This window comes from Nocardiopsis sp. CNT312, from assembly GCF_000515115.1.
Taxonomy (GTDB): Bacteria; Actinomycetota; Actinomycetes; order Streptosporangiales; family Streptosporangiaceae; genus Nocardiopsis.
This window is the reverse complement of the sequence record NZ_AZXF01000027.1, coordinates 1-56,795: the sequence shown is the minus strand read 5'-3', so window position 1 is coordinate 56,795 and position 56,795 is coordinate 1. Positions and strand designations below refer to the sequence as shown.

The window sequence follows — 56,795 nt, the reverse complement described above, 5'->3', positions numbered from 1 at the left end:
CACGGAGCGATCCAGGTCACGAACGGCCACATCGCCCAGCTGCGCATCGACGGCCCCGACCAGGCCCTGACCTGGCACGAGAACACCCGCGAGGTCGAGGTGGTCACCGTCAGCGAGGCCGCCAACCCGCGCCGGATGATCATCGCCACCAGCGCCGGGCTGGACGAGGTAGCCGAGGTCTACGACGGCGAGCCCACCGACGACGACCTCGCCCGGGACCTGGCCGACATCGCGGGGGACTGGCTGCACACCTGGCCCGAGGTCCGCGCCATGAACCTCCAGGTCCACGACCTGCGCAGCTTCCTCGCCGACGCCGGGGTGTACCTGCACGGGGCGCCCGTGTGCGGCCCGCCCGGGGAGGGGCTGCCCTGGATGAGGGACCACTACCGCCTGGGCGGGGCCGCCCGGTTCGTCCAGATCACGGTCACTTTCGGGTTTATCGAGCCCACCCGTATCCGTATCGCGGGGCGGGGTGATGGGACCCAGCCCAGGGGCGAGCTGTCCCTGGAGGCCGGCGGGGTGTTCTCCCACACCTCGACCAGCCGCCTGATCGCCAGCACGGTCGCCGACGCCCTGCGCACCCACGGCTGACCCCCGAGCCCGGGGGCCGCCCCGCGACAAGGGGGCGGGGCGGCCCCACCACCGCGAACACCCGTGTACGACGCGCGCCGAGCGCTGGGCCCGGCGCGCCCGAAGGAGAACACCATGCGTGAGCACATGACCACCTCCTGGGCGGGCGACTGGTTCGCCGACGCGGAGATCACCCCGAAGACGGTGCGCGCCCTGCACCGGATCGGTCCCGGCGGCGTCATCGTCGCCGACGCCCTGACCCGCCGGTTCCGCGTCATGCACTCGCGGCGCCTTGATGCGGCCGACGCCGCCCGCTACATCGTCTACGGCCACGGCGACCTGCGCCAGGACCTCGCCGATTTCCCCTGCGGCTACGGGGACCGGGACTGGGAGTACCTGGTGGCTGCCATCGATGAGACCTCCCGCGACTGCCTCGACGACTGGATCGACGAGGCCGCCCGGATCCGGCCCACCGGGCAGCGGCTGCGCCGGGAACTGCGGGCACGCGGGTTCGACCCCGACGCCCGTACCGCCTTCCCCCTGGTCAACGGGAGGGAGACCTACATCGACCACTACACCGACCGCACCAGCCCTCACATCACCGTGACCGTCAAGGCCCCCTGCGACCACGACCCCGATACCCGGGTCCTGGTGCGGGTGTTCGACCGGGGCGGCCACGCCAGCGCGGCGCCCTACCGGATCGCCAACCCGCTCACGGCCGGGCCCGCCGCCCTTCGGGTGCGCGAGCGGGTCGATGCCTACCTGCGCCGGAGCACCCGGACCTGACCCCGGCGCCTTCCCCTCGGGGGCTGCCCCGCGACCAAGCGGGGCGGGGCGGCCCCCGCCACCGCGAACACCTGTATCACCGCGCGCCGAGCGTGTGCCTCGGCGCGCCCCAACGAAGGGACACCTTGTGACCGGCTACCGCACCTTGCGTGAGCGTTTCGCTGACCAGGAGGTCACCCCCGGCATGCTCCGCCGCCTGCACCGGGCGGGCCCGGCAACCCTGATCACCGCAGGGCTGAACCAGAACACCATCAACCTCACCCGCGCCCGTTCCCTGGCGCCGGACAACCGCGCCACCGTCACCCTCTACGGGCACGGCGACCTCACCCACGACCTGGACTTCTACGACCACGACTGGGGGCAGATCGCCGACGCCCTGACCGAGCAGACCTGGGACTGCATCGACTCCTGGGCCCACCGCGCCATGCGCACCGGCGCCCTCATCCGCGCCCTGCGCGGCGACATGGGCGTCTACGGCATGGACCTGCACCGGCGCCCGGCCTATGCGCGCACCGAGGCCAGCCTGACCACGGTCACCGACACCTACACCTTCCGAGAGGACCCGCGGATCACCTTCACCACCTGCGCGGTGCAGTACGTCTCCACGCGGGGCCGGGCCCTGCTGACCATGTACGACCGCGGCCAGTCGGTCGGGGCCTGGTCCATGCCGTTGACCCCCACCGCTCTGCACGACCCGGTCCGCCAGGCGCCGCTGCGCGCCCGCGCCCACCTGGACCTGCGCCCCTGACCGTACCCGCACCACCTCGGGGCTGCCCCGCGACAGGGGGCGGGGCGGCCCCGCCACCGAACACCCGTATCACCGCGCGCCGAGCGTGTGCCTCGGCGCGCCCCGACGAAGGGAACTGCTCACCATGACCACGACGACGACCGCTGCGCCCGTGCGCCGCAGTGCCGCCCGTACCCGCGACCTCGTGCTGGCTGTTCTGGCCGAGGCGCCTGGGCCCGCGACCGTGACCGAGTTGGCCGAGGCGGCGGGGGTGGCCAGGTCCACCCTGGGCAAGCACATGCCCGCCCTGGAGAAGGACGGGCTGGCGGTGCGCACCCCGGGCGGACGCGAGGGACGGCGCCGCCTCCCCGACCGGTGGGAAGCCGCCCCCGCCCCCGAGACCGTCTCCGTTGACCGAGACGGGCCGGAGACGGACCGGGGCACCGCCTTCTCCGAGGTCGAGGCAGCCACCTCGACCGGGGACGGGCCCGAGGTGGACCAGACCGCCGACCCTGCCGACACCGACACCGACACCGACACCGTGCCCGAGGGCGGGGACGCGGCGCAGGCGGAGCCTGTTCCCGACCGAGGCGAGAGCACCCCTGCCGCTGAGGTGCCCGAAGCGGGAACCGCTACCGCACCGGCGGCAGCCCCGGCCCCGGTCCAGGCGAGGCCCGGTGCGGTGTCCCTGACCGGGGCCGCGGGACCCGAGGCGGGGGTGAACCCGGTGACGGGCAGCACCCGCCTGGCCCCCGGCCAGCTCAAGCTGATGGTGCGCGCCATCTTGGACTCCGAGCCGGCCGAGGAGTTCACCGCCACCGCTATCAGCCATCTCCTGCAGGGCCGCTCCATCGGCGCGATCCAGAACAACCTTGCCCGCCTGGCCAAGGAAGGCTACGCCGTGCTCGCCTGCGAGCGGCCCCGCCGCTACCGCTCCATCCACGCCTGAGGCCCGCCCCGAAGGGGGTGCGCGACCCCGCGCGAGGCGCGCACCCCGCCTTCCACATACCCGAGGGAGTATCCACGTGTTGAACGGCATCTGGCCCTGGAACACCACCGCGTGTGTGGGCTGGGACTACACCCTGGCCCTGACCGGTCTGTGCGTCACCCTGGCCCTGGTCGGGACGGTCAACCGGGCCCGCCGCCTGCTGCAGGACTACTACGTCGACGACGGCTGGCCCGGCATGGTGCACCGCTCCGAGCGCGGTCCGGGCACGGTGTGCGGGTGCGGCCACCACCTGGCGGTGCACGACAAGCGCACCGGCCGCTGCTGTCACGGCATCGGCCTGGACCGTCTGGCCCTGCTCCTGGCGTTGCCCTTCCCGCCGCTGGTGCGGGACATGCTCCAGGAGGCGGGCTGTTCCTGTCGCCGCGAGGTGCACCGGCCGTGAGAGGTGCCCGCGTGCGCGGGTGAGGGCCGCCGCCCCGCACCAGACCCCGGCCCTGGGGTCTGGTGCGGGACGACGTCCTTCACCTTCTTTTGCTTCTTCCGGGGCTGTTTCTCCGGGGTCGGTGTCGCATCCGCGGGTGGGGAGGGCTTCTTAGGGGGGTGTCAGGGCGAGAAGGAAAGACTGGAGGGCACCTGATGACACACCAGGGTTATGACACCCCCAAGGGCAGGCCGCCGCTGGCGGTGTGGCCGTGCGCACCCCACCTCCCCCACCCCGGCACCCGTCCGGGGGTGGGGGAGGTGGCGGTCCCCGACCGTTTGGCGTCCCGGCTGGTGGCCGAGTACACCCGCCCGGGGGAGGCGGTCGCGGACCTGACCGGGACCGGGGGCCGCCTCGCGGAGCTGGCCCGCGAGCAGGACCGCACCGGCCAGGCGGCCTCGCGCGCCGCATACGACCAGGGCGAGAAGGTGACGGTGTTCGGCGCCGGGTGGGCGCACCTGACGGTGACGGTGCTGCCCGCGCTGGAGCAGGAGTGGCGGGGCCGGGAACGGCGCACCCGGGCGCGGGTGGCCTTCGCCGCGCTGCTCACCCGCCCGGGCGGGATCGTCGCGGCCATCACCCCGGTCGCGCACCGTGCGCGGGGCGCCGTGGTGGACCCGGCACCGGGGGTGGTGCGGGCGGCGGAGTGTGCGGGGCTGGTGTATGTGCAGCACGTGATCGCGTTGACCGTGCCGGTGTGCGAGGAGGGGCTGGGCGGCCCGGCCCCCGTCCGGGACGAGGACCCCGACCCCGACCTCGACCTCGACCCGGATGTGGGGGAGGCTTTGCCGGTCTCGGCCGCGCGGGCGGCGGCCACCATCACCTCGCCCGCGCACCTGAACGTGTCGGTGTTCCGCCTTCCGGGGCGGGGATACCGCTCCCGCCCGGAGCGCGGCGCGGTGGAGGTGGTCGCATGACCCGCGACTGCGACGAGAACGATTGCCCCCGTCCCGACAACGGCTCCGACCGCCCCTGCTGCGGTGGCGACGGCCCTTGCGATGGTCACCCCGAACAGCAGCAGTCTCCGTCGGGTGCTGGGTGGTCGGTGTGGGTCACGGGCCAGCAGCAGGCCGCCCGCCAGCGCGGGGAGCGCTACTCGCGCCTGTCGGTGGAACACCCCGCCAAGATGCTGCCCGCGATCGCCCGCCACGCCATCGGTGTCTACACCCGGCCCGGGGACCTGGTGCTGGATCCGATGTGCGGGATCGGCACCACCCTCATCGAGGCGCTGCACTTGGGGCGGGACGCGGTGGGGATCGAGTTGGAGCCCAAGTGGGCCTCCACCGCCCGGTTCAACCTGCAAGCGGCCGCCTGCTCCGGGGCGCCCGGCCGCGGCGCGGTGCATACCGGTGACGGCGCCGAGGTGGCTACGGAGTTGGCCGCTTCGCTGGCGGGGCGGGTGCGTCTGGTGCTGACCTCGCCGCCTTATGGGTCGATGACCCACGGGCAGGTGCGCTCGCGGCGTGACGGCGCGGAGGCGGTGGAGAAGTACGCCCACACCTACACCCGCAGCCGCCGGAACCGGCCCGAAGGTGAGGTGGTGAACCTGGCCTACCAGCGGCCCCAGGAGCTGCTGGCCTCCTTCGCGCGGATCCTGGCGGCGTGCCGGCCTTTGTTGGCGCCGGGCGGGGTGGTCGTGGTGACGGCCCGCCCGTTCCGTAGCCAGGGGCGTCTGGTGGATTTCCCGGGGCAGGTGGCGGAGGCGGGCCGGCGGGCGGGTCTGGTGCAGGTGGACCGGTGCGCGGCTCTGCTGTGTGCGCTGCGTGAGGGGGAGCGGGGTCAGGTGGTGGCGCGGTCCTCGTTCTTCCAGATGGTGGAGACCCGCCGCCTGCGCAAAGCGGGGATCCCGGTGCATGTGGTCCAGCACGAGGACGCGCTGGTGTTCACCGACCCGGATGCGATCGGACACGAGAGGGGAGCAGCGGCATGAGTTGGACCTTCGACAACCCCAGCGGTGAGGACCACGAGGACATGGACCACAACGACACGACCCGCCAGGACCCCGGAGACAGGCTCGCCCTGCCTGCCGACATCGCGGACTTCAGCGATGCGGCGTCCGGGCAGCGGCGCCGACAAGTGATCGCGGACCTGCGGGAGCTGGCCGACTTTCTGGGCGCGCACCCGCACCTTCCGGTGAGCCCGCACACGAGTGTGGACGTGTCCTACTTCCCGCGCGGTGGGGGCGACGCTGCGGCGTTCGCGGAGGTCTCACGGGCCGGGGCGCTGCTGGGGTCGATGCCGGTGTGGGAGGGCGAGCACCTGGTGGTGGGCCACCAGCGGGGGGTGGCCCGCTACCGGGTGGTGGCCATCCCTGAGCGGGTGCGGGCCCGCTACCGGGCGTGGCTGGCCTGCACCGGCCACATCCGCCCCGACTGACCCAGGGCTGGCGGCCGGGGCCGGTGCGGGCCGTTCAGCGCCCCGCACCGGCCCCCGACCCCGCCCAGCCTGGTGTTGTGGGCGCTGTGCGGGGGCTGGGGCCCACACGGGCCGTTTGGTGGACTTGACCAGTGAAAACGGCATACCGGGCTGAATAGGGCCGGGTGGAACAGGGGGAGCGTGGATCCGCTGGGGGATGGAGCGAATCCGCTTGCACTTCTCGTCGAGGTCGAGCGTGGATGCGTGGTGCCCCGCACGGTGCGGGGCCGCGCACCGCATCCGCGCAGCCCAACCACAGTGAGGAGGTGGCGATGGTGAAGGAGAAGGCTCCCGTCACGTTGGGTGAGGTGGCTTCGCTGCCGCTGGTGCTGGACCCGGTCACAGCCGGGCGGATGCTCGGCTTCGGTCGCACCACCGCCTACCGGCTCCTGAGGGAGGGCGCCTTTCCGGTGCCCGCCCGCAGGGCGGGCCGGGTGTGGGTGGTGCCCACCGCCGGGGTACTCGCCCACCTGGGTATCGAGCCCGCCGCCCTCCCACACGGTGGCTGCGGGCGGTGCGGTGCGCGCACAGACCAGAAGGAAACGGAGTCGTAGATGGCTTCCCATGACGGATCGGTGTTCAAACGCTGCGGATGCCGCCACCCCGACACCGGCAAACCCCTGGGGGCGCGCTGTGCGAGGCTGCGCCGCGAGGACGGCGCCTGGAACCCCCGCCACGGCGAATGGGCGTTCCAGATCGAACTCCCCCGCACCACCGGCGGCAAGCGCCGCCAGGCCCGCCGGGGCGGCCTGGCCGCCCAGGACCGTGCCCAGGACCAACTCGACCACGTCAAGACACTGCTCGGCCTGGCCGAGGACGAGGCGGAGGTGAAGGCGCAGATCGCCGACCTCATCCAGCAGGCACTCAAGGCCCGCCGCCCGCTGCCGGAGACCGTCGAGGTCAAACGCCGGATCGGCACCGGGATCCGCACCCGCGAACGCATCCCGACCCTCGCCGAGTGGCTCACCGAGTGGCTGCAGGGCAAACCCGACCTGGCGGTCAAGACCCGTGCCTCCTACGCCGGGCACCTGCGCAACCACCTCATCCCGCACCTGGGCCGCGTCCGCCTGGACCGGCTCACCCCCTGGCAGGTCGAGGCGATGTTCACCGCCATCGAGGAGACCAACCAGCGCATCCTGGAATGCCGCGACTCCCACGATGCGAAGGTCAGGGCGTCGGTGCGGGGGCGGCGGGTCATCTCGCTGTCGACCAAGCACCGCATCCGCGCCACGCTGCGCAGCGCCCTGTCCGAGGCGGTGCGCCGCCCCGACCTGCCGGTGGCCGTGAACGCCGCCTCCCACGCCCGCCTGCCGTCGTGTCCGCGCACCCGGCCGCTGGTGTGGACGGCTGAGCGGGTGCGCCAGTGGCAGGTCGACGGGGTGGTGCCGGGGGAGGTGATGGTGTGGACCCCGGCCCAGACCATCACCTTCCTCACCCACGCCCGTAGGTACCGGTGGCTGTTCCCGCTGCTGCACCTGATCGCGGTCAAGGGGCTGCGCCGGGGTGAGGCGGTCGGGTTGCCGTGGGCCAACACCCGCCTGGTCGACGGGCAGATCGATATCCGCACCCAGGTCGTCACCCTGGGGTGGAAGACGGTGACGACCATCCCCAAGAGCGCGGCCGGGCAGCGCACCATCACCCTCGACAAGGACACGGTCGCGGTGCTGCGCTCCTGGAAGCGTGAGCAGAACCGGGCCCGCCTCCAAGCCGGGCCACACTGGCCGGACACGGGCCTGGTCTTCACCCGCTCCGACGGCACCGCCTGGCATCCGGGGGAGGTGACGCGCTGGTTCAACCGGATCGCCCGCGCGGCGGGGCTGCCCCCGATCCACCTGCACGGACTGCGCCACGGCGCGGCCTCGCTCGCCTTGGCGGCGGGAGCGGACGTGAAGGTGGTCTCCACCGAACTCGGGCACGCCACGACGCACTTCACGCAGGACACCTACCAGACGGTGTTCCCCGAGGTCGCCAAGGCGGCGGCGGAGGCCACCGCGGCACTGCTCAGGCCCGCCCGGGGGTGAGGCTGGGCTGTTCGGCGGGCTGTGTGGGTGTGTGCCTGTGCGGCCCGCCGTGCCGGTCGTGGACGGCGGGACGCCCTGCGGGGCCACGTCCCCCGGCGGTGCGGCGGGCGTCCCCGGCGCGGGGCTGCTGGGGTCACGGGATGGCAAAATGCTCCGGGAGGTCCTCGCCCGGATGTACGGGACCTTGCACTGGGGAGCACACACGGAGCATTTCGGGGCTCCAGACGGGCGTCCCGCCTCGTCTGTTCGACTCGCACACCCGGTTTGACCTGGGGTTTTGCGGCGCACCCGGCAGGATTCGAACCTGCGGCCATCGGATTAGAAGTCCGGTGCTCTATCCACTGAGCTACGGGTGCCTGTTCAGTTGTCGTCCCGGTTCGGCTGGGCCGACTGCGGGTTGGGGGTGGGGCGGGGGCTGGGAGGTGGCCTGCGGCCGGGGCCCCGTGTCGTGGTACCGACAGCGTCCCGGATAGACATACTAGGGTATTTGTCGGATCTCGCCCACAGTCGGGCAAAATCTGACCAACTACGGTCATTCGTAGATGCTTCCCGTAACCACTCTTGCTCCACCAAACCGGTCGCTTCGGACCACGTGCACCACGTTACCGGTGATTAACCCCCGGTGTGGTGCTGCTGTGCTGGCGTTTCGTGAAGTCCGGTAGCGCGGGTTCGGGCGGTCCCGGGTTCAGAACATCCACCACTGTCCCGCGAAGAGGGCCACCGCGAACAGCGCGACCAGCATCCGCTTCCCCCCTCACACCGACTGTAGAACGCTCTAGGTGTATGGGCGAGGACAGTGGGTGGTAAACACTGGTTTGTTGCGGTTTGAAGGTGTTTGGTGTTGTGTTGGCGGTCCGGTCGGCCATCTCGAGTGGGACGGCCGACCGAGGTCGCTACGCGGCCAGGCTGCGTGCGTAGTTGACCTGCTCGTTGATCTGCCGGGCCATGGTCGGGTGCGAGACCGGGATGCTCGTCGCATGGTAGTGGTCGTGCCCCTGCACGGTCACCTGGATGTGCCCGGTCGTCTTGTGCTCCTTGACCAGGAGGAAGAGCAGGCCGAGCAGGCAGGTCCACCAGAACACGAGGATCGCGACGACGATGGCCCAGGCCGGGGTGGTGGTCTCCGTGCGGCTCATGTCGGTGACCGTCCACACCGTGCCGTTGATGGGGAAGCGTCCGGCCGGGGTGATCACCAGGTTCTGGGTGATCGCGATGTCCCCGATCGTGGTGAGGGGTGTTTCTTCGGGGACGGGCGCGGGGGTGACTGGCTGGTAGCCGCCCGGGTAGGGCTCGAGGGCGCCGCCCGTGTAAGGGTCCGGGGGAGGAGGGCCCCAACCGGGGTTCTGGCCGCTGGGCTGTTGCCACGGGTCGCCCGGGTGGGGGTTGGGATACTGGTTCATGAGCAGATTCTTTCAAAGCCCATGGGGCCGTCGGCGTCTAACACGTTCACACGTGATGATCGATCCCTGATGGGGCGTCATGTGAGGGGATGTCGGTGTCCTCATGTGGCCATTTTTGCTCTTGTTGGCTTCATGGGCTCTCCCGGAGCGTGCGGAAACGCTTTCTATGAGCGGTAAAGGGTGCTACGCCGGGCTTGTGTGGGTAGCGTAGGAATGACCCGATCCTTTGCGGGAGGGCCGCGGAACCATGCCCGACTGGCTGATGTGGACGATCCTCGCCGTCGCCCTCGGTGTCGCCGAGGTCTTCACCCTGACCTTCGTACTGGGCCTTGTCGCCGTCGCGGCGCTGGTCGCCGCACTCCTGGGGGCACTCGGGCTGCCCGTGGCCGTGCAGGTCATCGGGTTTGCGGCGACCTCAGCCGCCGGGATCGTCCTGGTCCGCCCGATCATCCAGCGCCAACTGGCCCGCGGCCCCGACACCCGTTCGGGTGCCGACGCCCTCGTGGGCCGCTCCGGCCTCGTCCTGCGGGAGGTCGACGGCGACCGGGGGCTGATCAAACTCTCCGGGGAGGAGTGGTCGGCACGGTGTATCGACGAGGACCTGGTCATCCCGGTCGGCACGCATGTCGACGTCATGGAGATCGACGGTGCCACCGCCGTGGTCTATCCGCGTGAGGCCCTGCCCTAGATCCGCGCGGCGGCTCCCGTCGGCTGTGAGCGGCCCCGTTCCCCTAAACCAAGCCAAGGTCAGGTACGGACATGATCGAATCGGCACTTCCCTTCATCATCCTCACGGTCGCGTTGGTGCTCCTCGCGCTGTCGGCGGTCCGCATCGTCCCGCAGGCGCGCGCCTACAACATTGAGCGCTTCGGCCGCTACACCAGGACGCTCACCCCGGGGCTGAACTTCATCATCCCGGGCGTCGACCGCGTCAACACCAAGTTCGACCTGCGCGAACACGTCTTCAGTTCCAAGCCGCAGCCGGTGATCACCGAGGACAACCTGGTGGTCAACATCGACACCGTCCTCTACTACCAGGTCACCCGGCCCAAGGACGCGGCCTACGAGGTGGCCAACTTCCTCCAGGCCATCGACCAGCTCACCGTCACCACGCTGCGCAATGTCATCGGCTCCATGGACCTCGAACGCACTCTCACCTCGCGGGAGGAGATCAACACCCGGTTGCGCGGGGTCCTGGACGACACCACCGGAAAATGGGGCATCCGCGTCAACCGGGTCGAGATCAAGGCGATCGACCCGCCTCCCAGCATCAAGGAGGCCATGGAGAAGCAGATGCGAGCCGACCGCGACAAGCGCGCCGCGGTCCTGCACGCCGAGGGGGAGCGCCAGGCCCGCATCCTCAAGGCGGAGGGCGCCCGTCAGCAGGCGATCCTGGAGGCGCAGGGCGACCAGCAGGCGGCCATTCTGCGCGCCGACGGTGAGGCCAAAGCGATCGAGCGCGTGTTCCAGGCCGTGCACGCCAACGACGCCGACGCCAAACTGCTGGCCTACAAGTACCTGGAGACACTGCCGTCTCTGGCCCAGGGGGAGGGCAACACGTTCTGGGTCATCCCCGGCGAGCTCACGGAGGCGGTCAAGAACGTCACCCACGCCTTCTCCGGGGAGGCCGCGGCTAAGCCCTCCACGGAGAAGGAGCCCGGGAGCGCCGATACCGGCCCTGCGCAGATCACGGCGGACGGGGGAGCGCACTCCAGGTCGGAACTGGCCGCGGAGGAGGCCGCCGAGGCGGCGGAGCGGGCGGTCGCCGACGCGCGGGGCGACGCTGCGCGGGCCGGCGGTGCCGAGACGTTCCCGCAGCAGCGCGAGGAGCCGTAGCGCTCAGACGAGCAGGAGCTTGCCGGAGGTCGCCCGGGACGCCAGGTCGGTGTGGGCACGGGCCGCCTCGGCAAGCGGGTAGCGCCCGCCGACTCGCACGTCCAGGCGTCCCGCTTCGACGAGCCGGAACAGGTCACCGGCCCGGCCGAGGAGTTCGTCGCGGTCGGCGACGAAGTGTCCCAGCGAGGGCCGGGTGAGATACACCGATCCCGCGCTATTGAGCCGCTGCGGGTCCACCGGATCCACCGGGCCGCTGGATTGGCCGAACAGGGCCAGCACGCCGCGCGGGCGCAGTGACGCCAGGCTCGCCTCGAAGGTGTCGCGGCCCACGCCGTCGTAGACCGCGGCTACGCCCTCGCCGCTGGTCAGTTCGCGGACCGCCTCGGCCACCGGCGTCTCGGTGTAGCGGATGACCTCGTCCGCCCCCGCTTCGCGGGCGATCCGTTCCTTCTCCTCCGTGGAGACCGTGCCGATCACCCGGGCGCCGCGCTCCTTGGCGAGCTGGGTGAGGAGCAGGCCGGTACCTCCGGCGGCGGCGTGCACCAGGACGGTCTCGCCGTCGGTCACGGGGTGCACGGAGTGGGTGAGGTAGTGGGCGGTCATGCCCTGGAGCAGTAGGGCGGCGGCCTGGTCGTCGGAGACGCCGTCGGGCAGCGGGATGAGGAGGGAGGCGTCGACCGCGGCCCTCTCCGCGTAGCCGCCGGGGGCCATCGCCCAGCCCACGCGCTGCCCCGGGGCCAGGCCGGTGACGCCCTCGCCCACGGCGGTGACCGTTCCGGCAGCCTCCATGCCGGGGATGAAGGGCATCGGGACCTTGTAGGCACCGCCGCGCTGGTAGATGTCGATGAAGTTGACACCGCGGGAGGCCACCTCGACCAGGACCCGTCCCGGTTCCGGTACTGGGTCGGGGGTCTCGGTGAGCCGCAGCACCTCGGGTCCGCCCGGTTCCTCGATGACGATGGCGCGCATGGTCTGCTCCTTCGCTGGGTTCGGCGTCCCCCGCATCATGCCAGTCCGCACCGTCGCCTCACGGCTCGGGGAGGATCTCGTGGCCGGAGAATGCGGGGAAGAGCACGCCGAGCGGGGGTGCTGCCGGGGCCCTTGCGGACCTCCGCTGCCGGCCGTAGCAGCGCGGGAGCGCCCCGTACGGGGCGCTCCGCTCCGCCTCGTCGCTGTCCCAGCAGCGCGCGCCGAACACGGTCTGGGCGGGTACCTCGACGACGTGCGCTGCGGCGCGTACGAGCAGGGCGGGGAGCTGCTGGGCGGCGGGCGGCGTCGACCTTGCGGGCGAAGCGGCGGCGGAAGCTTCGTCGTTGCTGAGACCGGGGTGGAGGAGTTCGACGGGGACGGGGCTGCCGGAGGGGTCCTCGTCCGGGTGCACGGCTCCCACGCCGCCCTGCCAGGGACGCGGTAGCCGCCCCGTTCGCGGGGGGATGCCGGTCTGCTGGCCGTTCGGCGTCACGGTTGGGGGTTCCTTGCGCGGTGCGGAGGGGACTTCAGGGTACCGACGGCTGATCCGTGGGCGGACCTGCGGTGGGTCCGGTCCGGATGTGGCGGAAACGGTTCCGCGCCCGTGGGGTTTTCGCTACTCTTGGAACACACGTTCGAATCCCTGTCCGTCCTTCCCCCGGGGGGTTCCCGTGTGTGGAGTGGGGTCCGTCTATCACTGAGGGGGAGTGTCGTGAACCGGTGTTACGGGGCCGAGGTCGCGGTCGTCGAGGACGGCGGCCGTCCGTCGCGATTCACATGGAACGGCCGTGTGTACGGGGTGCGCAGGATCCTCGACCACTGGGTGACCCTGCGCGTGGACTGGAGCCCGGTGCATGAGGCGCGGGTGCCCGAGCGGCGCCACTGGCGCGTGGAGGCGGGTGCGGTCTGCGCGCAGGGCGTGTACGAACTGCGCCATGACACCGCCAGTGGGGCCTGGATGCTCTCGCGGGTCCGCGGCTGAGCGCGGGCCGCGGTCAGCGCTCCAGATCTGCGGGGATGAGGCTGTAGCAGGCCAGGTCGGCGCGGCCCGAGTGTAGGGGTATGGCGCTGCGTTCGATCCCCTCGAAGGTGAACCCGGACCGCTCGGCGACTCTGCGGGAGGCGGTGTTGGCCGTCGCGGCCTTCAGTTCCACCCGTTGGAAGCCCTGGTCGATCGCCCAGAGGGAGACGGCGACGGCGGCCTCGGTGGCGTAGCCGAGGCCGCGCGCCCAGGGGGCGAGCGTGTAGCCGAGTTCGGTGGCCATCGCCTGCCAGTCCGTGCGCAGCAGGCCGAACGCCCCGACCAGGCGGCCGGTGTCCCTCTCCGTGGCGGCCCAGTGCTGGCCGCCGCCGCTGGTGCGCAGGGCGGGGCCGTTCTCGCGGCACCAGCGCTCGGCGTCGGCGCGGGTGTAGGGTGCGCCGGGCCAGGGCAGGGGAACCCATCTCTGGGAGTCGGGGTCGGCCTGGATCAGGTACACGTCGTCGATGTCGGAGTCGACGAACGCGCGCAGCCGCAGTCGCTCGGTCTCCAGGATCACGGAGGGCATCATCGGCTGTGAGGGGCGGTCGGGCATGCGCTGGTCGTCCTTGGGGTCGGTCGGTGGACCCGCACACACTACAAGCCCGCAGTTCAGAAGGTATCCTATTTTTAATCTACGCCATAAAGATGAACTTTGTCCGAATTGTGGAATGATGTCCACACGCAACCAGAGAAGCGCGATTCGGGGGACTCATGCGGGGGTCGCGCACACCACGCACTACGCTTGCCGGTCGATGCCGAACCAGCACGAATCACGTACAGGCGCACTAGGGGGCGTTCATGAGCGACGGTGACCGCGCGGATGCCCCGGGGAGCGGACCCACCGCCTTCGGCGGCCTGCTGGACGGCCTGCCCGAGAGCGGACGCGGGACCGAGGCACGGCGTGTACGTCCCACGGCGGCCAATCCCTTCCGCGACACCGGCCCCTCCGGCGCTCCGCTGTCGGAGCCAGCCGAGGCTCTCGAACCGGTAGCTTCCCCGCAGCCGCAGCCGCAGCCGCAGCCGCAGCCGCAGCCGCAGCCGCAGCCGCAGCCGCAGCCGCAGCCGCAGCCGCAGCCGCAGCCGCCCCGTGAGGACCGGGTGTTCAGCGAACCCGAACGCGCCGCCGTCTACCGGGTCATCGACACCGCGCGCGAGGTGCGTTCGGGCTTTCGGCCCGATCCCGTCCCCGACGACGTCCTCACCCGCGTGCTGGAGGCCGTCCACCGTGCACCGAGCGCCGACCGCGCCTGGGACTTCATCCTCGTTGAGGACACCCGGCTGCGCGAGCGGCTCCGAGACCTGGCGGCCGAACGGGGCGGGGGCGGCGGCACCTCCACCGGCGTCGCCCCCGAGGAGGTCCTGAGAGCGCCGCTGGCCATCGTCCTCACCGCCGACCCCGGGCGTGCCGCCCCGGGAGCCGCGCGCTCCGCCGAACCCGTCCTGGAGCAGTTGCGGCTGGCCGCGCGCGCCGAGGGACTCGGCGTCGGCCGTGTGGACCGGGGGGAAGGGGCCGACCTGGCTCGCGCGCTCGAACTCCCGGAATACCTGGACGTGGTCGCCTGCCTCTGTGTCGGCTACGTCGACGAGCCCGCCGCAGGGGCGGGCTCCGAGGGGGAGCGCCCCCTGTCCTGGGCCGTGCACCGCGACCGCTTCGGCCGCCGCGGACTGCCCGGCCGCGAGCCTACGAGCCTTCTGGAGGAGACCGTCGCCGCCGTCGGAGCACTGGATTCCCGCGCGATGGAGCAGGCCCGGGACCGGCAGAACCGCATGACCAAGCCCCCGGGCTCCCTGGGAGTGCTGGAGGAGGTGTCGGTCCGCCTCGCCGGACTGGCCGGGCAGTGCCCGCCCCCCGTGCCCGAACCCGCGGCCGTGGCGGTCTTCGCGGGCGACCACGGCGTCCACGCCCAGGGGGTGACGCCGTGGCCCCAGGAGGTGACCGCCCAGATGGTGGAGAACTTCCTCGCCGGGGGTGCGGTGGTCAACGCCTTCGCCCGGCAGACCGGGGCGAGGGTCACCGTCGTGGACGTGGGCGTGGCCGCTGACCTGCCGCACGCCGAAGGCCTGCTGCTGCGCAAGGTCGCCCGGGGCACCGCCGACCTCACCCGGGGGCCGGCGATGACCCGCGAACAGGCGCTCCAGGCGCTGGAGAGCGGGATCGGGATCGCCCGGGACCTTGCCTCCGCCGGGAACCGCTGCCTGGTCACCGGTGACATGGGCATCGCCAACACCACCCCGTCGGCCGCCTTGGTCTGCGCATTCACCGGTGCCGCTCCCGAGAGCGCGACCGGGCGGGGCACCGGCGTGGACGACGCCACGTACCGGCACAAGGTCTCCGTCGTCCGCCGTGCGCTGGAGGCCAACCCGGTGGACCCGGCCGATCCGGTCGGCACCCTCGCGGCCCTGGGCGGGCTGGAGCACGCCGCACTGGCCGGATTCGTCCTGGGCGCCGCCGCGCTGCGCCTCCCCGTGCTGCTCGACGGCATCATCGCGGGTTCGGCCGCCCTCGCGGCGGTGGCCATGGCGCCCGAGGCGGTCCACGCCTGCTTCGCCGGACACCGCTCCAGCGAGTCCGGGCACGGGCCCGCACTGGAGCACCTGGGCCTGCGCCCACTGGTGGACCTGGACATGCGGTTGGGCGAGGGGTCCGGCGCACTGCTGGCGCTGCCCATCCTCCAGGCCGCCGCGCGGTCCCTGCGCGAGGTCGCCACCTTCGACGACGCGGGCGTGTCCACTGCGAAGTAGGACCGACGGCCCGAAGACCTCCCGCCCCGGCGGGACCGGGGGTTGCGGTGCGTCTCACACACGCCGCGCCCCCACCGTTTACGCGGGTGTAATACCAGCTTGACAATCTGTTCCACAGATCGCCGAACATCGCCGGCGGCGCGGTGCCCGCTGCCGCCGCGCACCCCGCCGCCGTCGGGGGTCGGCGGGCACGACGGAAGGGGCGCGACCGTGACGTATCTGCTTGGTTTGCGCATGATGGACCGCAAGGTCCTCGTGGTCGGGGGAGGCAGGGTCGCCCAGCGCCGGGTGCCCGTCCTGGTGGACGCCGGTGCGCGTGTCACCCTCGTGGCGCCGGCCGCGGCGGCCGCACTGGAGGACCTGGCTGCCGCCGGGCACATCACGTGGGAGCGCCGCCCCTTCGCCCCCGGCGAGGTCGCGGGCCCCGACGCTCCCGCCTACTGGCTGGTCCACGCCGCAACCGATGACCCGCAGGTGAACGCGGCCGTCGCCGAGGAGGCCGAGGGCGCCCGGGTGTGGTGCGTGCGCGCCGACGACCGGCATGCCTCCTCCGCCTGGACGCCGGCCTCCGGTAGCGCGGGCGGTGTCACCGTCGGCGTCGTGGCCTCCGGGGACCCGAGGCGGGCCGCGGGCCTGCGCGACGCCATCACCGACGGGCTTGCCGACGGCACGCTCGACGCCCGTCGCGGCCGCGAGCGCCACAGAGGGGTCGCCCTCGTCGGCGGCGGTCCCGGAGATCCCGGTCTGATCACGGTTCGCGGACAGCAACTGCTCTCCCAGGCCGACGTCGTGGTGGTGGACCGGCTCGCCCCCACCACGCTTCTGGACCGGCTCCCCACGGACGTGGAGGTCATCGACGCCTCCAAGATCCCCTACGGGCGGTCGATGGCACAGGAGGCGATCAACGACATCCTGGTCGACCGCGCCCTCAAGGGCCTGTTCGTGGTCCGGCTCAAGGGCGGCGACTCCTTCCTGTTCGGCAGGGGAGGGGAGGAGGCCGCGGCCTGCGCCGCCGCGGGCGTGCCCGTCATCGCGGTCCCCGGTGTCACCAGCGCGCTCGCCGCGCCCGCCAGCGCCGGCATCCCGGCCACCCACCGCGGGGTCTCCCAGGACCTGCACGTGGTCTCGGCGCACGTGGCGCCCGACGACGAGCGCTCCACCGTGGACTGGGAGGGCCTGGCCCGCGCCGGCGGCACGCTCGTCGTGCTCATGGGGGTCCAGCGGCTGGAGGCGATCGCCGAGGCGCTCGTCCGGTACGGCCGTTCCGCCGACACCCCCGCCGCCGTGGTCCAGGAGGCCACTCTGCCGGGGCAGAGGACGGTCACGGGTACCCTTACGGACATCGCCGACTCGGCCCGATCGGCTAGAGTGCGACCCCCGGCGGTGGTGATCATCGGAGAAGTGGTCAAAACAGCGCGGGATCTTGACATACTGCACACAGGGACCCAGTTCGAGACGCGTCGACTGGCGACCGGGCGCGATCTCCAGTGAGACCCCCGCGGGCGGCGCTCGATGTCTGTGCGGCGGGGGACCGTCAGCAGCGATGAGGAGGGCACACCGATCATGACCCGGCCGTCGGCTGCACCGGATACCAGTGGTTCCGGTGCCTCGGACCGGTTCGTCGCCGGACCGGCCGCCACCTCCGCCCAACCCGCAGTCCAGGGCAACGGTTCCCGGGGCTCCGGGGCCGCCAAGCACCGCCGTGCGCCCGCTACCGAGGACCAGCGCTTCGAACGGGTCCTGGAGTCGCTGCGCATGCTCATCCGCGACCTGGAGTTCGCCGACGGGCTGCCCGCGGCCGAGGAGGGCCGGGTCCTCCAGGCCGACGTCTTGGCCCAGTTGTCCGACTACGTCCTGCCTCGGGTGCGCAGGCCCGACATCCCCCTGCTGATCGCCGTCGCGGGATCGACGGGGGCGGGCAAGTCCACCCTGGTCAACAGCCTGGTCGGTGAGCAGGTCACCACCACCGGCGTGCGCCGCCCGACCACCAACAGCCCGGTCCTCGCGTGCAACCCGGCCGACGTCGACTGGTTCAGCGAGGCCTCCTTCATCCCCTCCCTGCCACGCGTGCGCCAGCAGGGCCTGGCCATGCCCGGCAAGGACGGCATGCTGGTGCTGGCCGCCAGCGAGGCCATGCCCCCCGGGGTGGCGCTGCTGGACACCCCCGACGTCGACTCCGCGGTGTCCGCCCACCACGAGTTCGCCGCCAAGTTCCTCGACGCCGCCGACCTGTGGGTCTTCGTCACCACCAGCACCCGCTACGCCGACGCGCGCGTGTGGGAGTTCCTCCAGGTCGCCCGCGACCGCGACACCTCGCTGGCCGTGGTGCTCTCGCGGGTCCCCCGCAAGGGGCGGCGCCAACTGCTCGACCACTTCGGTGCCATGCTGGAGGCCAACGGCCTCGGCGGTGCGGCCCGTTTTGCCATCCCCGAGACCGATCAGGTCCGGGGGGAGCGCTTCACCTCCAACGTGGCCGACCACATCCGCGCCTTCCTGGCGGACGTGGCGGGCGAGGCCGAGCACCGCGACCGGGTCTCGCGCCGCACCTTCGTCGGTGTCGTCGAGAGTTTCCGTACCCGTGTCCCCGAGCTCGCCCGGCAGGTGGAGACGCAGATCGAGGCCGGGCGCGTGCTCGACGGCGTCATCGGCGACGCCTACGCCGGGGCGCGTCGCTACGTGGACACCACCCTGGCCGAGGGATCGCTGCTCAGCGGTTCCCTGCTGGCCCGCTGGCAGGAGGTCGCGGCCAGTGGGGAGCTCGCCAAGAGCCTGCGCCCGCGTGGCAAGCGCACCCGCCGGGCCCAGGCCGAGGCCGCCGAGCGCGGCCAGCGGGTGGCCGCGCTGGAGGGCGCGGTCCGGGACTCCCTGTCGGCGCTGGTGGTCTCGGCCGCCGAGCGCGCCGCCCACGAGATCGAGGACCGCTGGCGCGAGGTCCCCGGGGGAGGCGACCTCGTGGACAGGGCCAAGGCGGTGCCCGGCGGGGGCCTGGTGGTGCAGCGGGTCCGCGAGGAGCTCGCCGAGTGGCAGGCGGAGATCGCCGAACTCACCGCCGCCAGCGGTGCCACCAAGCGCTCGGTGGCCCGGTTCGTCACCTTCGACCACGACGTCGTCGCCCTCGTGCTCATCATGGACCTGCTCGGCTACGAGCAGTCCCGGGCCGCGGGCGAGGCGGCCGACGCCGTCGGCCCTTCCCCCCAACGCCTGCTCAAAGGGCTCTTCGGTGCCCAGTCCCTGCGTAGCATGGGCAGCACGGCACGGGACAACCTGCGTCGGCGTGTGGACGGGATGCTCGGCCGCGAGCGCCTGCCCTTCGACAACACGCTGGCCTCGGCGGGTATCCCGTCCGAGGACAGCGCCGTCCAGCTCTATCAGGCCACGTACAACCTTGAGATCTCTTCATGACTACTCAGTGGAACCCCGAGCGGGTGCCGGGCGGGCCCGGTGCCGACGAAGCAGGGGACGGGGCCTCCCCGGCCGGTACGGACGCCGTGGCGGGCCGGAGCGGCGGCGCCCCCGACGGTGAGTCCGTGGCGGACCGGAGCGGTCCCTGGCGCGGCTACACCGTGCCCGCGCCGGATGCCCCCGGCCACACGCCGCCGCCCGGATCCGTCGAGGGTTCGGGCGACCCCGTACCCGACGGGATCGCCGGCTACCCGGACGCCGGTACGGACTGGGCGGCGGGCGCCGAGGGGCCGCCCCCCGGCGGTTCCGCCCCCGACAAGCACGGCGGGGCGGGGCGCCACGCGCGCCCGTCGGCCCGGGGGGAGGCCGCGCGCTCCCGCGACGACGACCCGGACGGCCTGGCCGGTTGGGTCGGCAGCCTCGCCGAGGCGGCCGAGGACTCCCAGATCGCCGGTCGCACCACCGGCACCCTGCCCGCCGTGGTGCCGGGCGGGCCCGAGTGGGTGCCCGCCCCGGAGTCCGAGGACTCGGCCGACGGTGGTGAGGGGCCCGAACCGCTGCCCCAGCGGGTGCCCGGATCCTCGCCCATGTCCGGGTCCTTCCGGGCGGTGGACCCGCAGGGGAGTGGCCCCGCTCCCGGGGCCGACGGCGCTCCGCCCGCCACCGAAGAGGACGGGGACGAGTACCGTCCCACCCAGCACGACACCTGGCACTCGGACCGGACCATCACCCGTGACCAGCTCGTGGAGCGGCTCGACGCGCTGACCACCATGACCGAGCTGGGCAGGGAGGACCTGCCAGGGGACCTGGTCGCCCGTGCCACCCAGTTGCTGGACCATGCGGGAGCCCGCCTGCGCCTGTCGGGCGACCACACCGTGGTGGCCCTGGCCGGTGGCACCGGAAGCGGTAAGTCCTCGCTGTTCAACGCCCTGTGTGGACTCGAACTGTCGCAGATCGGCGTCACCCGGCCCACCACGTCCAGGGCGCACGCGTGCGTGTGGGGGCACGAGGGCGCCGACGCGCTCCTGAGCTGGCTCGGTGTTCCCATGCGCTGTCGGCACTCGCGCACGGGTGTCCTGGACTCGGGCAGTTCGGAGCTGACAGGCCTGGTCCTGCTCGACCTGCCCGACCACGACTCGGTCCGCTCCATGCACACGGCCGAGGCCGACCGGCTCATCGGTTCGGTGGACCTGCTCGTGTGGGTGCTGGACCCGCAGAAGTACGCCGACGCCGCGGTGCACCACCGCTACCTGGCACGGATGGCCGGCCACGGCGCCGTCACCGTCGCCGTCCTCAACCAGGTCGACAAGGTCCAGCCCGACGAGCTCGAGGAGCTCCTCACCGACCTGCGCCGCCTGATGGAGACCGAGGCCGGGGTGCATCCCAGGGTCATCACGACCTCCACTCTCACCGGAAAGGGGATCGGCGACCTGCGCGAGTTCCTCAGCCACACGGTGCGCGAGCGCCGCGCTCTGGTGGACCGGTTGGCCGCCGACCTCGAACTCGTCATGGAGGAGTTCGAGGAGTTCCGCGGTGAGGGCGAGATCCCGGAGACCGTCCCCGAGGAGGTCGACAAGCGGATCAGCAGCGGTCTGGTCCGGGCGGCCGGTGTGGGGGCCGTGGCCGACGTGGCCGAGACCACCATCGTCAAGCGCGGTCGGCGCGAGGTCGGGTGGCCGCTCGGCGGCGTGCTGGCGAAACTGCGCAAGGACCCCCTGGCGTCGGTGCAGCTGGACTTCCTGCGCGGTGAGGGCGGCGACGGCGTCACCGGCCCGGTGGACGCGCAGTCGGCGGAGCTGGAGCGGGTGCTGGGGGATGCCGCCGACGGGGTCTCCGAGGGGATGCCCGCGCCGTGGCGCCGGAGGATGCGGGCTGCGGCGCTCAGCGGGGCCTCGGAACTCCCGGGTGAGCTGGGCGGTGCGGTTGCCGGGACGGTCGCCGACCCCGAGCGGGACCCGTCTTGGTGGAAGGCGGCCAAGGCAGTGCAGTACGGGCTGCTGGGTGTTTCCGCCCTGGGCCTGGTGTGGGCTCTGGTGGCGGGGCTGAACTGGTTCGGGGAGTTCACCGGTCTGGCCGTGCTCGATACCCCCTTCATCGTCTACGGCGGTGCGCTGGCGGTCGCGTCCCTGTTGGCGGGGTGGCTGACCGGGGTCGGCTGCGGCAACCTGGTCGAGGTGTCGGCCGTGCAGCGGCGCGAGCAGGTCGAACAGGAGGCCGTGGAACGGGTGCGCCGGATCGCGCGTCGGCGGGCCACGGAGCCGATGGATGCGGAGTTGGAGCGCTATCGCGTGTTCCGGTCCGCCTACGAGGTGGCCCGGTCGTCGTCGTGACGTCAGGTGCGTCGCTGGTGTGAGGCGTGGGGGCGGGCGGCACGGATGTGCCGCCCGCCCCCGGTTGCTCGGGTCCTTCTCTCAGGTCCAGTGCACGCTGCGGTACATGTGCGTCCCTTCGGTGGTGCCGCCCTGACTCCGTCCGCGGGCGTTCGGCGGCGGTTGCCCGCGGACGCCGGATTGTATGTCGCCCCTCCCTTGTGTTCCGGTTCCGCGCCCGCCGCTGTGGAGAGCTTTTCCCTCGGGGGTGGGGGTCGCAGAGTTTCGCACCTTTCGCACAATCAGCAATTAAGTTATTACCCAACGTAATGTAAAGTGGTGGGGGTGGTGCCCGCGTTGGGTGTGGCGTCGTTCCGCGTGTGGTGGCAGTGCGGCACATGAAAAGGAACGCGGTTCGGTATCGACTCGTCGAAAGGAGAACCGGGCGAGGTGGTCGGCGCATCAGTAGCACTGTAGGGGTCGCACTGCGGAGCGTGACGCGGGGAGGGAGGACGCAGCCGTGAGTATCTCGGAGAAGCCCCTGGCCGTCGGCCGACGGCCGCAGTGGCCGGTGCTCCAGCAGCCCCGGGGCCTGGTCGTGTACATGGGGATGCTTCTGTGCGCCGCGCTCTTCCTGTTCGGCGCTTCCGCCGCACTGACCTCGGTGCACCTGTCCGACCTGGTGGCCTTCCTCGCGCTGGCGCTGTGCGCGGGGATCTGTGTGGAGGCGATCCGCCGTCTGGGAGTGCCCGCGGGGTTCGCCCGCGACCTGCTGGGGGCCTGGTGGTTCCCGGTCGTGCTGCTTCTGCCGCCGCTCTACTCCCTGCTGGTCCCCGTCCCGGTCTTCCTCCTGCTCCAGTTGCGCGCCAGGCGGGCGCTCGCCCACCGCAGGGTGTTCAACGCCACAGCGGTCGGGCTGTCGGGCTTCCTCGCGTCCGTGGCATGGCACCTGGCGACCGCGGACGGCCTCTGGGACGCGGTCGGTGGGGCGCCCGAGGCGCAGGAGCAACTGGGCACCGCCGGCGGGGTGCTCCTCGCCGTGGTCTGCTGTGCGGCGTTCACGGCGCTCAACACCGTGCTGGTCGCCCTCGCGGTGCGGATCAGTGCGGGGGCCGGGAGCGCTCCCCGCCCCATGTGGGACCGTGAGGCGTGCACGGTCGACGCCGTCGAATTATGTGTCGGTGTCACCGTCGCGGTCCTCGCGCAGCTTTCGCTGTTTCTCTTGGCCATCGCGGTGCCCCCGGTGCTGCTGCTCCAGCGCAGCCTGCTGTTCCAGCAGTTGCGGACGGCGGCGCGCACCGATCCCAAGACGGGCCTGCTGAACGCGCCGACCTGGGAGCAGGAGGCCTCGGCGGAGATCGCCCGGGCACGCTCATCGCGCGGCCGGGCCGCCGTGCTGATCGTCGACATCGACCACTTCAAGCGGGTCAACGACAACCACGGCCACCTGTTCGGCGACCAGGTCCTGCTGGGTGTGGCCACCACCATCGCCCAGCAGTTGCGCCAGTCGGACCTGCTCGGCCGCTTCGGCGGGGAGGAGTTCGTGGTGCTGCTGCCCGGAGCCGACACCGCCGAGGCGTGGCAGGCCGCCGAGCGGCTGCGCTCTCAGGTGGGGAGCATGCAGATCGCGGTGGAGGAGGTCCCCGTCTCCATCACCGTCTCGGTCGGTGCGGCCGTGGCGGGCGAGCACGGTAACGACCTCGTGGAACTGCTCACCGCCGCCGACCTGGCGCTCTACCGGGCCAAGGAGACCGGACGCAACCGTGTGTGCCTGCCAGCGGCGCGGCAGGGCGGTACCAGGATCCCCGGGCAGCGGGAGGGCGGCCCCTCCGGGCGCGGAGTGCCCGGCCAGATCGGCTGAGACCGGCCGGGGGAGAGTCGGGCTCGCAGCGCTCGTCCACAGGCGGGGGAAGGCCCGTTGTGTGCGACCGGGGAGTCACGCATGGTGATGGTATGCGCTCACAAAGCCACGGTTTCCCGCAGGGAGATCCCCAGGGCCCGCTCACCCTCACCTGTCCCGCCGACATCGTCGCCGCACTGCCCTACCTGGTACCCGGGCCTCCCGATCCGGGGATCGTGGTCCTGGCGCTCGCGGAGGGCGGGCGGGTCCACTCCGTCCTCCAAGCCGACCTGGACCGTGTGGAGGAGGCCTCCTCCACGGAGCTGAGGGCGGTGTCGGCGGTCGAGCACGCGGCGGCGGCACGGTGCGGGGAGCTGCTGGTGGTGGCGTTCGGCCCACCGGAACGGGTCGTCCCCGACATCGACGCGCTGCTACGGGCCGCCCCGGAGCGGAACGTCACCGTGCTGGACGCCTTCCGGGTCTGGGAAGGCCGCTACTGGTCTCACACCTGCCCCGGACCGGGGTGCTGCCCGCCCGAGGGCCGACCGCTGGAGACTGACCGCTCCACCGCCCCCGCCGACGCCGTACTGCGCGGGATCGTCCCCGTGGCGCAGTTGCTGTCCGGTACCGAGGCCCGGGTGCGGGCGGTGCTCGGCCCCGTGGAGGAGGCGGCACTGGCGCTGGTGGCGGCCCGGGCGGAGGAGATCGAGGCCGCGGAGCGCGCCCGGCCCGGCAGGCCGGAGGCGGCCCTGGCGGCGGTCCGCTCGGCGGTGCGCGCCGAGTGGGAGGGGGCGCACGTCACCGGGCACGCCGAACTCGCCGAACTGGGCGTGTACCTGACGCGTGTGCGCGTACGGGACGAGGCGTGGGCCCGCATCACCGAGCGCAGCGCGCCCGTGCACGAGCGGCTCTGGGCCCGTGTCGTGCGCCATGTCCCCGCGCGCCTGAGGGCGGCCCCCGCCTCCCTGCTGGCCGTGGCCGCCTGGCAGCGCGACGACGTGCCGCTCGCGTCGGCGGCGCTGGAGGCGGCCCTGGACGCCGACCCCGACTACTCCATGGCGCTGCTCATGCGCCGTGCACTGGACTGGGGGCTGCCGGTGGAGCGGTGGCGGGAGACCGCCCCGCCGCTGTCCCGGGGCCGGGAGCCCTGGGGAGGCGAGTGAGTGCCGGGAAGGGCGGACCCGCTTCGTGTGCCGGAGGAGGGCCTGGGCGGGCAGGGCTCCCCACGGGGAGGGCCCGGCCCGTCCTCGTGCGGTTCCCCAGGGGCGGAACCGCTTGGAGCCGTTCCTTCCCCGAAGGCGGGGACGGGACCGTGCGGGTCTCGGCAGGGGCGCCGACGCCCTAGGCTTGGAGGCATGCCGGAGTACATCTACACCATGCAAAACGTGCGCAAGGCGCACGGCGACAAGGTCGTCCTGGACAACGTTTCGGGTTCGTTCCTGCCCGGAGCCAAGATCGGTGTCGTGGGGCCCAACGGTTCGGGTAAGTCGACGCTGCTGAAGATCATGGCCGGCATCGAGCAGCCGTCCAACGGCGACGCTCGCCTCATGCCCGGGTTCACGGTCGGCCTGCTCGCCCAGGAGCCCCGTCTGGACTCCGACAAGACCGTCCTGGAGAACGTCGAGGACGGTGTTGGCGAGACCAAGGCGATGCTCAACCGGTTCAACGAGGTCGCCGAGAAGATGGCGACGGACTACTCCGACGACCTGTTGGAGGAGATGGGCAAGCTCCAGGAGCAGCTCGACCACCGCAATGCCTGGGACCTGGACAGCCAGCTCGCCCAGGCGATGGACGCGCTGCGCTGCCCCCCAGCGGACGCCTCCGTCACCCAGCTCTCCGGCGGTGAGAAGCGCCGGGTGGCCCTGTGCAAGCTGCTGCTGGAACAGCCCGACCTGCTGCTGCTGGACGAGCCCACCAACCACCTGGACGCCGAGAGCGTGAACTGGCTGGAACAGCACCTGGCCAACTACCCCGGCACCATCGTCGCCATCACCCACGACAGGTACTTCCTGGACCACGTGGCCACCTGGATCCTCGAACTGGACCGCGGCCACTTCTACCCCTACGAGGGCAACTACAGCACCTACCTGGAGACCAAGCAGACGCGGCTGAAGGTCGAGGGCCAGAAGGACGCGAAGAAGGCCAAGCGCCTGAAGGAAGAGCTGGAGTGGGTCCGCTCCAACGCCAAGGCCCGCCAGACCAAGAGCAAGGCCCGCCTCCAACGCTACGAGGAGATGGCGGCCGAGGCCGACAAGACCCGCAAGCTCGATTTCGAGGAGATCCAGATCCCGCCCGGCCCGCGCCTGGGCAACACGGTCGTGGAGGTGAAGAACCTCACCAAGGGCTTCGACGACCGCGTCCTCATCGAGGACCTGAGCTTCTCGCTGCCGCCCAACGGCATCGTCGGCATCATCGGGCCCAACGGCGTGGGAAAGACCACCCTGTTCAAGATGATCGTCGGCCAGGAGACCCCGGACGGGGGCAAGATCGACGTCGGCGACACCGTCGACATCTCCTACGTCGACCAGTACCGTGCCAGGATCGACGACAGCAAGAACGTCTGGGAGACCGTCTCCGACGGCGAGACCTTCATCGAGGTCGGCAAGGTCGAGATCCCCAGCCGCGCCTACGTCGCCGCCTTCGGGTTCAAGGGCTCGGACCAGCAGAAGCCCGCCGGTGTGCTCTCCGGAGGTGAGCGCAACCGCGTCAACCTGGCGCTCACCCTCAAGCAGGGCGGCAATCTCCTGCTGCTGGACGAGCCCACCAACGACTTGGACGTGGAGACCCTCGGCTCCCTGGAGAACGCGCTGCTGGACTTCCCCGGCTGCGCCGTCATCACCTCCCACGACCGGTGGTTCCTGGACCGCGTGGCCACCCACATCCTCGCTTGGGAGGGCGACGCCGACTGGTTCTGGTTCGAGGGCAACTTCGAGTCCTACGAGAAGAACAAGATCGAGCGCCTGGGTCCGGACGCCACACGCCCGCACGCGGTCACCCACCGCAAGCTCACCCGCGACTGAACCGCGACGGAGCGGGCCCCGACGCCGTGGCCTCTAGCGGTGGTCGCAACACCCTGGCCTCGGGGAGGTTGCGACCACCGCGCCGTTGTCGAAGAAGGAACTGGTCCGTCTGTGGGAGCGGTTCCTGGAGCTGGAGCGTGTGGCTCAGAAGCTGAGCGGTCGGCCACGCACGACGCTCGGCTGGAGAACTCCAGCCGAGCGTCTGCGTTCACTCGTGTGACCAACGAGGTGCTGCGAGGACCCCTTGAACCCGCCCGCCCGTCGGGGCCTACCGCCGCCGGGTGGAGCGGCACCCCGGCGGCCGTCGCATACCCTGGTGGGCGATGACTTCCGCGCGAGACGATCACCAGAGCCAGGGCGAGCGCATGACCTTCTACGAGGCCGTGGGCGGGGAAGAGGCCTTCACCCGCCTGGTCCGCCGCTTCTACGAGGGCGTCGCCGCCGACCCCGTTCTGCGGCCGATGTACCCGGAAGAGGACCTCGGGCCCGCAGAGGAGCGGCTGCGGCTCTTCCTCATGCAGTACTGGGGCGGCCCGCGCACCTACAACGAGCGCCGCGGCCACCCCCGCCTGAGGATGCGCCACTTCCCGTTCCGGATCGGCACCGCCGAGCGCGACCGCTGGCTGGAGCACATGCGCGCGGCCATGGACTCCCTGGACCTGCCGCCGGTGCTGGACCGCCAGATGTGGGAGTACATGGTGATGGCCGCGCACAGCATGGTCAACGTGCCCGAGGAGGCCGCGCCACCGGCGGTGGCGGATCCGACCTCGATCCGGGTCTCCTCCGAGGAGGGGCGCGACGACGACGGTGGCGAGAGCGTCAGGATCTCCCTGGCCTGAGCCCGCCGTCGGACACGGGATCCGTGCGCGCAGGGCCGTCGGGGCTGGTGCGGTGGGCGGTCGGGGCCCCGACCGCCGCGGGAGCGGCCGGGGCGCAGGCGCGGTCGTGCCGAACCGCCGCCGCTGGGGCCGCTGTGCCCGATCGCCCGTTGCCCTTGGCCATCTCGGTTCGGATCCTGTCCGGCCGCCGCGACGCCTTCGTCGCCGGGATCTCCAGGCACGCCGCCGCCTCCGTCGGTGAGGAGCCGGGCTGTCTGCGTTTCGGCGCGGCGGCCGACTCCGACGGCCCCGCCCTGTTCCGGGTGCGTGAGGTGGTCGCCGACGAGGCGGCCCCGGCGGCGCACCTCAGGGCCCGGCAGAGGGAGAAGGCCGCCGCGGTCGTCCCCGGGAGCCACAGGTGGACCGCGGCGGCCCTCTCCTCGCCGGCGGGGCCCGCTGACCCTCTCGGGGGCTGACCGCCGCCGCACCTCCTCAGGAGTACTGGGCGAGGAAGTCCCGCTCGGGGTTGTCGAGCCGCCGGGCGCGCTGGGTGTGGACGTCGAAGCCGACCTGCACCGTGCGGGCACGCAGGAACACGGTGTCGTCGTCGCGGATCTCGTAGGCCAGGGAGAAGCTCGCGCTGCGGACCTCGGTCACCCACAGCTCCACCCGCACCGGTTCGGTGCGGGGGAGCAGGGGAGCGACGTAGTCCGCCTCGGTGCGGGCCACGACCAGGGGGCCGAACACCCCGTCGTCGTTGGAGAGCCCCTTGTAGCGCAGGAACGAGACGCGGGCGTCCTCCAGGTAGGCGAGCATCCGCACGTTGTTGACGTGGTTCTGCGGGTCGAGGTCGCCATAGCGCACCTGGGCGAGGTACACGTGCCGCTCGGGTGCGGTCGCGGCTGCGGTGGGTCCGGCCTCGGTCTGGGTCACGTCCGGTTCCTCTCGTGGGCGGCTCCCCCGGGGTGGGCGCCCCTCATGGTCTCAAGCGCCGCCGCGTGCGTACACGGCGGCGGGTGCCATGACACCTGTGCGTTTGCTCTCTTCGCTCGGGCCCGCGGCCCCGGGTCAGCCCGTGGACAGGCCCAGGTGGTGGGCGAGGAAGGCCAGTTGTTCGGAACCGAGCGCTACGCTCCGGCTCACCGAACGCGAACTGTGTCCCACCTCGGCCTCACGCCGCAGCAGGATCGGGCGCTCCTCGGCCGGGACCGACGTCGCCCACTGCAGGAGCGCACACAGCTTGCGGGCGTGCATGGGGTCGACCCGTGTGTCGTTGTCGAACACCGTGAACAGTGTCGCCGGGTAGCGGGTCCCCTCGCGGACGTTGTGGTAGGGCGAGTACCCCAGCAGCCACTCCAGCTCCTCGGGGACGTCGGCGCTGCCGTATTCCACGTTCCAGAGCTGTCCCAGCCCGAAGCGCTCGTAGCGCACCATGTCGAGCAGTGGCGCGGAGCAGACCGCGGCGGCGAACAGGTCGGGGCGCTGGGTGACCATGGCGCCGACCAGGAGGCCGCCGTTGCTGCCGCCCATGACCGCCAGCCGGTCGGGGGCGGCCACCCCTGTGGCGATGAGGTGCTCGGCGGCGGAGGCGCAGTCGTCGAAGACGTTCTGCTTGTCGGCGAGCATCCCCGCGCGGTGCCACCCCTCGCCCTCCTCCAGCCCGCCGCGCAGGTTGGCGATGGCGTACACGCCGCCCGCGCGCACCCAGGCCAGGGCCGACGCGGAGTAGGAGGGACTGAGGGAGATCCGGAAACCGCCGTATCCGTACAGGACGGTCGGCCGGGGCCCGTCCGCGGGTTCGGGAGGCGAGACCAGGAGCATGCGCACGGGGGTGCCGTCCTTGGAGGCGAAGGTCACCAGTTCGGTGCGCACGTCGGGCACGTCGATCCGACCGGGGGCGTGGGCCCACCGCGAGACGGTGCCGCTGAGTGCGTCGTAGCGGTACACCGACGACGGGTGGGTGCTGTCGGTGTAGCCGAACCACGCTTCGTGACCGCCCTCGGGGCGCTCTCTCAGAGTGCCGATCGTGCCCAGGCCGGGCAGTTCCAGTGTCCCGAGCCGCTCACCCGTGGCCAGGTCGTGGCGGCTGATCTCGCTGACGGCGTGGCGTCCCCACGACACGAGGAGTTCGGGCCGGTCCAGTTCCGGGCCGTCCAGGATCGCGTAGTCCTCCAGGACCGCCTCGGGGTCCTCGGGCACCAGGGTGGTCCAGTGCTCGGGCCCGGGGGAGGAGGGGTCGGCCACGCACAGGCGCCCGCGCGGGGCGTCGCGGTCGGTGTACAGGTACAGGCGGCCGTCGCGTCCCACGTGCGCCGCCAGGTCGGCGTCCACGTTCTGTTGGATCGGCAGCAGCCTGGGGGACTCCAGGGGGCCCTCGGCGAGGTCGGCGATCCACAGGTCGGTGGCCGAGGAGGTGCCCTTGACCGCCGACAGCAGGAGCCAGCGGCCGTCGCGGCTCACAGCGGGGGCGTAGTACTCGGTCTTGTCGCGCCCCTCGCCGAAGATGAGGACGTCCTCGTTCTCGGGCGAGCCGAGCCGGTGCAGGTAGACCCTGCGGTGGTAGTTCTCCTCGCCCTCGGGGGCCAGCTCCGCAGGCAGGCGGCGCACGTAGTAGAAGGCCGAGGAGTCGGGCAGCCAGGCGATGGGGCTGTAGCGGGCGCGGTCGATCGGTCCGTCGACGGTGGCACCGGTGCCGGTGTCCATGACGCGCAGCACCGACTCCTCATCGCCGCCCTCGGAGAGCTGGTAGGCCAGGAGCCGCCCCGAGCGGTCGGGCTGCCAGGCGTCGAGGGTGGTGAGGCCCTCGGGGTCCAGGGAACCCGGGTCGACCAGGACGCGCTCGGGGCCGTCGCCGTCCCGGACGTAGAGGACGCCGTGCTCCTGCTCGGCCGTGCGGCGGGTGAAGAAGCAGCGTTCGCCCCGCCACAGGGGGGCGCCGACGTACCCGGCGCCCAGGAGCGAGCGGATACGGTCGTCGAACCAGGAGCGTGTCCTGTAGTCGGCGGCGGCCTCGGAGTACAGGGTGTCCTGGGCCGCGGACCAGTCCTTGGTCTTGGCCGAGTCGGGGTCCTCCAACCAGCGGTAGGGGTCGCCGACCGCATGGCCGTGGAGGGTGTCGATGATGTCCGAACGCTCTGCTGGCGGGTACCGGAGTTGGCGCATACTTCGCAGCCTATCCACAGGCCATTCCGTCTCTGTCGGTCACGGTGTGGTTGCGGTGAGCGCGGCCCGCTGGGGGCACGCGATGGTCTCGAAGCGGCGAACACCGGCTTTTTTCTGGAGGTCCGCGAGGAAATGGGGTGGCGCAGGAGCGGTCCGACCACGCAAACTGAATGCGGGACGCGAGCTCGGCGGTAACCACCGGGAGGTCCGTGTGGCAAGGCGTACGGAACCACCGATCCTCGGATCGGTGCACAGGGAGGCTTCCTGGCTGGCCGATCGGCTGGCCGGGGAAGAGACACGGTCGCGGCATGCGGCGGCCGGGGCGAAGCGATGAGCGCCCCACGCAGCCGGGAGGGTGGTCCAGGCACCGCCCGCCGCCACGTGCTGCTACTCAACGCGAGTTTCGAACCACTGACGACGCTGCCTCTGCGCAGGGCGATTCTCCTCGTCCTGCGGGAGAAGGCGGAGGTCGTCCATGAGGACGGGACGGGAGCGGTCCTGCACTCGGCGACACGGTCCTACGACGTGCCGTCGGTGATCCGGCTCAGGCGCTACATCACCGTCCCCTACAGCCGCAGGGTCCCGCTGACGCGGGTGGCCCTCATGCGCCGGGACCGCAACACCTGCGGTTACTGCGGCAGAAAGGCCGAGACGATCGACCACGTCATCCCGCGCAGCCGCGGCGGGGCGCACGTGTGGGAGAACGTGGTGGCGGCCTGCAAGCCGTGCAACCACCGCAAGGCGGACAAGTTCCTGGACGAGCTCGGCTGGGAGCTGCACATCACCCCCAAGGTGCCCAAGGGGCCGCACTGGCGGCTGATCAACGGTGACCTGCACGGCGACCCCCAGTGGGAGCCGTACATGGCCCACCTGGTGGCCTGACGCAGGCGGCGGGGCCGGGGCAAGCGTCCCCGACCGGCCCCGCCACCCCTTCACCCTCCTCCTGTGCGGGAGCGGGGGCTTCCGCGTGCCCGGAGCAGTCGGAGGAAAACGGGGGACGGATCGGGGCCCTGGTGAAGGTTGGTGGGCGATACGCGTCGGCGGGGCGTGACCTCATGGAGCCGGCTCTGGAGGAGAGGGGGCGGCTATCCTGTGGCCATGCCCAGATACGACTTCCGCTGCCGCACCTGCGGCGCCTCCTTCGAGGTCTCCCGCCCGATGGCCGAGGCGGGTGACCCGGCCGACTGCCCCCAGGGGCACGACGACACCGTGCGCCTGCTGTCCACCGTGGCCGTGGGCGGACGCGCCGCCGCACCCGGGCCCTCCGGTGGCGGAGGGTGCTGCGGGGGCGGCTGCTGTTCCTGACGGCACCGCTCGGGCACGTCCGAGGGGCGGCCCCCGGTAGGAGGCGCCCCTCGCACCGTTCTTGGTCCGAAGGCCCTACTTCTCGATCTGGCTCACGTCGCGCGCCGCGCCGGTGGAGGCCGAGGTGGCCATGGCGGCGTAGGCGCGCAGTGCCGCTGTCACCGGACGTTGGCGGTCGCGCGGCCGGAAGCGGCCCAGTTCCTTGACCAGGCGCTCGCGGCGGGCGTCGAGTTCGTCCTCGGGCACCTCCAGCACCAGGCCGCGGCCCGGGATGTCGATGCTTATGGTGTCGCCGTCCTCCACCAGGGCGATGTCGCCGCCCGCAGCGGCCTCAGGCGAGGCGTGACCGATGGACAGGCCGGACGTGCCGCCGGAGAAGCGGCCGTCGGTGATGAGCGCGCACGCCTTGCCCAGGCCGCGGCCCTTGAGGAAGCTCGTGGGGTAGAGCATCTCCTGCATGCCCGGGCCGCCCTTGGGGCCCTCGTAGCGGATGACCACCACGTCGCCGGGCTCGATCTGCTTGGAGAGGATGCCCTCGACCGCGTCCTCCTGGGACTCGAACACCTTGGCGGGCCCGGAGAAGGTCCACAGTTCCTCCTCCACGCCTGCGGTCTTGACGATCGCGCCGTCGGGGGCGAGGTTGCCGAACAGTACGGCCAGACCGCCGTCCTTGGTGTAGGCGTGCTCCACCGAGCGGATGCAGCCGGCCTCGCGGTCGGTGTCCAGGCTGTCCCAGCGGGTGCTCTGGGAGTAGGCCTTGGTGGTGCGCTTGCCGCCGGGTGCGGCGTGGAACAGTTCGACGGCCTCGTCGGAGGCGCTGCCGCCGGCGATGTCCCACTCGTCGATGAACTCGCCGATGGTCTTGCCGTGCACCGTGGGCAGGGACGTGTCCAGCAGGCCGCCCCGGGCGAGTTCACCGAGGATGGCGGGGATGCCGCCCGCCCGGTGGACGTCCTCGATGTGGTACTTCTCCGTGTTCGGTGCGACCTTGCACAGGCACGGCACGCGGCGGGAGACCTGGTCGATCTCCGGGAGGCCGAAGTCGACACCGGCCTCGGTGGCGGCGGCCAGCAGGTGCAGGATGGTGTTGGTGGAGCCGCCCATGGCCACGTCCAGGGCCATGGCGTTGCCGAAGGCGGCGGGTGTGGCGATGGACAGCGGCAGGACGGAGTCGTCGTCCTCCTGGTAGTAGCGCTTGGCGGCCTCCACGACGCGGTGCCCCGCCGCCTCGTACAGGGCCCGGCGGGCGGTGTGGGTGGCCAGCACGGTGCCGTTGCCCGGCAGCGCCAGGCCGATCGCCTCGGTGAGGCAGTTCATCGAGTTGGCGGTGAACATACCCGAGCAGGAGCCGCAGGTCGGGCAGGCCGCCTCCTCCATCTCGTCGAGTTCGGCCTGGGAGACGCTCTCGTCGGCCGCGGCGATCATCGGGTTGATGAGGTCGAGCTTGCGCACCGTGGTGGCCGTGCCGTCAACCACGGTGACCTTGCCGGCCTCCATGGGGCCGCCGGAGACGAACACCGTGGGGATGTTGAGCCGCATGGCGGCCAGCAGCATGCCGGGGGTGATCTTGTCGCAGTTGGACACGCACACCAGGGCGTCCGCGCAGTGCGCGTTGACCATGTACTCGACGGAGTCGGCGATGAGTTCGCGGCTGGGCAGCGAGTAGAGCATGCCGCCGTGGCCCATGGCGATGCCGTCGTCGACGGCGATCGAGTTGAACTCGCGGGGGACGCCGCCCGCCTCGCGGACCGCCGCGGAGACCACGTCGGCGACCTCGCGCAGGTGGACGTGGCCGGGGACGAACTCGGTGAAGCTGTTGGCCACGGCCACGATGGGCTTGCCGAAGTCCTCGCGCTCCACACCGGTGGCGCGCATGAGGGCGCGCGCACCTGCCATGTTCCTGCCGTGCGTGACCGTGCGTGAGCGTAGCGCGGGCATGGGGTGGGCTCCCATCGGTTCCGGGTCTTTCCCGTCGATGGTAGCCGTTCCGTCCAACCATCGTGGTCTCGCCTCGGGAGACGCGGTGTCCGGATCGTGAGACATGCGGGGATGTGCGGGACCGGGTGGGCGGCACCGGTCCCGGTGCCGCCCACCCGGTCCCGGTGCGGACGGTCCTCCTGGATCAGTAGCGCGGTGGGAGCGCCTTCTTCGCGGCTTCGTAGATCTCCTCGATCTCGGTCTCGTCCATCCGGTCGCGCCCCGTGCGCAGCCACCGGCGGACCTTGGAGCCTGTGATGATGTCGACACCGCGCAGGCGGTGGCTGTCCCAGGGCATCCCGGGGCCGTAGATGGCCAGGGCCGGGCGCACCGAGATGTCGCGGCCGAGTTGGGCGCTGACGAGTTCCTCGGCGCGCTTGGCCTCGTCCAGCGCCTCGTCGATCCGCTCGTTCTTGCTGAAGCGGCCGTGGTAGAGCTTCTCCAGCTTGTTGCGCAGCGGCAGGCGCTTGTCCCACGACTCGGAGTCGATGGTGAAGGCTCCGCGGCGCCCTACGACGAAGTGGTCGATCTGGCCGTCTCCGGTGGGGACGGATCGTGCGTGCAGGACCCGGTACCCGAGTTGCTTCATCAGTTTGAGCTGGGCCTCGGTCTTGCGCTGGGCGGCGTGCCCCCTGCGCCACTGGGGTACCTCCGAGCGGTGGCGCATGTCGTACACCGCGGTCCAGATGAGCACGATCAGCCCCAGGGTGGCGCCGATGCGCCAACTGGAGGCGAGCAGGCCCACCAGGAGGGCGGTAGCCAGGGCGGCGGCCACGCGCACGGCCCAGCGGCGTGCGGTCTTGTTGTCCTTCAAAGTCCCATAGAGGGGCTTGCGCTCAGAATTATCCTTTTTCTCGCGCTTGTTGGGGAAAAAGAGATCTTCCGGGCGCTGAGCCCCCGTTGGGGCTTTTTCTGGCGATCTGCGGGCGTTCTCTGTCGTTGTCGATTCCACGTCGGACAGGTTAGATCCATCCATTTCCAAGTCCTAGCGCCTGACTTCTCACACCTGCTCTGCCCCGATCCGGCCCCCCGCATGCGTGTCCGCAGCACGGGGACAGGGAAGGATCGCCCCTCGGACAGCCTCTCCAGAGAGCACCACCGTCCCCGGGCCGGTCGGCCGCGCCGCCCGCTAGCCTGGATGATCATGACCCAGATCCACGACCTGCCGGGACACCGGCTGGCCGCGATGGTCCGCGGCCGGGAACTGTCTCCCGTGGAGATTGCCGAGCACTTCCTGCGGCGGGTGGAGCGGCTCGACCCCACCTACGGCTCCCACATTGCGGTCACGGCCGAAATAGCTCTTGAACAAGCCCGCTATGCCGAGAAACGAGTGGTGGACGACACGCCGGACCTACTGCCGCCGCTGCTCGGAGTCCCCGTCCCCGTCAAGGACCTCGATCCGGTCGCCGGGGTACGGACCACCTACGGCTCGCGCGCCCTCCCGCACACCGTCGCCGCGTTCGACACCCACGCCGCAGGTCGGCTGCGCGCCGCCGGAGCCCTCCTCACCGGCAAGACCAACACCCCCGAGCTCGGCTCCTCCTGCTACACCGAGAACGGCATCGCCCCGCCCACCCGCAACCCCTGGAACACCGCCCTCACCCCCGGCGGCTCCAGCGGCGGCGCCGCCGCGGCCGTGGCCGCACGGCTCGCCCCCATCGCCCACGGCACCGACGGGGGCGGCTCCGTGCGCATCCCCGCCAGCGCCTGCGGCCTGTTCGGACTCAAACCCACCCGCGGACGCGTCTCCGCGGGCCCCGGAAGGGCCGACCTCGCCGGCCTGGCCACCGCCGGGTTCCTCACCCGCACCGTAGCCGACGCCGCCCTGGTACTCGACGCCGTGGCCGGGAACCTGCCCGGCGACCAGTACACCGCACCGTGCCCGCCCCCCGGCCCGACCTTCCTCGGCCACACCCGGCGCGCACCCCGGCGGCTGCGCATCGGCCGCTACACCGAGCCGGGAGCCACCGACGCCCCCGTGCATCCGCACGTGCGGCGGGCCCACGACGAGGCCACCGAGCTGCTCGTCGAACTCGGGCACGAGGTGGAGGAGGTCCCCCCGCCCGGCGACGCACACTTCGGCGGCACCTACTTCCAGGACTTCCAGGTGCTCTGGACGGCGATGGCCTCCGCCGCTCCCGTGGCCCCCGAGCGCGAGCACGAACTCGGCCCGCTCAACCGGTGGCTGCGCGCCCGAGCCCGGTCCGCCTCCGCCGCCGACTACATCGCCGCCTGGGCCCGGCTCCAGCGCGGTGTGCGGTCCCTGGCCGCGGCCACCGCCCCCTTCGACGCCGTGCTCAGCCCCACCCTGGCCCTGCCCCCGGGGCCGATCGGGCACCTGCGCTCCCAGGGGGCGGCCGAGGAGTTTCGCCTGATGACCGAGTTCGCCCCCTTCACCTCGGTCTACAACGTGTCCGGCCAGCCTTCGGTCAGCCTCCCCCTGCACTGGTCGCCCGACGGCCTGCCCATCGGCGTGATGCTCACGGGACGGCCGGGCGGCGAGGGGACGCTGCTGTCGCTGTCGGCCCAACTGGAACAGGCCTGCCCCTGGGCGCACCACGTCCCTCCCGGCACAGACTGATCCGCGCCGGCCCACGAACACAAGGAAACGGTCAACCGCACCCCACGTCGAGAGGGCTTTCCGGCTCCACGCCGGGCCGTCCTGCTGTGTACACGGCCACGGTTGGGGCATGATCGGTTGCTGTGAGGGATGTTCAGTTGGCCCGCGTGGCCGAGCAGCACGGGGTTGCCACCGCCTACGAGGACTGGCGGGGGCGTCGGGTGGCCGTCGCGCCCGACACCATCCGCCACGTCCTGCGGGCCCTGGGGGTCGACCCCCAGGACCGGGCCGCGGCGTCGGTGCCGCGGCCGGGCCCGCTGCCCCCCGCCGTGGTCGTCCGCGAGGGCAAGGCCCCCGACCTCGTCCTGCCTGAGGGCGCCCGCAGCACGGTCGAGACCGCCGACGGCTCCCTGCTGCCCTTCGACCCCGGCCTGCCCCTGGGCGTGCACACCCTGCACGTCGACGCCGGGGGCTCCGAGTACGACGCGCCCCTGCTGGTGGTCCCCGACCGGATCGAGCCCACAGCCCTGGGGCGCCGCCCACGGGTGTGGGGGCTCACGGCCCAGGTCTACAGCGTCCGGTCCAGGGCCTCATGGGGCACCGGAGACCTGCGCGACCTCGCCGACCTCAGCGACTGGGGCGGACGCGACCTCGGTGCGGACTTCGTCCTGGTCAACCCGGTGCACGCCACCGAACCCGCGCCGCCGCTGGAGCCCTCGCCCTACCTGCCCGTCAGCCGCCGCTACAGCAGCCCGCTCTACATCCGGGTGGAGGACATCCCGGAGTACGCCCGGCTCGACCCCGCCCAGCGCGAGGGCATCCAGCGTCTGGCCCGCCCCCTGCGCGAACGCGGCCGCACCGCTGACCTGCTGGACCGGGACGCCGTCTGGGAGGCCAAGCGCGCCGCACTCGAAGTGCTCTTCCAGGTGCCGCGCGCACCCGGCCGGGAGGCCGCGCTCCGCACCTACCTGGAGAGCGAGGGGCAGCCCCTGGTCGAGTTCGCCACCTGGTGCGCCCTGGCCGAGGAGCACGGGGGCGACATCCGCTCCTGGCCCGCCCACCTGCGCGACGTCGGATCACAGGCGGTGGGGGAGGAGGCCCTGCACCGCTGGCCGGCCGTGGAGTTCCACCGCTGGCTCCAGTGGGTCCTGGACGAGCAGGAGGCCCAGGCCCAGAGCACCGCCCTGGCCGCGGGGATGGGGCTGGGGATCGTCCACGACCTGGCGATCGGCGTCCAGGCCGGGGGCGCGGACGCGTGGACCTGCGGGGACGCGCTGGTCCCGGGGCTGCATGCGGGGGCACCGCCGGACGAGTTCAACCGGCAGGGCCAGGACTGGGGCCAGCCGCCCTGGCACCCGCGCAGGCTCGCCGAACTGGGCTACGCCCCCCTCCGCCAGATCATGGGCCACGCCTTGCGCAACGCCGGCGGGGCCCGCGTGGACCACGTCATGGGCATGTTCCGGATGTGGTGCGTGCCCGAGGGCGCCCCGCCCTCCGAGGGCACCTACGTCCGCTACGACCACGAGGGGACGGTGGGCACCCTCGCCCTGGCCGCGCACACGGCCGACGCCGTGCTCGTCGGAGAGGACCTGGGCACCGTGGAGCCCCGGGTGCGCGACCACCTCGCCGACCGGGGGATCCTGGGCACGTCCGTCCTCTGGTTCGAACAGGACTCCGAGGGCACGCCCCGTCGGCCGCAGGAGTGGCGCGCCGACTGCCTGGCCACGGTCGCCACCCACGACCTGCCGCCGGTCGCCTCGTTCCTGTCGGGGGAGCACATCGAACTGCGCGACCGGCTGGGGCTGCTGGGGCGGCCGCTGGAGGAGGAACTCGCCGAATCCGAGGAGCGCGTGGAGCGGTGGCGCTCCCTCCTGGTGGAGATGGGCCTGCTTGACGCGGACGTGGACCCGGTGGCCGACCCGGCCTCGGTGGCGGCGGCCATGCACGCCTTCCTGTCGGCCACCCCGGCACGCATGCTGGGTGTGGCACTGACCGACATGGTGGGCGAGCGCCGCATGCAGAACCAGCCCGGCACCAGCACCCAGTACCCGAACTGGCGCATCCCGCTCACCAACGGGGAGGGCGAGCCCGTGCTCGTCGACGAACTGCTCGCCGACCCCCGCACGGTGGCCCGGATCCGGCGGACCCTGGGCCCCCTGGGAGGCGGCCGAGGGCTGTGCTGACGGTTCCTCACTGTGTTTGTGCTGCCTCGCAAGCTGGGCAGGTGCGCGGGTGCCCCGAGGCCGACGCCCCCGTCGCAGTTCCGGCCGTCTGCTGTAGGCCGGGCGGGTGGGGGCGGCGCGGCCCCGGGCGTCCCCCGGGGCCGCTTGGGTTCTAGCCCTTGCCAGCTTCGGCGTCCCTGGCGCGGGCGCGCAGGGCGCGCTCGACACCAGCCTGTCCCTCCACCAGCAGACGGCGCAGCGCCGGGGGCGGAGCGTGCTCGGCGATGTAGGCGTCGGTGCGCTCCAGCGTCGCCTCCTCCACCAGGCCGCCGGGGTACATCATCTCCGCGAAGCTCTGGGCGAACTCGCCGGTCCACTTCTCCCACGCCGGGGCCAACCGGTCGTAGTACCTGTCCACGAACGGGCGGTACAGCTCCTCATGGCCGGGCTCGGTGAAGCCCGCCAGGGTCGCCCGGAACTCGGCGTTGGCCAGGTCCGCGCCCACGATCCGCTCCCAGGCGGCCTCCTTGGCCTCGGGGGTGGGGATCGCGGCCCGCGCGCCCGCCGCCTTGCGCTGGCCGGTCGCCGTCGGGTCGGCCTTCAGCTCGGCGGTGATCTCCGCCTCCCCGGCCCGGCCCCGGGAGACCAGGCGGTGCAGCAGCGTCCAGCGCAGGTCGGTGTCGACCTCCAGGCCCTCCACGGTGATCGCGCCGTCGAGCAGCCCCTGGAGCAGCGACAGGTGCGCGTCGGACTCGGCGGCCCCGGCCAGCGCGTTGACGTAGGCGAGCTGGAGGTCCCCACCGGGCTCGGCGGAGGTCAGCAGCTCGCGCAGCCGCTCGGCCAGCAGCTCGAAACCGGTCTCCCGCCAGGCGGGGTCGGCGTAGTTGACCAGCGCCCCGGTGGCCTGGCGCAGCAGGGTCTGCGCGACCATCACGTCGCTCACGCCGCTGATACCCGAGAGCACCAGGGACACGTAGTCGCGGGCGGCCATCTCCGCGTCGCGGGTCATGTCCCACGCCGCCCCGAAGGCCAGCGCGCGCGGCAGCGACTCGGTGATCTCGCCGACGCCCCCCACCACGGTGCGCAGGGAGCGCTCGTCCAGGCGGATCTTGGTGAAGGTGAGGTCGTCGTCGTTGATCAGGACCAGGTCCGGCCGGGCCGAACCCACCAGGTCGGGCACCTCGGTACGGGGGCCGCTGACGTCCAGCTCCACGCGCTCGCGGCGCACGATCCCGGCGTCGGTGCGCTCGTACAGACCGATCGCCAGGCGGTGGGAGCGCAGCGTCGGGTGCTCCGGGGCGGCCTCCTGGAGCACGGCGAACGACGTGAAGCGGCCCTCGTCGTCCACCTCGAACTCCGGGCGCATGGTGTTGACGCCCGTCGTCTCCAGCCACTCGCGCGACCACTCCGACAGGTCGCGGCCGGAGGCCGCCGCCAGGTGGCGCAGCAGGTCGCTCAGTTCGGTGTTGCCGTAGGCGTGCTCCTTGAAGTAGGCGCGCACGCCCGCGAAGAACGCGTCCACGCCCACGTAGGCCGCGAGCTGCTTGAGCACCGAGGCGCCCTTGGCGTAGGTGATGCCGTCGAAGTTGACCTCGACGGCCTGGATGTCGACCATGTCGGCCGCGATCGGGTGGGTGGAGGGGAGCTGGTCCTGGCGCAGCGCCCAGGCCTTCTCCACGTTGGCGAACGTGGTCCACGCGTCCGTCCACCGGGTGGCGTTGGCCTGGCAGTACACGCTGGCGTAGGTGGCGAACGACTCGTTCAGCCACAGGTCGTCCCACCAGCGCATGGTGACCAGGTCGCCGAACCACATGTGCGCCATCTCGTGGAGGATGGTCTCCGCTCGGCGCTCGTAGCGCGCGTCGGTCACACGGGAGCGGAAGACGTAGTCCTCCAGGAACGTGACCGCGCCCGCGTTCTCCATAGCGCCCGCGTTGAACTCGGGCACGAACAACTGGTCGTACTTGCCGAAGGGGTAGCGCAGGTCGAACAGTCCGTGGAAGAAGTCGAAGCCCTTCTTGGTGACGTCGAAGAGGGCGTCGGCATCCAGGTGCTCGGCCAGCGAGGCGCGGCAGTACAGCCCCAGCGGGATACCGTCGTGCTCGTCGCGCACCACGTGGTAGGGCCCGGCCACGAGCGCGGTGATGTAGGGCGACACCACCGGTGTGGGCGGGAAGTGCCAGCGGACTCGGCCGCCGTCCCCGGCCGGCTCGCGCTCCACGTCCGGCGCGCTGTTGGAGACGACCTCCCAGGAGTCGGGGGCGAACACCGTCAGCTCGAACGCCGCCTTCAGGTCGGGCTGGTCGAAGCAGGTGTACATCCGGTGCGCGTCGGCCGTCTCGAACTGGCTGTACAGGTACACCCCGCCGTCGACCGGGTCGACGAACCGGTGCAGGCCCTCGCCGGTGCGCATGTAGGCGGCGTCGGCCACGACCGTCAGCTCGTTCTCGGCGGCCACCTCCGGGAGGACCAGGCGCTCGCCGTCGAACAACTCGGCCGGGTCCAGCTCCCGGCCGTTGAGCGTCGCCGAGGCCACCGCCGGGGCGGTCAGGTCCACGAAGGTCCGCGCACCCGCCTCCGAGCTCGTGAATCGGATCACGGTGGTGGACCGGAAGGTCTCGTCACCGGTGGTCAGGTCGAGCTCCACGGTGTAGGAGTCGACGTCCAGGATCCGCGCCCGCTCCCGAGCCTCGTCCCGCGTCAGGTTCCCCGCCACGCCACGCTCCCTCCACGGCCGCCGTCGCCGACGGCCGGACATCGTTGCCGTTCCCGTCGGGCCCTGCCGGTGGGCGGTGAGCGCGGTCGGGTCCGGTGGTCGTCATGAACTCGGTCCGATCCTGCCACGCACCGCGCCGGAATGCGCAACCAGAAGCCGTGGTTGTCCCTTGGCGGCGGGTACCTTCCCCGCACAGCCATGTCCCAGCGCCCCCGTACGACGAGGAGCAGCCATGACGCAGTCCCCCGAACAGCCCGCCGCACCCGAGGGTGTCGCTGTCGCCGACATGTGGTTCGACCCGGCCTGCCCCTGGGCGTGGGTCACCTCCCGCTGGCTGCTGGAGGTGGAGAAGGTGCGCCCGGTCCGGGCGCGCTGGCACGTGATGAGCCTGTCCGTCCTCAACGAGGGCCGAGACCTGCCGCAGGACTACCGCGAACTCCTCGACAGCGCGTGGGGCGCGGTGCGCGTGTGCACTGCGGCCGAGCAGAAGTACGGGCCGGAGGTGCTCGGCGCCCTCTACACCGCCTACGGGGAGAGGCTCCACCACGAGGGTGCGCCCCGCACCGAGGAGACCCACCGCGCGGCCCTGGCCGCGGCGGGCCTGCCCGAGGACCTGGCCGCCTGCGCCGACTCCACCGAGTACGACACGGCGCTGCGCGCCTCGCACGCCGAGGCGATGAAGCTGGTGGGCGAGGACGTGGGCACCCCCGTCATCAGCGTGGAGGGGGTGTCCTTCTTCGGACCGGTGGTCACCCCGGTCCCGCGCGGTGAGGAGGCCGGCCGCCTCTGGGACGGTGTGCGCCTGGTCGCCGGGGTCGAGGGCTTCTACGAACTCAAGCGCACCCGCACGGCCTCCCCGTCCTTCGAGTAGTTTCCGTTACAGTCTGTTCCGGGCGGGCGCGGTGCCCGCCCGGAGCCGGGTGTGTGAGGCAGAGCAGGGGGCGTGACCGTGGCCGGACCCGACGGCGACCGCAGGGTCGACTTCTTCGACGACCTCGACATCCTTCCCGACACCACCGGCGACGAGCGCCCGCTGGGCTGGGGCGACGACACGGCCGACGACGACACCGCGCGGCTGCTCGACGAGCGTCCGCCGCACTGGGACTGAGCCCCGCCGGTCGGGGATCGGTGAAACCACGGGTCCCGGTCTCCGCTGTGGCCCACCCGAATCGCGTTCTGCGAAAGTGGAAGTATGCGATCCCTCTACATCGACGGCGCCTGGTGCCCGTCCGCCTCCGACGAGGGCCTGGACGTGGTGGACCCGGCGACCGAGCAGGTCATCGACACCGTCCCGGCCGGAGCGTCCGAAGACGTCGACGCGGCGGTCGAGGCCGCTGTGAAGGCCCAGCCCGGGTGGGCGGCGCTCACCCCCGGCCAGCGCGTCACGCACCTCTCCAAGGCACTGGAGCTGTACGACTCCCGCATCAAGGACACCGCCGCGCTCCTCACCCGTGAGATGGGCGCGCCCTCGGTGTTCGCCCTCAAGGTCCAGGCGGGCCTGCCCTCCCTGATGTTCCAGACCTTCATCGACCTGGTCGAGGAAGTCGGCGACCGTTTCTTCGAGGGCGAGCGCGTGGGCACCTCGCTCGTCGTGCGTGAGCCCATCGGTGTGGTCGGCGCCATCACCCCGTGGAACTACCCGCTGCACCAGATCGTGCTCAAGGTCGTCCCGGCGATGCTCGCGGGCAACACCGTCGTCCTCAAGCCCAGCGAGGTGGCGCCCCTGTCCGCCTACGCGCTCACCGAGGTCTTCCACGAGGCGGGCCTGCCCGCGGGCGTGTTCAACCTCGTGTCGGGGACCGGCCCGGTCGTCGGCGAGGCGATCTCCGCCCACCCCGGCGTCGACATGGTCTCCTTCACCGGCTCCACGCGCGCCGGGACCAGGGTCAGCCAGGTCGCCGCCGAGACCGTCAAGCGGGTGGCGCTCGAACTGGGCGGCAAGTCCCCCAACATCGTGCTCCCCGACGCCGACCTCGCCCGGGCCGTCAAGCGCGGCGTGGCCGACGTCATGCGCAACACCGGGCAGAGCTGCAACGCCCTCACCCGCATGCTCGTGCACCGCGACTCCTACGACGAGGCCGTGGAGATCGCCGCGGCCGCCGCCGCCAAGTACACCCCCGGAGACCCCTGGGAGGAGGGCACCCGCATGGGGCCGCTGGTCTCCGAAACCCAGCTCGAACGCGTCCGCGACTACATCCGCGTCGGCGTCGAGGAGGGCGCCCGCCTGGTGGTCGGCGGCGCCGACCCCGTCGAGGGCCGCGCGAAGGGCTACTTCGTCGGTCCGACGGTCTTCGCCGACGTGCGCAACGACATGCGCATCGCCCGGGAGGAGATCTTCGGCCCGGTGCTCGTCCTCATCCCCTACGACACCGAGGACGAGGCGGTCGCCATCGCCAACGACACCGTCTACGGGCTCAACGCCGCCGTCTGGTCGGGCGACCCCGACCGGGCCCTGTCGGTGGCGCGCCGGGTCAAGGCCGGACAGGTCGAGGTCAACGGCGGAGCCGTCAACCCGCGCGCGCCCTTCGGCGGCTACAAGCAGTCCGGCAACGGACGCGAGTGGGGCCTGCCCGGCATCGAGGAGTTCTGCGAGACCAAGTCCCTCCAACTGTGACCGCGGGCCCCGCGCCGCGGTGTGGGCGGACTCATACCGCGGTCGGTCCCGCCGCGGAATCGGACCCGGTGAGCGGCGCGTTGTCGGGTGTGGAAAAATCCGGTGACGGATGTCCCCGGCCGCAATCGAACGAGGTGTGAGTTGAGCAAGAAGCCTGCGGTCTCCAAGGCAGGGCCCCTGTTCGGGGACCTCAAGATGATCCTGGTGAGCAACCTGGTCGCGGTGGGCTCCATCGTCCTGTTCGCCGCCCTCGGTCTGAGCGTGGCCGCGGCCGCGGGCTGAGGCGGCCGGGCCCCGAGCCGCTTCCGCCCCGCCCCGTCCGCACCGGAGGGGGCGGGGCGCGGTGCTTCGAGCCCGCGTGACCTGCCAGACTGTGTCCGTGCGTGTTTATCTTGGATCAGATCATGCGGGCTACGAGCTCAAGGAACACCTCGTCTCCTGGTTGAAGGAGCACGGTCACGAGGTGGTCGACGCCGGCCCGGCCGTCTACGACGCCGTGGACGACTACCCGCCCTTCGTCCTGCGTGCCGCCGAGGGCGTGGCCGCCGACCCGGGCTCGCTCGGCGTCGTCATCGGAGGGTCGGGCAACGGCGAGCAGATCGCCGCCAACAAGGTCAGGGGCGTCCGTGCCGCGCTGGCCTGGAGTGAGGAGACCGCCCGCCTGGCACGCGAGCACAACGACGCCAACGTCCTGGGCATCGGCGGCCGGATGCACTCGCTGGAGGAGGCCACCCGGTTCGTGGAGGTCTTCCTCACCACGCCCTACAGCGACGAGGAGCGGCACACCCGCCGTATCGGCATGCTCTCCGCCTACGAGGACTCCGGCGAACTGCCTCCCCTTTCCTGACACCCGACCGCCCCGGTCTCCGTGCCCTCCTGGCGCGGGGACCGGCATTGCCGCGCCCCGTCGTCCTCACCGTCCGGCCGCCGCGGCGAGGGACGACCGGCCCTGGTCAGAGCACCTCCCCGTGTGGGAACCTGGTCTGTACCGGGCAGCCGCCCGGTGCCGCCCCCGGCTTTCGTCCCCCGGCCCCGCGCAGGTCGCGCGGTGGCGTCCGAGCGAGGGTGGTCGCCCCTGTCAACGTCCATAGGACCCTCGTATATGTGAGGGAAAGTCCTCTACTCTCGGTTATCGGTTCAACCTAAACCTGCGGTTTTGGGGAGAACGCCGCTGGTTGCACGTGCCACGTCCGCGCCCTCCGCGCTACAGTTCGTGCACAAGTGGAGGGTTCCCCGACGCCCGTGCACGGCACTTTCGACCGCCATGAGCCGGGCGGTGCCCCCGTACCCGCCCCGTCGCCCCGCGGCGAGGGCCCTTTCCGTCCAGCGGCCGCGCACACGTCCCACGGGCGAGCGGCGGCCGCAGGGCCCCGAAGTGACGACCGTGCCGACCGAGTACCCGCAACCCCCGCGTACGCGCGGGCGCCTCGACCCCAGGTGACTGATGAAGCCCACACCGACTGCCAAGTCCACCCGGCTGCTGCGCTCCACCGCGCAGCGGCTCGTAGCGGTGCTCCGGCGCAAGGTGCTGTTCCGCTACCGGATCGTCCTCATCACCCTGGTCGTCCTGGCGGTGGGCATCGGTGTCGGCGCCGTGTGGGGCCCCACCGGATGGTTCCCGCCCAGCCTGACGGTCCTGCCCCTGCTGGCCGGCGGGCTCCTGCTCAAGCGCAAGAGCCTGGCCTTCCTGCTCACCGTGGTCGTGGCCGTGCTGGGCTTCACCGCCTACATGCTGGAGGTCGGACAGGTCGGTCCCGGGCTGCTGGTCACCATCGGTGTCACCTCCGTACTCTCCTACCTGCTCTCTGGCGTGCGCGAACGCCTCGGCGTGCAGGGGCTCAGCGGCGAGATGATGCTCCTGGACCTGCGCGACCGGCTGCGCCACCAGGGCCGCCTGCCCGACCTGCCCAAGGGGTGGGGGCGCACCTCCGTCCTGCGCCAGGCGGGCGGCTCCTCCTTCGGCGGTGACTTCGTCGTCTCCACCCTGCGCGGCAACCGCCTCGACGCGGCCGTGGTCGACGTCTCCGGCAAGGGCGTGGACGCCGGAACCAGGGCCCTGATGCTCTCTGGGGCCTTCAGCGGCCTCATCGGCGCGGTGCCCGCCAAGGAGTTCCTGGAGCGCTGCAACGACTACCTCATGAGCAATTCCGGCGGTGAGGGATTCGTCACGGCCGTGCACCTGAGCCTGGACCTGGAGACGGGCGAGTACGACGTCGCCTCGGCCGGCCACCCGCCCGCCCTGCACTACGACAGCGGGCGCGGGCTGTGGACCACCACCGAGGCCAAGGGTGTGGTGCTCGGCGTCATTCCGGAGATGACCTACTCCACCGCCCAGGGCCTGCTGCGCCCGGGCGATGCCATCATGCTCTGCACGGACGGCCTCATCGAGACCCCCGGCGAGGATCTCGACGCCGGGATCGACCGGCTCCTGGGGATGGCCGAGTCCGTCGTCGGACGCGGCTTCAAGACCGGCGCCGCGCAGATCGTCGACACCCTCAGCAAGGACAAGAACGACGACTGCGCCCTCGTCGTCCTCTGGCGCGACTGACGCCGCGGCGGCCGACACGGGCGTACCGTCCGCCCGTCCTGCCTGTAGGGTCGACCTGCAATCCCCGATCCCGGCACGGCGGACGACCGTGCGCACGTCCCCGGTACGCCGTGCCCTCCCTCCTCCGCCCAGGAGCCGAAGCGGAGCGCACCGGAACCGTGGACGCATGGGGCCGTGCCATGGACCGGGGCATCCCGAATCAGGCGGCTCCGCGGGCGTGCCCGCGCGGCGACAGAGGACGCGAGGGGATGCTTCGCATGGCAGACGGCGAGCGCGCTGAGGAACTGGACGTTCTGGTCGAGAGGAACGACCTGACCGGTATCAGGCTCTGGTTGGCCGAACACAGGCCCTATGAGATCGCCGACGAACTCAGCCGTCTGGCCGACCCCTACGTCATCATCCCCTTCCGGCTCCTGGACAAGGACCGCGAGCTGGAGGTCTTCGAGGAACTCGATCCCGGACTGCAGCAGGTCGTCCTCCAGGGACTGCGGGACACGGCCTTCCACGAACTCCTGGAGGAGATGGACCCCGACGACCGGGCCCGGCTGATCGGGGAGGCCCCCGCCAAGATCGCCACCCGGGCCCTGGCCGGGCTGAGCCCCGCCGAACGGAAGATGACCGCGGCGCTGCTGGGCTATCCGGAGGACTCCGTCGGCCGGTACATGACCCCCGAAACGGTCATCCTGCACCGCGACCTCACGGTGGGACGCGCTCTGGAGGTGGTACGCGCCAAGGGCGCCGACGCCGAGACCGTCTACACCCTCCCGGTGGTCAGCGACGGGCGCCGCCTCGTCGGCACGGTCGGGCTGAGCGACCTCGTCGTGAGCGCCGACGAACTGCTGATCAAGGACATCGTGGACGTACTCGCGCCGCGGGTGCGGGCCACCGAACCGGTCGAGGACGCGGCCCGCCTCATGCAGGAGGCCAACCTCGTCTCCCTGTCCGTGGTGGACTCCGAGGAGCGCTTCGTCGGCCTTCTGACCTTCGACGACGCGCTGGAGGTCATCGAGGCCGCCGACACCGAGGACATGGCCCGCCAGTCGGGTGCCAGTCCCGTCGCGGAGCACTACGCGTCGGTGGGCGTGTTCCGGCTGGTCGGAGCCCGGGTGCTGTGGCTGACCCTGCTGATCGTGGCGGCGACGCTGACCGTCAACGTCATGCAGGTCTTCGAGCCGACTCTGGAGGCGGTCACCGCCCTGGCGATGTTCGTGCCGATGCTCATCGGCACCGGCGGCAACGTCGGCGCCCAGTCGGCCACGGCCATCGTGCGCGCGCTGGCCGTCGGCGAGGTGCGGGTGCGCGACCTCCCGGTGGTGATCTGGAAGGAGGCGCGGGTCGGCCTGCTGCTCGGTGTCGTCCTGGCCCTGCTGGCGCTGGGGATCGGCTCGCTGCTCGTCGGGGTCCAGGTCGCGGTGGTCGTCGCCTGCTCGGTGATCGCGGTGTGCACGTGGGCGGCGATCATCGGCTCGTCGATGCCCCTGTTCGCGCGCAAGGTGGGAGTGGACCCCGCCGTGGTCTCCTCGCCCATGGTGGCCACCCTGGTGGACGCCACCGGTCTGCTCATCTACTTCTCCTTCGCCACGCTGATCCTGGGCCTTTGACGGCTCCGTCACCCGCACACACCGTTCCCGGATCAGCGCTCTCCGCATGAAACGCAGGTGAAACGGGTATCGCGGTAGGAGCAGGCACGGATCTAGGGGGATTCCATGTCCGGTATCAGAGATGCGATCAACCGCCTGAAGAAGACGGCGGGTGACCACCCCGACAAGACGGAGTCCGCGGTCGACAAGGCGGCCGACGCCGCGAAGAAGGCCACCGGCGGAACCCACGACGACAAGATCGACAAGGGAGCCGGAGCCGCTACGGACTACCTGCGCAAGCGCGCCCAGGGGGACAAGGACGCGTAGAAGGCATGCGACCGCCGAGGGGCGGGGGCGGCGGACCGTGCGCGGGACACGCCGCCCCCACCCTTCTCCGCGCTGATACCACCGCCGCGACCTGCTGATACGGCGTCTCGGACGGTCGGGTCCGGTGCGGCGTGAGGTTACGCTGCTGAGGTAGGGCGAACCTGAGGTGGTGCGGGTGTGAGTGCGACCAGTACGGGCCCGTGCCGGCTCACGGTCTGTCGCGGCTGCTGCTGCGGGACCAGGAAGAAGGTCCCGGGCGTGGACCACAAGGCCCAGCTCGCCAGGCTCAGCGCCATCGACGACCGCTCCGGGCGCACCGTCCCGGTCCGCACCAGCAAGTGCCTGGGGATCTGCTTCCAGCGCAACGTGGTGGTCGTCCAGCCCTCGGGGGAGGGCCGGTCGGCGGGCGGCCGACCCGTGTGGCTCGGGGAGGTCACCGAGGACGCGCTGGTCGAGGCGATCGACAGCTGGATCTTCGAGGGCGGCCCCGGCCTGGCGCCCCTGCCCGCGGAGCTGGCCGACCACGTCACCTCCAAGAACGCCAGGAAGCCCAAGAAGCGCAAGAGGCCCGAGCGCTCCAAGGCCGCCAAGCAGAAGCGCAAGAAGGACCGGGAGAAGGCGGCCAAGAAGGACAAGGGCAAGAAGAAGGCCAAGAAGAGTAAGAGCAAGAAGTAAGGCGTGGAGGTCTGCGCCTCAGCCGCGCTGCGGGGCGAACTGCGTCCGGTACAGCGCCGTGTACAGCCCGCCCCGCTCCAACAGGTCCTCGTGCGTGCCGCGCTCCAGGATCCGCCCGTCCTCCAGCACCAGGATCTGGTCCGCCTCCCGCACGGTCGCCAGCCGGTGCGCGATCACCAGGGACGTCCGCCCCTTGAGCGCCGCCGCCAGAGCCTCCTGCACCGCCGCCTCCGACTCCGAGTCCAGATGGGCCGTGGCCTCGTCCAGCACCACCACCGACGGCTCCTTCAGCAGCAGGCGCGCGATGGCCAGCCGCTGCTTCTCACCGCCGGAGAGCCGGTACCCGCGATCGCCCACCATGGTGTCCAGCCCGTGGGGCAACTGCTCCAGGAGCGGCCCCAACCGGGCCAGGCGCAGCACCCGCTCCAACTCCTCGTCGGTGGCTCCCGGACGGGCGTAGCGCAGGTTCGCACCGACCGTGTCGTGGAACAGTTGGGCGTCCTGGGTGACCACGCCCACCGACCTCCGGAGCGAGTCGCCGGTGGCCTCACGCAGGTCGAGCCCGCCGATGCGGACACTGCCCTCGGAGGGGTCGTACAGCCGCGACACCAGGTGGGTCAGTGTGCTCTTGCCCGCTCCGGAGGGCCCCACCAGGGCGACCATCGTCCCGGGTTCGGCGCGGAAGGAGACCTCGCTCAGAACCTCGGTGTCCTCGGCCTCTGCGACCGCCTGCGGGGTGAGTTCCAGAGAGGCGACCGAGAGGTCCTCCGAGCCGGTGTAGCGGAAGGACACACCGTCGAACTCCACCGCGGCCGGCCCCTCGGGGACCGGACGGGCGTCCGGGCTCTCCCTGATACCCGGCTCCAGGTCGAGGACCTCGAAGACCCGGTCGAAGGAGACCAGGGCCGTCATGATCTCCACGTGCACGTTGGACAGCGTGGTGACGGGCCCGTACAGGCGGGTGAGCAGTGTGGTCAGCGCGACCAGGGTGCCCACCTCGAACGCGCCGCCGACGGCGAGAACGCCGCCGACGCCGTAGACCATGGCCATGGCCAGGGCCGTGATCAGGCCCATGAGGCTGAACAGCAGGGAGCCGAACATGGCTTGGCGCACACCGAGGTCGCGGACCCGGCCCGCGTGCCGTTCGAAGCCCGACGCCTCCTCGTCCGGCCGCCCGTACAGCTTGACGAGCATCGCTCCGCCGACGTTGAACCGCTCGGTCATCAGCGAGCTCATCGCGGCGTTGTTCTCCATCCCCTCCCGGGTGACAACGGCCAGTCTGCGGCCGATGACCTTGGCGGGTACGACGAACAGGGGCACCAGGGCCAGCGCCACGAGCGTCACCTGCCAGGACAGGGCGAACATCGTGACGATGACGGCGGTGGCGCTGATGAGGTTGGACACCACCGACTGCAGGACCGAGGTGATCGCCCGCTGCGCGCCCACCACGTCGGTGTTCAGCCGACTGATGAGCGAGCCGGTCTGCGTGCGGGTGAAGAAGGACAGCGGCATCCGCTGGACATGGCGGAACACCTCGGTGCGGAGGTTGTAGATGACGCCCTCACCGATGCGCGCGGACAGCCACCGGCCCGACAGGGTCAGCGCGCTCTCCACCACCGCCAGAGCGGCCGCGGCGGCCGCGAGCCACACCACCAGGGTGGTGTTCCCCGGCAGGATGCCCTGGTCGATGATGGCCCGCAGCAGCAGCGGGTTGGCCACCACGACAGCCGATCCCACCATGGTGACCAGGACGAACGCCGTGATCTTCCGCCGGTGCGGACGGGCGTAAGAGACCACGCGGCGGGTGATGCCCGGGGGCAGGTCCTGGCCCTTGGCGCTTCCGTCGTCGATCAGACTCCTCAGCGGCCTGCCTTGCATCATGGGCGGAGCCGTCCTCCTCGCGAGATCACTTGTGGGTCAACACCGGGGCGCACCGGACGCTTCCCGGGGCGGACCCCGGGAGAGGCTATCGGTTTCCGCGCCGTGTTCAGAGCGTATGCGCGAGGCGGCCCAGTGCCGCGGTGGTGGACCGGCCGGGGGTGAAGGGCAGCTCCCACGCCTGGGCGTTCAGCGCGTCGGCGCCGCGGATCTTGGCTTGGGCGTACCGGTCGCCGGCGGTGTAGGCCAGGGCGGCGGGCGCCAGGGGGCGCAGGAGTTCGGCGTAGGAGGCCCAGTCGGCCACCCCGGGTGGTCCCTCGACCACGAAGGAGGCCGTCACACAGGAGAGGGCGGCGACGGTCTCGGCGCGCTCCTGGGCGGGGTTGATCGGCCGTCCGGGGCCCTTCCAGGCGTGGACGCGCTCGTCGGACTCGATGCCGACGGCCAGGGGGAGACCGCGTTCGGCGATGCTCTGGAGGAAGCGGACGTGGCCGACGTGCAGGACGTCGAACGCGCCGGTGACCACGACCGGCCGGCGGGGCGGCTCCGTGGTCCTGAACCAGTGTGCGCTGAGGGGACGGTGCGCGTCGTCCGCGTTCGTGTCCGTCATCGGTCCCCGTTCCACCGCAGATTCGAGGGTGCCCGCACCAGGTCGGTCGGCGGGCCTGTCCGCAGGATCAACGTATCCCCTGTGACGGGCTATTCCGCGTGGCGGGGCCGGATCCGGCCACAATGGCGGCCGCTGCGGGCTTAGCGTGCTGAGGGGGTCGTGGAACACCCGGAACCGGGGGTGCGCGGAGCGGGGGTTCGGGGGTCGTCCCCCGGGTGGGGTGGCGGAGTGCTGTGGTGCCGGGGGCACACGGCGCTCCTGAAACGGAGCGGGGGTTTGGGGGTCGTCCCCCGGGTGGGGTGGCGGAGTGCTGTGGTGCCGGGGGCACACGGCGCTCCTAAAACGGAGCGGGCGACGGGAATCGAACCCGCATGGCCAGCTTGGAAGGCTGGAGTTCTACCATTGAACTACGCCCGCGTGGCGCCAGAGCCCTTGAGTTTCCTCTAGACTCGTGGAGCCGACGGAGACAAGAGTACAGTCTCCGGAGCGCTGCTCGCACCTCCCATCCGTGGTGCGGGGCGGCGTGAGGTGCACGGGGTGTGGCGCAGCTTGGTTAGCGCGCATGCTTTGGGAGCATGAGGCCGCGGGTTCGAATCCCGCCACCCCGACGAGACCACCGTGGCGGCGGCCCGTGGCCGCACGCCTCGGCCTCCTGTCTGTCTGCCCTAGACTTGGTGCGATCAGCAGGAAACTGTAAGTCCCAGCCCGTCGCAGGGCACCCCAGTGAAACGCGGTCACCAGACGTGTCGCGGGGTGCGCGCGTGCCTGTCGCCCCTGTGCGTGGCGCTTGCGCGGGCCGACGCGGACACCAGCCGGCAAACCTAGGAGTACCGCCCCGTGAAGACCGATGTCGAGGAGCTGAGCCCGACCCGGGTCAAGCTGACCATCGAGGTCCCCTTCGAGGAGCTCGAGCACGCTTTCGACGTGACGTACAAGTCGCTCGCCAAGCAGGTCCGGATCAAGGGCTTCCGCCCGGGTAAGGCGCCGGCGCGGCTGATCGACCGCTACGTCGGCCGCGGCGCGGTGATCAGCGAAGCGGTGAACCACGCCGTTCCCGAGCTCTACAACGAGGCCGTCCAGAAGGAGGAGCTCTTCGCCCTCGGACAGCCCGACGTCGAGGTCACCAAGCTGGAGGACCACGACGAGCTCGCCTTCACCGCCGAGGTCGACGTCCGCCCCAAGTTCGAGGTCAAGGACTACAAGGGCATCGCGGTGACCGTGGACAGCGCCGAGGTGACCGACGAGCAGGTCGAGGAGCAGGTCGGGACGCTGCGCGAGCGCTTCTCCACCCTGACCGGCGTCGAACGCCCGATCGAGGACGGCGACCACCTCTCGATCGACCTGTCCGCCGCGGTCGACGGCGAGCCCCTGGAGGACGTGGCCGTCAGCGGCTACTCCTACGAGGTGGGTACCAACACCATGCTGGAGGGCCTCGACGAGACCCTGCGCGGTATGGCGGCCGGCGGCGAGGAGACCTTCAAGACCACTCTGGTGGGCGGTGAGCACGAGGGTACGGAGGCTGACGTCACCGTCACCGTGCACAGCGTGAAGGTCAAGGAGCTGCCCGAGCTGGACGACGAGTTCGCCCAGCTCGCCAGCGAGTTCGACACGATCGGTGAGCTGCGCGACGACGTTCGCAAGCGCATGGGCGAGGTCCGCCGCCTCCAGCAGCTCTCCTCGGCCCGTGACCAGGCCCTGGAGAAGCTGATCGAGTCGGTCGACATCCCGCTGCCGGACTCGGTGGTGGACGAGGAGGTCGACCGCCGCCGCCAGAGCCTGGAGCAGCAGCTCGCCCAGAGCGGCCTCACCAAGGAGGCCTACCTGGAGTCCCAGGAGAAGACCGAGGAGGAGTTCGACGAGGAGCTGAGCACCGGCGCCCGCTCCGCGGTCAAGGCCGGGTTCATCCTCGACCAGTTGGCCATCGAGGAGAACCTCACGGCCGACCAGGGCGAGCTCAGCCAGTACGTGTTCGACCAGGCCCAGCGAATGGGCGTGAGCCCGGACCAGCTCGCCCAGCACCTGGTCGAGTCGAACCAGATCCGTGTCGCCTTCACCGAGGTCGTCCGCGGCAAGGCCATGGACCTGGTCCTGGCCGAGGCCGTGATCACCGACGAGGACGGCAAGACCGTCGAGCCGCCGGAGCGCCCCGGCGCGTCGGACGAGCGGGCCGTGGAGGAGGCCGCGAAGGCCGCCGCTGCCGCCGCGGCCGAGACCGCCGGTGAGGAGCCCGCGGTTGAGGGCTCCGAGAGCGGTGAGGACGCCAAGTAGGTCCGCCCCTGCGGCGTTCACGGGCCCCGTCGGCAGCAGTGCCGGTCGGGGCCCGTTGTCCGTGCGGTCGCCGTGGCGCAACGGCCCCGTCGGCCCGCGGTCACCCTGCGCTCAAAGCGAACAGGGACGGGATCCGGACGAGCACAGGCTCTGTCGGCGTTAGTGTCGGCAGTAGTCGCAACCGTTTCGATTCCGGAGCAGGTGACGAGAGTGCCGCCGACCTTTGAAGAGTCCCCGCGATTCGACGCCCGTACGTCGGAGTCGCAGTTTTCCCCTTTTATGGAGCAGACGCCTCAGCGCCTGCTGCGCCAGCGAATCGTATTTCTCGGTGACCAGGTGGACGACGAGATCGCCAACCGCCTGGTGGGTGAACTCCTGCTGTTGTCCGCGGAGGACCGCCACCGGGACATCACGATGTACATCAATTCACCGGGCGGTTCCGTCACGGCCGGTATGGCGATCTACGACGTCATGCAGTACATCCCCAACGACGTGCGCACGGTGGGCATCGGTCTGGCCGCCTCCATGGGCCAGATGCTCCTGTGCTCCGGCGCTCCGGGCAAGCGCTACGCCCTTCCGCACACGCGCGTGATGATGCACCAGCCCTCCGGCGGCATCGGGGGTACCGCCTCCGACATCCGCATCCTGGCCGATCAGCTCCTCTACGTGAAGAAGATGTTCATCGGCAAGATCGCCGAGCACACCGGGCAGGCCCCGGAGCAGATCGAGAAGGACGCCGACCGCGACCGCTGGTTCACCGCCCAGGAGGCCAAGGAGTACGGCTTCATCGACGAGGTCCTCGAGGGCACCCTCGACGTGACCGAGGGACCTGTCCGGAGTTGATCCCGTCGGACCTGGTTCCAGGAACGGCGTAGTGCGTGGAAGGCGTGAAATGACCGAGTTCAATCCCAGTCTCATCGGCGGCGCGGCCTCGATGGCCCCCCAAAGCCGCTACGTCCTGCCGTCCTACGTGGAGCGGACGTCGTACGGCGTCAAGGAGATGAATCCGTACAACAAGCTCTTCGAGGAGCGGATCATCTTCGTCGGCGTCCAGATCGACGACACGTCGGCCAACGACCTGATGGCGCAGCTCATCACGCTCGAACAGCTCGACTCCGACCGCGACATCCAGATGTACATCAACTCGCCGGGTGGCTCGTTCACCTCGCTGATGGCCATCTACGACACGATGCAGTTCGTGCGCCCCGACATCCAGACGGTCTGCATCGGCCAGGCCGCCTCGGCGGCGGCGATCCTGCTGGCGGGCGGGACCAAGGGCAAGCGCGGTGCGCTGCCCAACGCCCGGATCCTCATCCACCAGCCCGCGACCGAGGGCATGCACGGCCAGGCCAGCGACATCGAGATCCAGGCCAACGAGATCACCCGGATCCGCAGCCAGTTGGAGACCACCCTGGCCCGGCACACGGGGCGCACGGCCGAACAGGTGTCCAAGGACATCGAGCGCGACAAGATCCTCACCTCCGAGGAAGCGGTCGAGTACGGTCTGATCGACTTCGTCCTGCCCTACCGCAAGGCGTCCATGAAGTAGCGGCACCCGGGCCGAGCGGTTCGCAAGCGCGAACCGGCCCTGGCCCCTGGGGCCCCGTGAGGGCCCTGCGGGCCGCATATCCGAGAAGCCGGACCGGTCTTTTGACCCGCCTGGGACAGCCTGGTGGTGAAGCCGGTCCGGTTTTTCGCTTAGTCTGACGAAGAGCGACACACAGATCGCCCTGTCCTTCGCCGTGATCGTGGACGGGACCGCGGAAACGGGCTCCCGAGCGTTCGCGTGAGCGGGGCCGACGGGGCGGCCCTAGTGGTGAGGAGTGGCCGGGTGGCACGCATCGGTGACGGCGGGGACCTGCTGAAGTGCTCGTTCTGCGGCAAGAGCCAGAAACAGGTGAAGAAGCTCATCGCCGGCCCCGGCGTGTACATCTGCGATGAGTGCATCGACCTGTGCAACGAGATCATCGAAGAGGAACTCGCCGACACCACCGAACTGGCCTGGGACAGTCTGCCGAAGCCGCGGGAGATCTACGAGTTTCTGGACTCGTACGTGATTGGTCAGGACGCGGCGAAGAAGGCGTTGTCGGTGGCGGTGTACAACCACTACAAGCGTGTGCGGTCGGAGGGGGAGCGTCCGGGCGAGGAGGGTGTGGAGATCGCCAAGTCCAACATCTTGCTGCTGGGTCCGACGGGGTCGGGCAAGACGCTGTTGGCGCAGACGCTGGCGCGGATCCTGAACGTGCCGTTCGCGATCGCCGACGCCACGGCGCTGACCGAGGCGGGGTATGTGGGCGAGGATGTGGAGAACATCCTGTTGAAGTTGATCCAGGCGGCCGACTACGACGTGAAGAAGGCCGAGACGGGGATCATCTACATCGACGAGGTGGACAAGGTCGCGCGTAAGAGCGAGAACCCCTCGATCACGCGGGACGTGTCGGGTGAGGGGGTGCAGCAGGCGCTGTTGAAGATCCTGGAGGGGACGACGGCGTCGGTGCCGCCGCAGGGGGGGCGCAAGCATCCGCACCAGGAGTTCATCCAGATCGATACGACCAATGTGTTGTTCATCTGTGGTGGGGCGTTCGCGGGGTTGGAGAAGTTGATCGAGTCGCGGACGGGTCGGCAGGGGATGGGGTTCAACGCGGTGTTGCGGCCGCGGTCGGAGGTGGCGGAGTCGGCGCTGCTGGGTGAGGTGATGCCGGAGGATCTGTTGAAGTTCGGGATGATTCCGGAGTTCGTGGGTCGGTTGCCGGTGATCACGAGTGTGCATGATCTGGACCGGGCGGCGCTGGTGCGGATTCTGACGTTGCCGCGCAATGCGTTGGTGAAGCAGTATCAGCGGTTGTTCGAGTTGGATGATGTGGGGTTGGAGTTCACTGAGGGGGCGTTGGAGGCGATTGCGGATCAGGCGATCGTGCGGGGGACGGGTGCGCGTGGGTTGCGGGCGATCATCGAGGAGGTGTTGTTGTCGGTGATGTATGAGGTGCCTTCGCGTGAGGATGTGGGTCGGGTGATCATTACGGGGGAGACGGTGGTGGACCACGTGAATCCGACGATCGTGCGTCGGGGGTTGTCGGAGGGCGGTCCGGAGGAGAAGTCCGCCTGAG

Annotated in this window: 51 protein-coding genes and 3 tRNA genes (1 of these 54 running past the window's edge); 41 read left to right on the top strand and 13 right to left on the bottom strand. The window is 71.4% G+C overall.

Annotation, left to right across the window (positions count from 1 at the left end):
- From B042_RS0113565 to B042_RS0113520, 10 genes are all read left to right on the top strand, one after another.
- Positions 1-591 carry the 3' portion of a hypothetical protein gene (locus B042_RS0113565; protein ID WP_028648756.1) on the top strand. The gene continues 21 nt to the left of window position 1, outside the view, so the window shows 591 of its 612 coding nt (coding positions 22-612); the start codon falls outside the window, past its left edge; its stop codon occupies positions 589-591.
- Between the two features lie 114 nt (positions 592-705).
- Complete coding sequence (locus tag B042_RS24385) at positions 706-1,356, top strand: hypothetical protein (RefSeq protein ID WP_051415678.1); 651 nt, start codon at positions 706-708, stop codon at positions 1,354-1,356.
- A gap of 127 nt (positions 1,357-1,483) precedes the next feature.
- Positions 1,484-2,104, top strand: coding sequence for a hypothetical protein (locus B042_RS0113555; RefSeq protein ID WP_028648755.1), 621 nt, complete (start codon positions 1,484-1,486; stop codon positions 2,102-2,104).
- Between the two features lie 124 nt (positions 2,105-2,228).
- Positions 2,229-3,032 (top strand): winged helix-turn-helix domain-containing protein, encoded by an 804-nt coding sequence (locus tag B042_RS0113550; RefSeq protein ID WP_028648754.1) that lies wholly within the window; start codon positions 2,229-2,231, stop codon positions 3,030-3,032.
- A gap of 76 nt (positions 3,033-3,108) precedes the next feature.
- Positions 3,109-3,474, top strand: a complete 366-nt coding sequence (locus B042_RS0113545) for a hypothetical protein (RefSeq protein WP_051415677.1) — start codon at positions 3,109-3,111, stop codon at positions 3,472-3,474.
- A 194-nt stretch (positions 3,475-3,668) separates the two neighbouring features.
- On the top strand, positions 3,669-4,430 hold the full coding sequence (locus B042_RS23130) for a hypothetical protein (RefSeq protein WP_081748778.1): 762 nt from the start codon (positions 3,669-3,671) through the stop codon (positions 4,428-4,430).
- Positions 4,427-5,443 carry a TRM11 family methyltransferase gene (locus B042_RS0113535; protein ID WP_081748777.1) on the top strand — a complete coding sequence of 339 codons (1,017 nt, stop codon included), beginning with the start codon at positions 4,427-4,429 and terminating at the stop codon, positions 5,441-5,443. The genes B042_RS23130 and B042_RS0113535 overlap by 4 nt, the downstream gene beginning before the upstream one ends.
- Positions 5,440-5,889: a hypothetical protein gene (locus tag B042_RS0113530; RefSeq protein WP_051415676.1), complete on the top strand. Its 450-nt coding sequence runs from the start codon at positions 5,440-5,442 to the stop codon at positions 5,887-5,889. Before B042_RS0113535 ends, B042_RS0113530 begins: the two co-directional genes overlap by 4 nt.
- 311 nt (positions 5,890-6,200) lie before the next feature.
- On the top strand, positions 6,201-6,482 hold the full coding sequence (locus B042_RS23125; protein WP_036554948.1) for an AlpA family transcriptional regulator: 282 nt from the start codon (positions 6,201-6,203) through the stop codon (positions 6,480-6,482).
- Positions 6,483-7,949: a site-specific integrase gene (locus B042_RS0113520; RefSeq protein ID WP_028648749.1), complete on the top strand. Its 1,467-nt coding sequence runs from the start codon at positions 6,483-6,485 to the stop codon at positions 7,947-7,949.
- 283 nt (positions 7,950-8,232) lie between these two features.
- On the opposite strand, the gene B042_RS0113515 is transcribed toward B042_RS0113520, so the two are convergent.
- Positions 8,233-8,305 (bottom strand) — tRNA-Arg (locus tag B042_RS0113515).
- Between the two features lie 537 nt (positions 8,306-8,842).
- Positions 8,843-9,349 carry a hypothetical protein gene (locus B042_RS0113510; RefSeq protein ID WP_028648748.1) on the bottom strand — a complete coding sequence of 169 codons (507 nt, stop codon included), beginning with the start codon at positions 9,347-9,349 and terminating at the stop codon, positions 8,843-8,845.
- 247 nt (positions 9,350-9,596) lie between these two features.
- On the opposite strand from B042_RS0113510, the gene B042_RS0113505 reads away from it, so the two are divergent.
- Complete coding sequence (locus tag B042_RS0113505) at positions 9,597-10,037, top strand: NfeD family protein (RefSeq protein WP_028648747.1); 441 nt, start codon at positions 9,597-9,599, stop codon at positions 10,035-10,037.
- 71 nt (positions 10,038-10,108) lie between these two features.
- Positions 10,109-11,185, top strand: a complete 1,077-nt coding sequence (locus B042_RS0113500; protein ID WP_155989080.1) for an SPFH domain-containing protein — start codon at positions 10,109-10,111, stop codon at positions 11,183-11,185.
- A 3-nt stretch (positions 11,186-11,188) separates the two neighbouring features.
- On the opposite strand, the gene B042_RS0113495 is transcribed toward B042_RS0113500, so the two are convergent.
- Entirely contained in the window at positions 11,189-12,154 is a 966-nt protein-coding gene (locus B042_RS0113495) for a quinone oxidoreductase (protein ID WP_028648745.1), read from the bottom strand.
- Positions 12,155-12,212: 58 nt separating this feature from the next.
- Positions 12,213-12,647: a hypothetical protein gene (locus B042_RS0113490; RefSeq protein ID WP_028648744.1), complete on the bottom strand. Its 435-nt coding sequence runs from the start codon at positions 12,645-12,647 to the stop codon at positions 12,213-12,215.
- Between the two features lie 219 nt (positions 12,648-12,866).
- Here B042_RS0113490 and B042_RS0113485 point away from each other — a divergent pair, with 219 nt between their 5' ends.
- Positions 12,867-13,136 carry a DUF6504 family protein gene (locus B042_RS0113485; RefSeq protein WP_028648743.1) on the top strand — a complete coding sequence of 90 codons (270 nt, stop codon included), beginning with the start codon at positions 12,867-12,869 and terminating at the stop codon, positions 13,134-13,136.
- Positions 13,137-13,149: 13 nt separating this feature from the next.
- On the opposite strand, the gene B042_RS0113480 is transcribed toward B042_RS0113485, so the two are convergent.
- Positions 13,150-13,728, bottom strand: a complete 579-nt coding sequence (locus B042_RS0113480) for a GNAT family N-acetyltransferase (protein WP_028648742.1) — start codon at positions 13,726-13,728, stop codon at positions 13,150-13,152.
- A gap of 245 nt (positions 13,729-13,973) precedes the next feature.
- On the opposite strand from B042_RS0113480, the gene cobT reads away from it, so the two are divergent.
- The 10 genes from cobT (at position 13,974) to B042_RS23110 (ending at position 27,782) form a co-directional block, all read left to right on the top strand.
- Positions 13,974-15,917 (top strand): nicotinate-nucleotide--dimethylbenzimidazole phosphoribosyltransferase, encoded by a 1,944-nt coding sequence (gene cobT / locus B042_RS23120; protein WP_081748776.1) that lies wholly within the window; start codon positions 13,974-13,976, stop codon positions 15,915-15,917.
- A 210-nt stretch (positions 15,918-16,127) separates the two neighbouring features.
- Positions 16,128-17,408 (top strand): uroporphyrinogen-III C-methyltransferase, encoded by a 1,281-nt coding sequence (cobA, locus tag B042_RS0113470; RefSeq protein ID WP_028648741.1) that lies wholly within the window; start codon positions 16,128-16,130, stop codon positions 17,406-17,408.
- 72 nt (positions 17,409-17,480) lie between these two features.
- Positions 17,481-19,319, top strand: coding sequence for a dynamin family protein (locus B042_RS0113465; RefSeq protein WP_028648740.1), 1,839 nt, complete (start codon positions 17,481-17,483; stop codon positions 19,317-19,319).
- Positions 19,316-21,649, top strand: a complete 2,334-nt coding sequence (locus B042_RS0113460) for a GTPase (RefSeq protein ID WP_028648739.1) — start codon at positions 19,316-19,318, stop codon at positions 21,647-21,649. Before B042_RS0113465 ends, B042_RS0113460 begins: the two co-directional genes overlap by 4 nt.
- Before the next feature lie 499 nt (positions 21,650-22,148).
- Positions 22,149-23,489, top strand: a complete 1,341-nt coding sequence (locus B042_RS0113455) for a GGDEF domain-containing protein (RefSeq protein WP_028648738.1) — start codon at positions 22,149-22,151, stop codon at positions 23,487-23,489.
- Positions 23,490-23,581: 92 nt separating this feature from the next.
- The gene (locus tag B042_RS23115) at positions 23,582-24,631 is read left to right on the top strand and encodes a DUF4192 domain-containing protein (protein ID WP_051415675.1); all 1,050 of its coding nucleotides are present in this window, start codon (positions 23,582-23,584) and stop codon (positions 24,629-24,631) included.
- 192 nt (positions 24,632-24,823) lie between these two features.
- On the top strand, positions 24,824-26,488 hold the full coding sequence (gene ettA / locus B042_RS0113445) for an energy-dependent translational throttle protein EttA (protein WP_028648737.1): 1,665 nt from the start codon (positions 24,824-24,826) through the stop codon (positions 26,486-26,488).
- Between the two features lie 85 nt (positions 26,489-26,573).
- Positions 26,574-26,708 (top strand): hypothetical protein, encoded by a 135-nt coding sequence (locus B042_RS26890; protein ID WP_255342346.1) that lies wholly within the window; start codon positions 26,574-26,576, stop codon positions 26,706-26,708.
- 103 nt (positions 26,709-26,811) lie between these two features.
- Positions 26,812-27,327 carry a globin gene (locus B042_RS0113440; protein WP_081748775.1) on the top strand — a complete coding sequence of 172 codons (516 nt, stop codon included), beginning with the start codon at positions 26,812-26,814 and terminating at the stop codon, positions 27,325-27,327.
- Positions 27,328-27,482: 155 nt separating this feature from the next.
- Complete coding sequence (locus tag B042_RS23110; protein ID WP_231494028.1) at positions 27,483-27,782, top strand: putative quinol monooxygenase; 300 nt, start codon at positions 27,483-27,485, stop codon at positions 27,780-27,782.
- Positions 27,783-27,798: 16 nt separating this feature from the next.
- On the opposite strand, the gene B042_RS0113430 is transcribed toward B042_RS23110, so the two are convergent.
- A complete protein-coding gene (locus tag B042_RS0113430; protein WP_028648735.1) occupies positions 27,799-28,239 on the bottom strand; it encodes a thioesterase family protein in 441 nt (146 codons plus the stop codon).
- Positions 28,240-28,374: 135 nt separating this feature from the next.
- Positions 28,375-30,468: a prolyl oligopeptidase family protein gene (locus tag B042_RS0113425; RefSeq protein ID WP_028648734.1), complete on the bottom strand. Its 2,094-nt coding sequence runs from the start codon at positions 30,466-30,468 to the stop codon at positions 28,375-28,377.
- A 381-nt stretch (positions 30,469-30,849) separates the two neighbouring features.
- Here B042_RS0113425 and B042_RS0113420 point away from each other — a divergent pair, with 381 nt between their 5' ends.
- Both B042_RS0113420 and B042_RS0113415 read left to right on the top strand, forming a co-directional pair.
- On the top strand, positions 30,850-31,350 hold the full coding sequence (locus B042_RS0113420; RefSeq protein ID WP_028648733.1) for an HNH endonuclease: 501 nt from the start codon (positions 30,850-30,852) through the stop codon (positions 31,348-31,350).
- A gap of 216 nt (positions 31,351-31,566) precedes the next feature.
- Positions 31,567-31,773 (top strand): zinc ribbon domain-containing protein, encoded by a 207-nt coding sequence (locus tag B042_RS0113415; protein ID WP_028648732.1) that lies wholly within the window; start codon positions 31,567-31,569, stop codon positions 31,771-31,773.
- Between the two features lie 75 nt (positions 31,774-31,848).
- Here the strand turns inward: B042_RS0113415 and ilvD are convergent, their stop codons facing one another.
- Positions 31,849-33,711 carry a dihydroxy-acid dehydratase gene (gene ilvD / locus B042_RS0113410; RefSeq protein ID WP_081748780.1) on the bottom strand — a complete coding sequence of 621 codons (1,863 nt, stop codon included), beginning with the start codon at positions 33,709-33,711 and terminating at the stop codon, positions 31,849-31,851.
- Between the two features lie 184 nt (positions 33,712-33,895).
- On the bottom strand, positions 33,896-34,726 hold the full coding sequence (locus B042_RS0113405; RefSeq protein ID WP_081748774.1) for a nuclease-related domain-containing protein: 831 nt from the start codon (positions 34,724-34,726) through the stop codon (positions 33,896-33,898).
- Positions 34,727-34,894: 168 nt separating this feature from the next.
- Between B042_RS0113405 and B042_RS0113400 the strand changes: the two genes are divergently transcribed.
- Both B042_RS0113400 and malQ read left to right on the top strand, forming a co-directional pair.
- The gene (locus tag B042_RS0113400; RefSeq protein ID WP_028648729.1) at positions 34,895-36,331 is read left to right on the top strand and encodes an amidase; all 1,437 of its coding nucleotides are present in this window, start codon (positions 34,895-34,897) and stop codon (positions 36,329-36,331) included.
- A 122-nt stretch (positions 36,332-36,453) separates the two neighbouring features.
- The gene (gene malQ / locus B042_RS0113395; RefSeq protein ID WP_028648728.1) at positions 36,454-38,493 is read left to right on the top strand and encodes a 4-alpha-glucanotransferase; all 2,040 of its coding nucleotides are present in this window, start codon (positions 36,454-36,456) and stop codon (positions 38,491-38,493) included.
- A 151-nt stretch (positions 38,494-38,644) separates the two neighbouring features.
- Here the strand turns inward: malQ and pepN are convergent, their stop codons facing one another.
- Positions 38,645-41,188, bottom strand: a complete 2,544-nt coding sequence (pepN, locus tag B042_RS0113390) for an aminopeptidase N (protein WP_028648727.1) — start codon at positions 41,186-41,188, stop codon at positions 38,645-38,647.
- A gap of 232 nt (positions 41,189-41,420) precedes the next feature.
- Here pepN and B042_RS0113385 point away from each other — a divergent pair, with 232 nt between their 5' ends.
- The 9 genes from B042_RS0113385 to B042_RS0113345 all read left to right on the top strand — a co-directional run bounded on the left by B042_RS0113385 (position 41,421) and on the right by B042_RS0113345 (position 48,932).
- Entirely contained in the window at positions 41,421-42,059 is a 639-nt protein-coding gene (locus B042_RS0113385; RefSeq protein WP_028648726.1) for a DSBA oxidoreductase, read from the top strand.
- A gap of 78 nt (positions 42,060-42,137) precedes the next feature.
- Positions 42,138-42,296: a hypothetical protein gene (locus B042_RS26125; RefSeq protein ID WP_197024303.1), complete on the top strand. Its 159-nt coding sequence runs from the start codon at positions 42,138-42,140 to the stop codon at positions 42,294-42,296.
- Positions 42,297-42,380: 84 nt separating this feature from the next.
- Positions 42,381-43,802, top strand: coding sequence for an aldehyde dehydrogenase family protein (locus B042_RS0113375; protein ID WP_028648725.1), 1,422 nt, complete (start codon positions 42,381-42,383; stop codon positions 43,800-43,802).
- A 141-nt stretch (positions 43,803-43,943) separates the two neighbouring features.
- Positions 43,944-44,084 (top strand): hypothetical protein, encoded by a 141-nt coding sequence (locus B042_RS26120; RefSeq protein WP_197024301.1) that lies wholly within the window; start codon positions 43,944-43,946, stop codon positions 44,082-44,084.
- Positions 44,085-44,181: 97 nt separating this feature from the next.
- Complete coding sequence (locus B042_RS0113365) at positions 44,182-44,649, top strand: ribose-5-phosphate isomerase (RefSeq protein WP_028648724.1); 468 nt, start codon at positions 44,182-44,184, stop codon at positions 44,647-44,649.
- Between the two features lie 597 nt (positions 44,650-45,246).
- Positions 45,247-46,350, top strand: coding sequence for a PP2C family protein-serine/threonine phosphatase (locus B042_RS0113360; RefSeq protein WP_028648723.1), 1,104 nt, complete (start codon positions 45,247-45,249; stop codon positions 46,348-46,350).
- A 257-nt stretch (positions 46,351-46,607) separates the two neighbouring features.
- Positions 46,608-47,951 (top strand): magnesium transporter, encoded by a 1,344-nt coding sequence (mgtE, locus tag B042_RS0113355; RefSeq protein ID WP_028648722.1) that lies wholly within the window; start codon positions 46,608-46,610, stop codon positions 47,949-47,951.
- 105 nt (positions 47,952-48,056) lie between these two features.
- Positions 48,057-48,257: an Rv0909 family putative TA system antitoxin gene (locus B042_RS0113350; protein WP_028648721.1), complete on the top strand. Its 201-nt coding sequence runs from the start codon at positions 48,057-48,059 to the stop codon at positions 48,255-48,257.
- Between the two features lie 177 nt (positions 48,258-48,434).
- Positions 48,435-48,932 (top strand): hypothetical protein, encoded by a 498-nt coding sequence (locus B042_RS0113345; protein WP_028648720.1) that lies wholly within the window; start codon positions 48,435-48,437, stop codon positions 48,930-48,932.
- 18 nt (positions 48,933-48,950) lie between these two features.
- On the opposite strand, the gene B042_RS0113340 is transcribed toward B042_RS0113345, so the two are convergent.
- The 3 genes from B042_RS0113340 to B042_RS0113330 form a co-directional block, all read right to left on the bottom strand.
- Positions 48,951-50,813 (bottom strand): ABC transporter ATP-binding protein, encoded by a 1,863-nt coding sequence (locus B042_RS0113340; RefSeq protein WP_028648719.1) that lies wholly within the window; start codon positions 50,811-50,813, stop codon positions 48,951-48,953.
- 106 nt (positions 50,814-50,919) lie between these two features.
- Positions 50,920-51,420 carry an adenylyltransferase/cytidyltransferase family protein gene (locus B042_RS0113335; RefSeq protein WP_028648718.1) on the bottom strand — a complete coding sequence of 167 codons (501 nt, stop codon included), beginning with the start codon at positions 51,418-51,420 and terminating at the stop codon, positions 50,920-50,922.
- A 346-nt stretch (positions 51,421-51,766) separates the two neighbouring features.
- A tRNA-Gly gene (locus tag B042_RS0113330) sits at positions 51,767-51,837 on the bottom strand.
- A gap of 116 nt (positions 51,838-51,953) precedes the next feature.
- Here B042_RS0113330 and B042_RS0113325 point away from each other — a divergent pair.
- The 5 genes from B042_RS0113325 (at position 51,954) to clpX (ending at position 56,794) form a co-directional block, all read left to right on the top strand.
- A tRNA-Pro gene (locus tag B042_RS0113325) sits at positions 51,954-52,028 on the top strand.
- A 229-nt stretch (positions 52,029-52,257) separates the two neighbouring features.
- Positions 52,258-53,688 carry a trigger factor gene (gene tig, locus B042_RS0113320; RefSeq protein ID WP_028648717.1) on the top strand — a complete coding sequence of 477 codons (1,431 nt, stop codon included), beginning with the start codon at positions 52,258-52,260 and terminating at the stop codon, positions 53,686-53,688.
- Between the two features lie 210 nt (positions 53,689-53,898).
- Complete coding sequence (locus tag B042_RS0113315; RefSeq protein ID WP_081748773.1) at positions 53,899-54,531, top strand: ClpP family protease; 633 nt, start codon at positions 53,899-53,901, stop codon at positions 54,529-54,531.
- A 49-nt stretch (positions 54,532-54,580) separates the two neighbouring features.
- Positions 54,581-55,237, top strand: a complete 657-nt coding sequence (locus B042_RS0113310) for an ATP-dependent Clp protease proteolytic subunit (protein WP_028648715.1) — start codon at positions 54,581-54,583, stop codon at positions 55,235-55,237.
- A gap of 282 nt (positions 55,238-55,519) precedes the next feature.
- On the top strand, positions 55,520-56,794 hold the full coding sequence (clpX, locus tag B042_RS0113305) for an ATP-dependent Clp protease ATP-binding subunit ClpX (protein WP_028648714.1): 1,275 nt from the start codon (positions 55,520-55,522) through the stop codon (positions 56,792-56,794).
- Position 56,795 lies beyond the last annotated feature (1 nt).

Excerpts from the sequence above, each read along its gene's own strand:
- ilvD (WP_081748780.1), bottom strand. The coding sequence starts at position 33,711 with ATGCCCGCGCTACGCTCACGCACGGTCACGCACGGCAGGAACATGGCA.
- B042_RS0113480 (WP_028648742.1), bottom strand. The coding sequence starts at position 13,728 with ATGCCCGACCGCCCCTCACAGCCGATGATGCCCTCCGTGATCCTGGAG.
- ettA (WP_028648737.1), top strand. The coding sequence starts at position 24,824 with ATGCCGGAGTACATCTACACCATGCAAAACGTGCGCAAGGCGCACGGC.
- B042_RS0113375 (WP_028648725.1), top strand. The coding sequence starts at position 42,381 with ATGCGATCCCTCTACATCGACGGCGCCTGGTGCCCGTCCGCCTCCGAC.
- B042_RS0113520 (WP_028648749.1), top strand. The coding sequence starts at position 6,483 with ATGGCTTCCCATGACGGATCGGTGTTCAAACGCTGCGGATGCCGCCAC.
- B042_RS0113425 (WP_028648734.1), bottom strand. The coding sequence starts at position 30,468 with ATGCGCCAACTCCGGTACCCGCCAGCAGAGCGTTCGGACATCATCGAC.
- B042_RS23125 (WP_036554948.1), top strand. The coding sequence starts at position 6,201 with ATGGTGAAGGAGAAGGCTCCCGTCACGTTGGGTGAGGTGGCTTCGCTG.
- B042_RS0113500 (WP_155989080.1), top strand. The coding sequence starts at position 10,109 with ATGATCGAATCGGCACTTCCCTTCATCATCCTCACGGTCGCGTTGGTG.
- B042_RS0113460 (WP_028648739.1), top strand. The coding sequence starts at position 19,316 with ATGACTACTCAGTGGAACCCCGAGCGGGTGCCGGGCGGGCCCGGTGCC.
- B042_RS0113400 (WP_028648729.1), top strand. The coding sequence starts at position 34,895 with ATGACCCAGATCCACGACCTGCCGGGACACCGGCTGGCCGCGATGGTC.
- B042_RS0113350 (WP_028648721.1), top strand. The coding sequence starts at position 48,057 with ATGTCCGGTATCAGAGATGCGATCAACCGCCTGAAGAAGACGGCGGGT.
- cobT (WP_081748776.1), top strand. The coding sequence starts at position 13,974 with ATGAGCGACGGTGACCGCGCGGATGCCCCGGGGAGCGGACCCACCGCC.
- B042_RS0113440 (WP_081748775.1), top strand. The coding sequence starts at position 26,812 with ATGACTTCCGCGCGAGACGATCACCAGAGCCAGGGCGAGCGCATGACC.
- B042_RS0113310 (WP_028648715.1), top strand. The coding sequence starts at position 54,581 with ATGACCGAGTTCAATCCCAGTCTCATCGGCGGCGCGGCCTCGATGGCC.
- mgtE (WP_028648722.1), top strand. The coding sequence starts at position 46,608 with ATGGCAGACGGCGAGCGCGCTGAGGAACTGGACGTTCTGGTCGAGAGG.
- B042_RS0113550 (WP_028648754.1), top strand. The coding sequence starts at position 2,229 with ATGACCACGACGACGACCGCTGCGCCCGTGCGCCGCAGTGCCGCCCGT.
- B042_RS0113360 (WP_028648723.1), top strand. The coding sequence starts at position 45,247 with ATGAAGCCCACACCGACTGCCAAGTCCACCCGGCTGCTGCGCTCCACC.
- B042_RS0113415 (WP_028648732.1), top strand. The coding sequence starts at position 31,567 with ATGCCCAGATACGACTTCCGCTGCCGCACCTGCGGCGCCTCCTTCGAG.
- B042_RS0113340 (WP_028648719.1), bottom strand. The coding sequence starts at position 50,813 with ATGATGCAAGGCAGGCCGCTGAGGAGTCTGATCGACGACGGAAGCGCC.
- B042_RS24385 (WP_051415678.1), top strand. The coding sequence starts at position 706 with ATGCGTGAGCACATGACCACCTCCTGGGCGGGCGACTGGTTCGCCGAC.
- B042_RS0113465 (WP_028648740.1), top strand. The coding sequence starts at position 17,481 with ATGACCCGGCCGTCGGCTGCACCGGATACCAGTGGTTCCGGTGCCTCG.
- B042_RS0113535 (WP_081748777.1), top strand. The coding sequence starts at position 4,427 with ATGACCCGCGACTGCGACGAGAACGATTGCCCCCGTCCCGACAACGGC.
- B042_RS23130 (WP_081748778.1), top strand. The coding sequence starts at position 3,669 with ATGACACACCAGGGTTATGACACCCCCAAGGGCAGGCCGCCGCTGGCG.
- B042_RS0113335 (WP_028648718.1), bottom strand. The coding sequence starts at position 51,420 with ATGACGGACACGAACGCGGACGACGCGCACCGTCCCCTCAGCGCACAC.
- B042_RS0113495 (WP_028648745.1), bottom strand. The coding sequence starts at position 12,154 with ATGCGCGCCATCGTCATCGAGGAACCGGGCGGACCCGAGGTGCTGCGG.
- B042_RS0113510 (WP_028648748.1), bottom strand. The coding sequence starts at position 9,349 with ATGAACCAGTATCCCAACCCCCACCCGGGCGACCCGTGGCAACAGCCC.
- B042_RS0113405 (WP_081748774.1), bottom strand. The coding sequence starts at position 34,726 with ATGGATGGATCTAACCTGTCCGACGTGGAATCGACAACGACAGAGAAC.
- B042_RS23115 (WP_051415675.1), top strand. The coding sequence starts at position 23,582 with ATGCGCTCACAAAGCCACGGTTTCCCGCAGGGAGATCCCCAGGGCCCG.
- B042_RS0113530 (WP_051415676.1), top strand. The coding sequence starts at position 5,440 with ATGAGTTGGACCTTCGACAACCCCAGCGGTGAGGACCACGAGGACATG.
- B042_RS0113385 (WP_028648726.1), top strand. The coding sequence starts at position 41,421 with ATGACGCAGTCCCCCGAACAGCCCGCCGCACCCGAGGGTGTCGCTGTC.
- B042_RS0113505 (WP_028648747.1), top strand. The coding sequence starts at position 9,597 with ATGCCCGACTGGCTGATGTGGACGATCCTCGCCGTCGCCCTCGGTGTC.